The 56,984-nt window shown below is 70.2% G+C and carries 48 protein-coding genes, 1 tRNA gene and 4 pseudogenes (2 of these 53 running past the window's edge); 31 read left to right on the forward strand and 22 right to left on the reverse strand.

The annotated features are described in order from the left end of the window. Together ACFPA8_RS06120 and ACFPA8_RS06125 are read right to left on the reverse strand one after the other, a co-directional pair. Positions 1-302: the beginning of a TetR/AcrR family transcriptional regulator gene (locus ACFPA8_RS06120; RefSeq protein ID WP_386443442.1), read on the reverse strand. It extends 493 nt beyond the left edge of the window; the window shows 302 of its 795 coding nt (coding positions 1-302); its start codon is at positions 300-302; its stop codon lies off the left edge, out of view. A gap of 199 nt (positions 303-501) precedes the next feature. Next, entirely contained in the window at positions 502-1,455 is a 954-nt protein-coding gene (locus tag ACFPA8_RS06125) for an AurF N-oxygenase family protein (protein ID WP_386443445.1), read from the reverse strand. A gap of 207 nt (positions 1,456-1,662) precedes the next feature. Between ACFPA8_RS06125 and ACFPA8_RS06130 the strand changes: the two genes are divergently transcribed. The 4 genes from ACFPA8_RS06130 to ACFPA8_RS06145 all read left to right on the forward strand — a co-directional run bounded on the left by ACFPA8_RS06130 (position 1,663) and on the right by ACFPA8_RS06145 (position 6,255). Next, positions 1,663-2,781, forward strand: coding sequence for a ferritin-like domain-containing protein (locus tag ACFPA8_RS06130; protein ID WP_386443447.1), 1,119 nt, complete (start codon positions 1,663-1,665; stop codon positions 2,779-2,781). A gap of 294 nt (positions 2,782-3,075) precedes the next feature. Beyond that, positions 3,076-3,921, forward strand: a complete 846-nt coding sequence (locus ACFPA8_RS06135) for a SigB/SigF/SigG family RNA polymerase sigma factor (RefSeq protein WP_386443449.1) — start codon at positions 3,076-3,078, stop codon at positions 3,919-3,921. Between the two features lie 610 nt (positions 3,922-4,531). Next, positions 4,532-5,962 (forward strand): prolyl oligopeptidase family serine peptidase, encoded by a 1,431-nt coding sequence (locus ACFPA8_RS06140; protein ID WP_386443452.1) that lies wholly within the window; start codon positions 4,532-4,534, stop codon positions 5,960-5,962. Positions 5,963-6,081: 119 nt separating this feature from the next. Next, positions 6,082-6,255: a CsbD family protein gene (locus tag ACFPA8_RS06145; protein WP_386443454.1), complete on the forward strand. Its 174-nt coding sequence runs from the start codon at positions 6,082-6,084 to the stop codon at positions 6,253-6,255. A gap of 269 nt (positions 6,256-6,524) precedes the next feature. Here ACFPA8_RS06145 and ACFPA8_RS06150 read toward each other — a convergent pair whose 3' ends face one another. Then, on the reverse strand, positions 6,525-7,415 hold the full coding sequence (locus ACFPA8_RS06150) for an RNA polymerase sigma factor SigF (protein WP_386443457.1): 891 nt from the start codon (positions 7,413-7,415) through the stop codon (positions 6,525-6,527). Between the two features lie 334 nt (positions 7,416-7,749). Between ACFPA8_RS06150 and ACFPA8_RS06155 the strand changes: the two genes are divergently transcribed. From ACFPA8_RS06155 to ACFPA8_RS06165, 3 genes are all read left to right on the forward strand, one after another. Beyond that, on the forward strand, positions 7,750-8,181 hold the full coding sequence (locus tag ACFPA8_RS06155) for an ATP-binding protein (protein ID WP_386443459.1): 432 nt from the start codon (positions 7,750-7,752) through the stop codon (positions 8,179-8,181). A 37-nt stretch (positions 8,182-8,218) separates the two neighbouring features. After that, complete coding sequence (locus ACFPA8_RS06160; RefSeq protein ID WP_386443462.1) at positions 8,219-8,626, forward strand: STAS domain-containing protein; 408 nt, start codon at positions 8,219-8,221, stop codon at positions 8,624-8,626. A 547-nt stretch (positions 8,627-9,173) separates the two neighbouring features. Beyond that, positions 9,174-9,731 (forward strand): NlpC/P60 family protein, encoded by a 558-nt coding sequence (locus ACFPA8_RS06165; protein ID WP_386443464.1) that lies wholly within the window; start codon positions 9,174-9,176, stop codon positions 9,729-9,731. 278 nt (positions 9,732-10,009) lie between these two features. On the opposite strand, the gene ACFPA8_RS06170 is transcribed toward ACFPA8_RS06165, so the two are convergent. Continuing rightward, positions 10,010-10,867 carry an endonuclease I family protein gene (locus tag ACFPA8_RS06170; RefSeq protein ID WP_386443466.1) on the reverse strand — a complete coding sequence of 286 codons (858 nt, stop codon included), beginning with the start codon at positions 10,865-10,867 and terminating at the stop codon, positions 10,010-10,012. A 376-nt stretch (positions 10,868-11,243) separates the two neighbouring features. Between ACFPA8_RS06170 and ACFPA8_RS06175 the strand changes: the two genes are divergently transcribed. The 4 genes from ACFPA8_RS06175 to ACFPA8_RS06190 all read left to right on the forward strand — a co-directional run bounded on the left by ACFPA8_RS06175 (position 11,244) and on the right by ACFPA8_RS06190 (position 14,778). After that, positions 11,244-12,536 carry an MFS transporter gene (locus ACFPA8_RS06175; RefSeq protein WP_386444658.1) on the forward strand — a complete coding sequence of 431 codons (1,293 nt, stop codon included), beginning with the start codon at positions 11,244-11,246 and terminating at the stop codon, positions 12,534-12,536. Between the two features lie 267 nt (positions 12,537-12,803). After that, positions 12,804-13,226: an RlpA-like double-psi beta-barrel domain-containing protein gene (locus ACFPA8_RS06180; protein ID WP_189037406.1), complete on the forward strand. Its 423-nt coding sequence runs from the start codon at positions 12,804-12,806 to the stop codon at positions 13,224-13,226. A gap of 11 nt (positions 13,227-13,237) precedes the next feature. Continuing rightward, the gene (locus ACFPA8_RS06185) at positions 13,238-13,855 is read left to right on the forward strand and encodes a cell wall protein (RefSeq protein WP_386443469.1); all 618 of its coding nucleotides are present in this window, start codon (positions 13,238-13,240) and stop codon (positions 13,853-13,855) included. 20 nt (positions 13,856-13,875) lie between these two features. Further along, entirely contained in the window at positions 13,876-14,778 is a 903-nt protein-coding gene (locus ACFPA8_RS06190) for a MauE/DoxX family redox-associated membrane protein (protein ID WP_386443472.1), read from the forward strand. Positions 14,779-14,878: 100 nt separating this feature from the next. Here the strand turns inward: ACFPA8_RS06190 and ACFPA8_RS06195 are convergent, their stop codons facing one another. From ACFPA8_RS06195 to ACFPA8_RS06205, 3 genes are all read right to left on the reverse strand, one after another. Next, complete coding sequence (locus tag ACFPA8_RS06195) at positions 14,879-15,844, reverse strand: class I SAM-dependent methyltransferase (protein WP_386443475.1); 966 nt, start codon at positions 15,842-15,844, stop codon at positions 14,879-14,881. Between the two features lie 1,015 nt (positions 15,845-16,859). Continuing rightward, complete coding sequence (locus ACFPA8_RS06200) at positions 16,860-17,273, reverse strand: hypothetical protein (RefSeq protein ID WP_386444661.1); 414 nt, start codon at positions 17,271-17,273, stop codon at positions 16,860-16,862. 397 nt (positions 17,274-17,670) lie between these two features. After that, positions 17,671-17,874: a hypothetical protein gene (locus tag ACFPA8_RS06205; protein WP_386443478.1), complete on the reverse strand. Its 204-nt coding sequence runs from the start codon at positions 17,872-17,874 to the stop codon at positions 17,671-17,673. A 219-nt stretch (positions 17,875-18,093) separates the two neighbouring features. Between ACFPA8_RS06205 and ACFPA8_RS06210 the strand changes: the two genes are divergently transcribed. Then, positions 18,094-19,848, forward strand: a complete 1,755-nt coding sequence (locus ACFPA8_RS06210) for a LamG domain-containing protein (RefSeq protein WP_386443481.1) — start codon at positions 18,094-18,096, stop codon at positions 19,846-19,848. A gap of 185 nt (positions 19,849-20,033) precedes the next feature. Here ACFPA8_RS06210 and ACFPA8_RS06215 read toward each other — a convergent pair whose 3' ends face one another. Continuing rightward, positions 20,034-22,691, reverse strand: a complete 2,658-nt coding sequence (locus ACFPA8_RS06215; RefSeq protein WP_386443484.1) for a helix-turn-helix transcriptional regulator — start codon at positions 22,689-22,691, stop codon at positions 20,034-20,036. A 285-nt stretch (positions 22,692-22,976) separates the two neighbouring features. On the opposite strand from ACFPA8_RS06215, the gene ACFPA8_RS06220 reads away from it, so the two are divergent. Both ACFPA8_RS06220 and ACFPA8_RS06225 read left to right on the forward strand, forming a co-directional pair. After that, a complete protein-coding gene (locus ACFPA8_RS06220) occupies positions 22,977-23,594 on the forward strand; it encodes an AMIN-like domain-containing (lipo)protein (protein ID WP_386443487.1) in 618 nt (205 codons plus the stop codon). A gap of 250 nt (positions 23,595-23,844) precedes the next feature. After that, positions 23,845-24,609: a uracil-DNA glycosylase gene (locus tag ACFPA8_RS06225; protein WP_386443490.1), complete on the forward strand. Its 765-nt coding sequence runs from the start codon at positions 23,845-23,847 to the stop codon at positions 24,607-24,609. An 88-nt stretch (positions 24,610-24,697) separates the two neighbouring features. On the opposite strand, the gene ACFPA8_RS06230 is transcribed toward ACFPA8_RS06225, so the two are convergent. Continuing rightward, the gene (locus ACFPA8_RS06230) at positions 24,698-25,405 is read right to left on the reverse strand and encodes a type 1 glutamine amidotransferase domain-containing protein (RefSeq protein ID WP_386443492.1); all 708 of its coding nucleotides are present in this window, start codon (positions 25,403-25,405) and stop codon (positions 24,698-24,700) included. A gap of 137 nt (positions 25,406-25,542) precedes the next feature. Between ACFPA8_RS06230 and ACFPA8_RS06235 the strand changes: the two genes are divergently transcribed. Then, complete coding sequence (locus ACFPA8_RS06235) at positions 25,543-26,448, forward strand: LysR family transcriptional regulator (protein ID WP_386443495.1); 906 nt, start codon at positions 25,543-25,545, stop codon at positions 26,446-26,448. Between the two features lie 54 nt (positions 26,449-26,502). Here the strand turns inward: ACFPA8_RS06235 and ACFPA8_RS06240 are convergent, their stop codons facing one another. After that, on the reverse strand, positions 26,503-27,414 hold the full coding sequence (locus tag ACFPA8_RS06240) for a PE-PPE domain-containing protein (RefSeq protein ID WP_386443498.1): 912 nt from the start codon (positions 27,412-27,414) through the stop codon (positions 26,503-26,505). A gap of 537 nt (positions 27,415-27,951) precedes the next feature. On the opposite strand from ACFPA8_RS06240, the gene ACFPA8_RS06245 reads away from it, so the two are divergent. Further along, on the forward strand, positions 27,952-28,251 hold the full coding sequence (locus tag ACFPA8_RS06245; protein WP_386443500.1) for a hypothetical protein: 300 nt from the start codon (positions 27,952-27,954) through the stop codon (positions 28,249-28,251). A gap of 555 nt (positions 28,252-28,806) precedes the next feature. Here ACFPA8_RS06245 and ACFPA8_RS06250 read toward each other — a convergent pair. Further along, positions 28,807-29,271, reverse strand: coding sequence for a Crp/Fnr family transcriptional regulator (locus ACFPA8_RS06250; RefSeq protein WP_386443503.1), 465 nt, complete (start codon positions 29,269-29,271; stop codon positions 28,807-28,809). Positions 29,272-29,547: 276 nt separating this feature from the next. Beyond that, positions 29,548-30,159, reverse strand: a complete 612-nt coding sequence (locus ACFPA8_RS06255) for a hypothetical protein (protein WP_386443505.1) — start codon at positions 30,157-30,159, stop codon at positions 29,548-29,550. A gap of 308 nt (positions 30,160-30,467) precedes the next feature. Here ACFPA8_RS06255 and ACFPA8_RS06260 point away from each other — a divergent pair, with 308 nt between their 5' ends. Beyond that, the gene (locus tag ACFPA8_RS06260; protein WP_386443508.1) at positions 30,468-31,331 is read left to right on the forward strand and encodes a universal stress protein; all 864 of its coding nucleotides are present in this window, start codon (positions 30,468-30,470) and stop codon (positions 31,329-31,331) included. A gap of 215 nt (positions 31,332-31,546) precedes the next feature. On the opposite strand, the gene ACFPA8_RS06265 is transcribed toward ACFPA8_RS06260, so the two are convergent. Continuing rightward, positions 31,547-32,272, reverse strand: coding sequence for a response regulator (locus ACFPA8_RS06265; protein WP_386443511.1), 726 nt, complete (start codon positions 32,270-32,272; stop codon positions 31,547-31,549). 293 nt (positions 32,273-32,565) lie between these two features. On the opposite strand from ACFPA8_RS06265, the gene ACFPA8_RS06270 reads away from it, so the two are divergent. Beyond that, positions 32,566-33,039: a pyridoxamine 5'-phosphate oxidase family protein gene (locus ACFPA8_RS06270; protein WP_386443514.1), complete on the forward strand. Its 474-nt coding sequence runs from the start codon at positions 32,566-32,568 to the stop codon at positions 33,037-33,039. A gap of 181 nt (positions 33,040-33,220) precedes the next feature. Here the strand turns inward: ACFPA8_RS06270 and ACFPA8_RS06275 are convergent, their stop codons facing one another. After that, entirely contained in the window at positions 33,221-34,906 is a 1,686-nt protein-coding gene (locus tag ACFPA8_RS06275) for a sensor histidine kinase (protein ID WP_386444664.1), read from the reverse strand. A 449-nt stretch (positions 34,907-35,355) separates the two neighbouring features. Between ACFPA8_RS06275 and ACFPA8_RS06280 the strand changes: the two genes are divergently transcribed. The 4 genes from ACFPA8_RS06280 (at position 35,356) to ACFPA8_RS06295 (ending at position 37,416) form a co-directional block, all read left to right on the forward strand. Beyond that, entirely contained in the window at positions 35,356-36,129 is a 774-nt protein-coding gene (locus tag ACFPA8_RS06280) for a PspA/IM30 family protein (protein WP_386443517.1), read from the forward strand. Beyond that, positions 36,126-36,404: a PspA-associated protein PspAA gene (gene pspAA / locus ACFPA8_RS06285; protein WP_386443520.1), complete on the forward strand. Its 279-nt coding sequence runs from the start codon at positions 36,126-36,128 to the stop codon at positions 36,402-36,404. Before ACFPA8_RS06280 ends, pspAA begins: the two co-directional genes overlap by 4 nt. Positions 36,405-36,445: 41 nt before the next feature. Further along, a complete protein-coding gene (locus ACFPA8_RS06290) occupies positions 36,446-36,610 on the forward strand; it encodes a hypothetical protein (RefSeq protein ID WP_386443523.1) in 165 nt (54 codons plus the stop codon). Between the two features lie 65 nt (positions 36,611-36,675). Then, positions 36,676-37,416 carry a VOC family protein gene (locus tag ACFPA8_RS06295; protein ID WP_386443526.1) on the forward strand — a complete coding sequence of 247 codons (741 nt, stop codon included), beginning with the start codon at positions 36,676-36,678 and terminating at the stop codon, positions 37,414-37,416. A 434-nt stretch (positions 37,417-37,850) separates the two neighbouring features. Here the strand turns inward: ACFPA8_RS06295 and ACFPA8_RS06300 are convergent, their stop codons facing one another. After that, positions 37,851-38,192 carry a hypothetical protein gene (locus ACFPA8_RS06300; RefSeq protein ID WP_386443529.1) on the reverse strand — a complete coding sequence of 114 codons (342 nt, stop codon included), beginning with the start codon at positions 38,190-38,192 and terminating at the stop codon, positions 37,851-37,853. Between the two features lie 99 nt (positions 38,193-38,291). Beyond that, positions 38,292-38,507 (reverse strand): annotated as a pseudogene (locus ACFPA8_RS06305) (IS982 family transposase); the annotation flags it as partial. 313 nt (positions 38,508-38,820) lie between these two features. Here ACFPA8_RS06305 and ACFPA8_RS06310 point away from each other — a divergent pair. Beyond that, positions 38,821-39,586: pseudogene (locus ACFPA8_RS06310) on the forward strand (transposase). Positions 39,587-39,662: 76 nt separating this feature from the next. Here the strand turns inward: ACFPA8_RS06310 and ACFPA8_RS06315 are convergent. The 5 genes and pseudogenes from ACFPA8_RS06315 to ACFPA8_RS06335 all read right to left on the reverse strand — a co-directional run bounded on the left by ACFPA8_RS06315 (position 39,663) and on the right by ACFPA8_RS06335 (position 48,256). Beyond that, positions 39,663-40,553, reverse strand: coding sequence for a carbon-nitrogen hydrolase family protein (locus ACFPA8_RS06315; protein WP_386443532.1), 891 nt, complete (start codon positions 40,551-40,553; stop codon positions 39,663-39,665). 91 nt (positions 40,554-40,644) lie between these two features. Continuing rightward, positions 40,645-40,932: pseudogene (locus tag ACFPA8_RS06320) on the reverse strand (transposase); the annotation flags it as partial. Between the two features lie 162 nt (positions 40,933-41,094). After that, positions 41,095-42,705, reverse strand: coding sequence for an ABC transporter substrate-binding protein (locus tag ACFPA8_RS06325; protein WP_386443535.1), 1,611 nt, complete (start codon positions 42,703-42,705; stop codon positions 41,095-41,097). Between the two features lie 56 nt (positions 42,706-42,761). Continuing rightward, complete coding sequence (locus ACFPA8_RS06330; RefSeq protein ID WP_386443538.1) at positions 42,762-44,900, reverse strand: ATP-binding protein; 2,139 nt, start codon at positions 44,898-44,900, stop codon at positions 42,762-42,764. Positions 44,901-45,037: 137 nt separating this feature from the next. Continuing rightward, positions 45,038-48,256, reverse strand: a complete 3,219-nt coding sequence (locus tag ACFPA8_RS06335; RefSeq protein WP_386443541.1) for an NACHT domain-containing protein — start codon at positions 48,254-48,256, stop codon at positions 45,038-45,040. Positions 48,257-48,477: 221 nt separating this feature from the next. Between ACFPA8_RS06335 and ACFPA8_RS06340 the strand changes: the two genes are divergently transcribed. Further along, positions 48,478-49,035: a hypothetical protein gene (locus ACFPA8_RS06340; RefSeq protein WP_386443544.1), complete on the forward strand. Its 558-nt coding sequence runs from the start codon at positions 48,478-48,480 to the stop codon at positions 49,033-49,035. 200 nt (positions 49,036-49,235) lie between these two features. Further along, positions 49,236-49,435 (forward strand): annotated as a pseudogene (locus ACFPA8_RS06345) (tyrosine-type recombinase/integrase); the annotation flags it as partial. A 248-nt stretch (positions 49,436-49,683) separates the two neighbouring features. On the opposite strand, the gene ACFPA8_RS06350 reads toward ACFPA8_RS06345, so the two are convergent. Then, positions 49,684-49,755 (reverse strand) — tRNA-Arg (locus tag ACFPA8_RS06350). A gap of 195 nt (positions 49,756-49,950) precedes the next feature. Between ACFPA8_RS06350 and ACFPA8_RS06355 the strand changes: the two genes are divergently transcribed. The 6 genes from ACFPA8_RS06355 to thrB form a co-directional block, all read left to right on the forward strand. Then, positions 49,951-50,385 carry a response regulator gene (locus ACFPA8_RS06355; protein WP_386444667.1) on the forward strand — a complete coding sequence of 145 codons (435 nt, stop codon included), beginning with the start codon at positions 49,951-49,953 and terminating at the stop codon, positions 50,383-50,385. A gap of 245 nt (positions 50,386-50,630) precedes the next feature. Further along, positions 50,631-51,701 carry a DALR anticodon-binding domain-containing protein gene (locus ACFPA8_RS06360; protein ID WP_386443546.1) on the forward strand — a complete coding sequence of 357 codons (1,071 nt, stop codon included), beginning with the start codon at positions 50,631-50,633 and terminating at the stop codon, positions 51,699-51,701. A gap of 185 nt (positions 51,702-51,886) precedes the next feature. Continuing rightward, positions 51,887-53,278, forward strand: a complete 1,392-nt coding sequence (gene lysA / locus ACFPA8_RS06365) for a diaminopimelate decarboxylase (RefSeq protein ID WP_386443549.1) — start codon at positions 51,887-51,889, stop codon at positions 53,276-53,278. A 93-nt stretch (positions 53,279-53,371) separates the two neighbouring features. Beyond that, entirely contained in the window at positions 53,372-54,664 is a 1,293-nt protein-coding gene (locus tag ACFPA8_RS06370) for a homoserine dehydrogenase (RefSeq protein WP_386443552.1), read from the forward strand. A gap of 32 nt (positions 54,665-54,696) precedes the next feature. Beyond that, the gene (gene thrC, locus ACFPA8_RS06375; protein ID WP_386443554.1) at positions 54,697-55,851 is read left to right on the forward strand and encodes a threonine synthase; all 1,155 of its coding nucleotides are present in this window, start codon (positions 54,697-54,699) and stop codon (positions 55,849-55,851) included. A 364-nt stretch (positions 55,852-56,215) separates the two neighbouring features. After that, a protein-coding gene (gene thrB / locus ACFPA8_RS06380) for a homoserine kinase (RefSeq protein WP_386443557.1) crosses the window boundary here: on the forward strand, positions 56,216-56,984 show its 5' portion. 179 nt of this gene lie beyond the right edge of the window; only the first 769 of its 948 coding nucleotides appear in the window; the start codon lies at positions 56,216-56,218; its stop codon lies beyond the right edge, outside the window.

The following is a 56,984-nucleotide window of genomic DNA, read 5'->3' on the forward strand; positions in this document are numbered from 1 at the left end:
AGGTAGCGGTCCAGGGCGCGGGTGAGCCGGCTCGTGAGAGGTCCCGTCTGCTCCTCGGCGAAACACTGCTCCAGCTCGTCGGCGGCGCTGCGCAGAGCGGCCTCGTACAGCTGCTGCTTGCCGCCGGGGAAGTAGCGGTAGACCAGCGGCCGGGACACGCCCGCCTCGGCCGCGACGTCGTCGAGCGAGACGTCCTCGGGCGGGTTGTGCGCGAAGAGGCGGAGGGCCGTGGAGATCAGCTGCGAGCGCCGCTGGTCGACGGTGAGTCTGCGATACGCCGGGGCGGTGCCGCTGCTGCTCATCCCATGAGCGTAACCGTCCCGGTGCGGGCGGGATCCGGGCGGCCGGTGCCCCGGCCCCACGGGAGGACCGGGGCGGAGCTCCGGCGAGCTGCGCGGCCCGGACGTACTGATCAAGACCGCGGGTGTCGGCAACGCTCGTCGACGCTGGGGATGTGCGTGCCGGGCGTCGCGAGCAGGGCGGGATTCGTCAGAAAGGCACTCAGCGGGCGAGGAGTCCGGAGCTGACCCACAGCTTGCGTCCGACGCCGCGCATGACGCCTATCTCGTCGAGGAAGTCGGTGAGCCTGCGGGCGCCGGTCTGCATCACTTCCCTGCGGTGGCCGCTGGCCTTGACCTGGGCGACGGCTTCGCGCCTGTCCAGGCCGACGTTCGTGTAGACCTCGGGGTTGATGAAGGAGAGGGAGAAGACCCGGGCGGCCTCCCCGGAGCTGATGCGCGTCAGTTCGGCTTCCCAGCGCGGACAGCCGACCATCTGACGGCGCAGTTCCTCCCGCGCGTACCGGACGTGCCGGGCCTCCTCGACGACGTGGATGCGGGTGACGCCGCGGACGAGGGGCTGGATGCGCTCGTCGGGGAAGGTGAGCCGCTGCATCCAGTCGAGGATCTCCTCGCCGAGGAGGGTGGCGGTGAAGGAGCCGGGTGTGGTGGAGACCGTCTTCAGGAGCCGGGCGAGGTTGTGGTGCAGGCGGGAGACGCGGTAGGCGGGCGAGCCGCTCTTGCCGATCAGGCGGGCGAACATCTTGGAGTGCCGGCACTCGTCCTCGATCTCCGTGAGCGCGTACCGCACGTGGTTGCTGGTCGGCGACTTGTCGTAGATGTGGCGGACGAGCAGCTGAATGAGGATGATCTCGAACCAGATGCCGAGGGAGGCCAGCGAGGCGGCCTCGTGGCGGGAGAGGTCCAGGCGCTGCTCCTCGGACATCCGCTTCCACATGGGGGTCCCGTAGAGCGAGACGAGCTCCGGCGGCCAGAACCACTTGCCTTCTTCGAGGGGCGCGTCCCAGTCGAGCTCGGTGTCGGGGTCGAACGAGTGCTTCTTGGACGAGCTGAGCAGACGCTCCGCGACCTGCTCGCGGTCCCTGATCAGACCGAGGGCGTCCCGGAGCGCTTCCGGCGCGGGCTTGCCGGCGGCCGTCTCTGGAGTGATCGTCATGCTGGGGCACCTCTTCGTCGAGTTACCGAAGGTTACGTCAGCCGTTCTCTTATGAGACTGCCTGTCAGTAAGCCCGTCAATCCCCCGCGCTCACATTGCACCGTCTTTGTTGACCCGGCGGTAACCGGCGTGTGAGCCTGCGATTCACCGTCCCCGCCGGCCCAGGGGGCCCCGGGGGACCCCGCCGGTCCGCAGGAGGAGGCGTCCATGTCCACGCACGACCTCTACGTAGGCAGTCCAGGAGCCGAGGAATGGGAGGTTCCCGCCTCGGGATCGGCCAGATTCAGCTGGGACTACGACGACGGCCGCGACCGCCTCCTCGCCCTCTACCAGAAGGGCAAGGACAAGCAGTGGGACGGGCAGCTGCGCATCGACTGGGACCTGGAGGTCGACCCGAAGGACCCCCTCGGGACCCCGGACGAGGCCATCTCGCTCTACGGCACGTCCTACTGGGACAAGATGAGCGACGCCGAGCGCGCCGACCTGCGGCAGCACTACGCATCCTGGCAGTTCAGCCAGTTCCTCCACGGCGAGCAGGGCGCCATGGTCTGCGCGGCCAGGATCGTGGAGTCCGTGCCCGACCTGGACGCGAAGTTCTACTCCGCGACGCAGACCATGGACGAGGCCAGGCACGCGGAGATCTACGGGCGCTTCCTGCACGAGAAGATCGGGATGCTCTACCCGATCAACGACAACCTGCAGGCGCTGCTGGGCGACACCCTCCGGGACTCCCGCTGGGACATGCCCTACCTCGGCATGCAGGTCCTCATCGAAGGGCTGGCCCTCGCCGCCTTCGGCATGATCCGCGACACCACGAACAAGCCGCTCCCCAAGCAGATCCTCGCCTACGTCATGCAGGACGAGGCCCGGCACGTCGCCTTCGGGCGGATGGCGCTGCGCGACTACTACAAGCAGCTGACCGAGGCGGAGCTGCGGGAGCGCGAGGAGTTCGTCATCGAGGGCTGCTACCTGATGCGGGACCGGCTCAAGGGCGTCGAGGTGCTGGAGAACTTCGGCGTCCCGCGCGCCGAGGCCGAGACCTTCAGCGAGCAGTCGGACTTCCTCAAGCTCTTCAGGCAGCTGCTCTTCAGCCGCATCGTGCCCTGCGTGCGCGACATCGGACTGTGGGGCGAACGCCTGCAGCGGGCGTACGTGGACATGGGCGTCTTCGAGATGGGAAACCAGAACCTCGACCTGCTGATGGCACAGGACGAGGAGATCGCCGAGAAGCTCGACGCGGAGCGTTTCGCGGCGGAGGAGGCCGAGCGGACCGCCGAGGTCGATGAGGCGATTGCCCAGGGCAAGCGGGTGGAATCGGAGAGCTGACTCCGCCGCCTGCCGCCAACTCGGCCGCGAAGAAGGCTGCTTGCACGAACGGCCCCGGACGCCTCACGGCGTACCGGGGCCTACGTGTGGCACTTCGCTCCTCCTGGACGTAGTTTGAAGGGGATCGGGAGTAACAGACGATTTCATTACTCTTTAGGTGCTTTTGAGCACCATGTGCTTCGGCCAGTAGGCACAGCTGCGGGAGGGCGGTCGGCGCCGCCGCGCTTGATCGCTGTGTCCACTCCCGTGGTGATGCGCTACCCAAGATCACCGTGCACCGGGAGGCAGCAGGTCATGTCAGCCGTTCGTTTCCGTGCGAAGCACGCACGCCACCCGCATGACGATGCACCCGACACCGCGGCCCACTTCGAGCGCATCACGTCCCTGCCCGACGGGCCCGAGAAGGAGGAGCTGCGCCAGGAGGTGGTGCGCGCCTGGATGCCGATGGCCGACAGGCTCGCCCAGCGCTTCCGCAACCGCGGCGAGAATCTCGAGGACCTGCAGCAGGTCGCCGCGCTCGGACTGGTCAAGGCCGTGGCCCGGTACGACCCGGCGCGCGGCTGCGCCTTCGAGAGCTTCGCCGTGCCCACGATCGTGGGCGAGATCAAGCGGCACTTCCGCGACTACATGTGGGACCTGCACGTACCACGCCGGGTGCAGGAGCTGCGCAACCGGGTCCGGGCGAGCAGCCGCGAACTCGGCGTGACGCTCGACGACCGCTCGCCCACGGTCGCCCAGATCGCCGAGCACAGCGGACTGAGCCAGGAGGACGTCGTCATCGGCATGGAGGCGCTGGAGAGCTACAGCGCCCTCTCCCTGGACGCCGAACTGTCCAAGAACGAGGACGGCTACTCCCTCCTGGACACCCTCGGCGCCACCGAGCCGGGCTTCGACCGCGTCACCTACCGCGAAGCCGTCAAGCCGCAGTTGCGCAACCTTCCCGAGCGGGAGCGCTACATCCTGTATCTGCGCTTCTTCTGCGACATGACGCAGAGCAGCATCGCCGAGCAGCTGGGCATCTCCCAGATGCACGTCTCGCGCCTCATCAGCCGCACCTGCGAGCGGCTCCACCGCGAGGTGGAGGCCGAGGTGGCGCGTGCCCACGACTCCTCCGCCGAGCGGACCCCGATGACGGTCTAGCGCTGCGGCCGGGAAGGCTCGCGAGGCCCGGCACGGCACCAGGAGGCGCGAACGCCCTGCGGAGCCCGTGCGCCGGAAGCGGCGCGCGGGCTCCGCGGACTGCGCGCCGGGCTGCGCCGGAACCGTCGGCACGAGGACATGCCGGGGCGGCCGGCTCCGGGGGCGACCTGTGCGGTCGCCGGCGAGGGGCCGGTGCAGCCGTCCGCTCCGGCGTCCTCAGCCGCAGCGTGCCGCGGCACCCCTCGTGCCGCCGCACCCCTCGTGCCGCCGCACCCCTCGTGCCGCCGCACCCCTCGTGCCGCCGCACCACCGGCGTGGGGCTGTCTGCGCGGTGGGACCCGGCTGCGCGCTGCGCGGCGGGTACGCCCCGAGTCCGCCGGAGACCGGCCGGCCACGCGCTCCGCTGAACCCCTGAACCCGCCGCTGTCGCTCCGCGCGCCGCGGGCCATGTCGCACGGCACCATGGCGGGGCCGTCGAAGGTGTCGGATCACGACGTGGGGGGCGCGCACCGGCGCTCGTAGCCTGCCGTCACCCCGCGCGGCCCACCGCGCGGGGCAGTCGCGTCAGTCACCCTTCCCGCCCCTCGACCCCGCCTACGGAGGCTCCCGGATGACACGGGCCAACAGCACGGCACGACGCCCGTACCGCCTCGCCACGCTCGCCGCCCTCACCCTGGCGCTGCTCTCCCTCCCCGTTCCGGACGGCGCTGCCGCCCAGCAGCACGGGGACCGCGGCTGCGCTCGTACGGACGTCCCGCGCGTACCCGGCGCCGCACACCAACAAGCCGCGTGCCTGGAGGAGTTGACCACCGCCGGGACAGTGGCGACCGGTCACACCGACCCCGCCGACTGGGCCGGCCTCACCCCCGAGAAGCTGCCTACGCCGCGTGGTGTGCCGGGCCTCCAGATCGACGGCTACTTCCCCGACTCCTCCACCACCAACACCAATCACGGCTGGGGTCACGACGCCCAGTTCGTCCTCCGGCTGCCCGCGCGCTGGAACGGCGGCCTGGTGGTCACCGGTTCGCCCGGCAACCGCGAGCAGTACGCCAACGACCGGGCCATCGGTGACTGGGCCGTCGAGCGCGGCTACGCCTTCGCCGCGACCGACAAGGGCAACACCGGCGTGCACTTCCACCGGGACGGACGCCGGCCCGGGGACGCCGTCGCGGAGTGGAACCGGCGCGTGACCCAGCTGACGCGCGCAGCCCGCGCCACCGTCGCCCGGCACTACCGGCGTCCGCCTGCCCGCACGCTGGCCACGGGGATGTCCAACGGCGGCTATCTCGTGCGCTGGCAGCTGGAGAACCACCCAGAGCTCTACGACGGAGGCGTCGACTGGGAGGGGACGCTGTGGCGGGCCGACGGCAAGGGCCCGAACCTGCTCACCTTCCTGCCGCCCGCGCTGCGCCACTACCCCGCGTACGCACAGGGCGGGCCCGGCGCGGAGAAGGCCCGGCGCGAGATGCACGCGGCGGGGTTCCCGCGCGGCACCGAGTTCCTCTGGCCGTACTTCCACGAGAACTACTGGGACCTCACCCAGCGGATCTACCGCGAAGAGATCGACCCCGGCTTCGACGGCGGCACGGAGGCCGGCACACCCTTCTGCACTCCGGGCACGCCGGGCGGGCCGCCCTGCGACGCCGACTACGACTACGCGTCCCGCCCCGGCGACGTGCACGACGCAGCCGCGAAGGCCGGACTCACCGGCAGGATCGGCAAGCCCCTCATCACCCTGCACGGCACGCGCGACACCCTGCTGCCCATCAGCAAGGACTCCGACGTATACGCCCGCATGGTGCGCGAGGCGGGCCGGGAGAAGCTCTTCCGCTACTACCGCATCGAGGACGGCAACCACGTCGACTCGCTGGCCGACACCTTCCCCGACAAGCTCCGTCCCCTCACGCCGTGCCACCGCTCCGCGTTCACCGCACTCGAGGACTGGCTCGGCGACGGGCACCGGCCGCCGGCCGGCCGTACCGTGGCCAGGCCCCGACAGGCTTCACAGCACGAGCTCCTGACGGAGTGTCCGCTCCGGTGACGACGGCCGCGCGGGGGCGGTCGAAGGCTGTACGGGCCGGCTCGCGACGTTTTCCACCCGGGGCCCCGGGCACCCGGAGGCTGTGTCACCCGAGAACTTCTCGGAAGGAGGAGTCACCCGTGAGCACGGAGAAGAAGAACCAGGCCAAGGCCGACCGGATCAAGGGCAAGGTCAAGGAGACCGTCGGCCGCACGCTCGGTAACGAGAGGCTCGAGGCCGAAGGCCGCGCCGAGCAGTCGAGGGGCGACGCCCGGCAGGCGGCGGAGAAGGCGAAGGACGCCTTCCGGCACTGAGCTTCGGGCAGTCGGCCCGTGCACAGGTCCGAAGTGCCGGTTCTCGTCCTCCGGTCCGTGGCGACCGGACGACGGGAACCCCTCCGGACCCTTCGACGAACCGGAGCATCCGGGACCGACGCGCCGATGCCGCGCAGCACATGAAGGGGGCCCGTGACGGACTCGCCGTCACGGGCCCCCTTCATGTGCTGCGGTTCTCTGCGTCCCGGTTGCTCAGGCTGTACGTGTGACAACGGGCTCCCGTGGCGGGCGAGCAGCGCGGACGCCGCTCAGCTGCCTGCGAGCATGCCCTCGCGCAGTGCCGACAGGCTGCGGCTGAGCAGTCGCGAGACATGCATCTGGGAGAGGCCGAGATGCTCGCCGATCTGCGCCTGCGTCATCTCGTCGCCGAACCGCATCTCGAGGATCTTCCGGTCCCGGTCGGAGAGTTGGGCGAGCAGCGGCTTGAGCGCGTGGAAGTCCTCGACGAGGTCCATGGCACCGTCGCATTCGCCCAGGACGTCCGCCAGCGAGGCCTCGCCCTCCTCGTCGTTGACGGTGGCGTCGAGCGAGGAGGAGTTGTAGCCGTTGGCGGCCACCTGTCCCTCGACGACCTCTTCCTCGGTCACTCCGAGGTGTTCGGCGAGTTCACTCACGCGGGGGGACCGGCCGAGCCTGGAGGTGAGCTTGTCGTTGGCCCGCGCCAGGTCCATCCGCATCTCCTGCAGACGGCGCGGGACCCGCACGTCCCAAGTGGTGTCGCGGAAGAAACGCTTGATCTCACCGACGACGTAGGGAATGGCGAAGGTCGTGAACTCCACTTCCCGCGACAGGTCGAAACGGTCGATCGCCTTGATCAGGCCGATGGTGCCGACCTGCACGATGTCTTCCATGTCGTCGCCGCGCGAGCGGAAGCGGCGTGCGGAGTACCGGACAAGCGTGAGGTTGATCTCGATGAGGGTGTTCCGCACGTACTGGTACTCGTGCGTCCCCTCCTCCAGGACGGTGAGCCTGTCGAACAGGGTCTTCGAAAGCTGGCGCGCGTCCTCGGGTGCGAGGTTCTCCGGCGCGTCGATCGCAGGCAGCTGGTCCGATGCCTCCTCAACTGCCCGTCCGTCCGGGACGGTCGCCTCGGTTGTGGCATTCTCCGCTGTCGCTACGGTCGGCGTGGCGGAAGTCATCGCTGGGACCTGCCCTTCACCTCGTTGGAACAACCGGTCGGGCTGTCCGCGTACCCACCTTGCTGCTGAACAAGCGCACCAGTTCCTCCTGTTGTCCGTTTTGTTGCGCAATGCGAAATATTGCGCGAGCAGATGGGCGCGCGTTCGGCATGGGGCGACTGTGGCCGGGCAAGCGCATGGAGCGACGGTGATGAGAGGCGAGCTGAGGAGTACCGGACATGCTGAAGACGCACCCCGCAGCGCGACGCGCACTGTTCGCCGAGGGGCGGCGCGCGCGGAGCGGGCGACAGGTCGACGAGCCGGTCACCTGAACCGGGGAGTGGAGGTGACGCCTGTGTCTTCGGGGCGAATTGCCACGGCGACGGGCGACGGGGAGCGCGAAGTGCTTCTCCTGGATTCGAAGTGCAAGGACATCGGGGACGTGAGGAGGGCCGTCGAGGATCACCTGGTACGCACCTCGTCCTGGGTGGATCTTGCAGGGGTCCTCCTGGTCGTGTCCGAACTGGTGACCAACGCGCAGCGGCACGCCCGTGGGCGGTGGTCCCTGCGTGTCCAGGCGGAGCGGCACCGTGTGCGTGTGGACGTCACCGACAACGACCCCTCGCCGCCCCGCTGGCGTCCGGGACGGCTCGACGGCAGCGGCGGCTGGGGGCTGCGGATCGCCGAGCAGTGCGCCGACTCGCTCGAAGTGGTGGCCGCCTCGGGCGGGAAGACGATGCGCGCGCAGTGGCTGCATCCGGGACATGTGCCCGTGACCGCATCCTGACCTCCGGAAACCCCCGCGTATGACAATGTATGACGCTGTGACGACCGGTGACGATGCGGCCCGCGAGCCGGGCCCGAAGCAGCAGGAGAGCGGAGCGGACGGCGCTCCGTCCCCCGTGTTCCGGGAACGACGGGACGGTACGGAGGTCCTCACCCTCTCCGGGGACCTGGACCTCGACGTCGTCGACGAGATCACGCCGGTCCTCGATGCCGCGCTCGCGGCGCAGCCGGACAGTCTTGTCATCGACCTCTCCGGCGTGACCTTCGCCGACTCCTCGGCGCTGAACATGCTGCTGCGCACCCATGCGCGTACGTCGCTGCACCTGGGCGGGCCGCTGCATCCCGTCGTCAGGCGGCTTTTCGAGATCACCGGCATCGAGAGCGTGCTCAACCTGCACGACTCCCCGGCTGCGGCACTTCAAGCGGCGGCCCGTACCCAGCGGTGACGTGACGCCGGCCCGAATCCCCTGCTCTGCCCGGGAGTTGCCCGGGGCCGCCCCCGCGGTGGGGCAGCGCTGAGCGGTGGTGCTCGACGGGGAACTCGCACTCGCTCGATCTGAGTACATGTACTCATGCGGCCCCCTGGGGGCGGAGGGAAGTATGTGCGGCCAGGCATGACGCGTGCATGACCGTCGCGCGCTCATGACCCCCCACTGCCACCCCCCACACCCGACCCCCGAGTGAGGCCAGCACGTCACAGACCCCCGGACACGGAACCGGCCGTCGGTGTCCGACGACCGGGCCGATTCGGGGCCGCGCCGGACGGACGTACCGGCGTGCCCGAATTCCAGGTCCCGCGAACGGAATTGACGAGCACGGTTCCCAGGAATGTCTTGACGGCCGCGAGGAACTCCCCATAACGTTCCCGGCCGTCGGGAGAGAAGAAGCACGAATGCACCCCCGTTCCCGTACGGCGAATATGGCCGCTCAGCCCGTACGGAGCACCCGACCGCCCGCCCCCAGGGGAAACTCCGAGATTGCACGGGGAAAAACATGAAGCGAATTACGCGCACCGTTCTGCCGATAGTCGCGGGTGCCGCGGTACTCGCACCGTTCGCGCCTTCCGCCATCGCGGGGGACTCGACGGAGCAGCCGCAGGCGAAGAAGTCCGTCAGCAGTGACGCCGGCACCAAGGCCGCCATCAGCCGTGACACGGTCATCAAGCGCGCCAAGACGTGGCTGACGGCTGTCGACGGCCACCAGGTGCCCTACAGCCAGAGCAAGACCTTCGGCGGTTACCGCACCGACTGCTCCGGCTACGTGAGCATGGCGCTCAAGTACGGGAAGCCGGGCACGAACACCGTCGGCCTTGCCTCCTCGGACTTCACGACGAAGATCAAGACGTCGCAGCTGAAGAAGGGCGACCTCATCATCGACGCGAACGGCAGCAACACCACCCGTCACGTCGTGATCTTCGAGAAGTGGACCAGCTCCGCCAAGAAGTCCTACAGGGCCTACGAGCAGCGCGGCGGCCACGGCACGGACCACAGCACACGCAGCTACGGCCTCGGCAACGACGAGTACGACGCCTACCGGCCGAAGAAGTACTGAGCCCACCCCCTTGGCCGTACCGGCCGGGCTCAGTCGGGTCGGCGCGGGGCCGGCGCGCTGACCCACGGATGCCCTCGTCCCCAGTTCTCCGGGGACGAGGGCATTGTGCTGCGCACCCGCGCCACGGGTCATTTCCCCGACCGCGTGAAAGGGCGGCCCGGTCGTCCCGGATGTGAGTGGACGGCGGAATGCCCCCGCCCCGTCGATTCAGGGGCGAGGGCATTCCGGAATGTGCTCCCGGTGCTACCGGTGGAAGCGGAACAAATGTGTCCCGGCCTCTACTTGTAGATCTCGCCGACCCATTCCGGGTGGTCGATGAACGGGTTCCTGTTGTGCTGGACCTTGTCGAAGATGACCTGGTTGCGGTTCTTCTCGAACTCGCTCGGCGGGTCCGCCTCGTTCCACTTCTTGAGTACGGACAGCCGTCCGTGGAGGGGCTTGGAGCCGTTGTTGACGTCGTCGTTGGCTTCCAGGTCGGGGAACTCGTCCGCGCCCTCGTAGCGCACGTCCATGTAGAGGATCATGCGGGCGACGTCGCCCTTGACCTCGTCGCGCGGCTCGAAGGAGTCCTCGTCGGTGAAGTTGCCCGGCGCGCCCTCGACTTCTTCGCCGCCCTCGTCGAAGTCCTTGCTGCCGCGGGTGCTGTTGACCTTGACGTTCGTGGGACGCAGGTGGTGCACGTCGGTGCCCGGTCCGGTGGCGGTGCCGAAGTCGCCGTGCGACTTCGCCCAGGTGTGCTCGCGGTTCCACTGGTCCTCGCCGCCGCCGTTGTTGTCGGCGGGGGCGGAGGCGCCCGAGTAGAGAAGGATGACGTTGCCCGCGTTGTCCGGGTCCTTGTCGGTCTCCTTCAGCGCGTCCCAGACCTCGTCGTACGAGATGGCGGTCGCGCCGGTGCTGATGATCTTGTTCAGGGCCGTCTTGAGCTCTTCGCCGGTCTTGCCCTCGGCGTCCTTGTAGTACTCATCGTCGGCGGCCGCGCTGAAAGCGGACTGTGCGGCGGAGGAGCCGCCCGCGCGGGAGTCCGAGACTGTGGGGGAACCGGCCGTGGCAGGTATCTGCACGGCCACGGCTATCACTGCGGTGCCCGCGAGCGCGGTGAGCGTTCTGCGGCGGGCGACGGAGCGGGTGGAATCCACTTTTACGTCCTCTCCCCGAGGATGTGGCACCGCGCGCGCAAGTGTGGGGGTCGCAACGCGGCACCGGCCGAAGGGTGATCGGCCGCTGGGAAGCCTTCCACTGCGTCGAACACCAATGCGTGCCAGATGGGAAATTGTTACGTGTGGGTAATGTGAAGACGCCTGCGCGGTCACCCAGGGCGACTCCGGGCTCACCCGCTGAATTCCCGGGCGTGCAGGGCCTGTTGGCAGAATGGGCGGTCGGGGAGGCGTCCGTCCCGGCCGCCCGGGCGCCCCACGTCCGTGCCGGCCAGGGGATACTTGCCCGGCCCGAATCGATGTACGACGAACCGGAGTTGCCGTGCACGGCGCCGAACCCACCGAGCAGCGCGCGGCATTGGAGGAAGCCGGAGAGCCGGTGCGGGAGACCCCGCCCCGGACGGGAGTGCGCCGGCTCCTGATGGACACCCGTCCGCTGCGGCACCCCGCCTTCCGGCGCCTGTGGTCCTCGACCACGGTGACCGCTGTCGGGAGCCAGCTCACAGCCGTCGCCGTGCCCAAGCAGGTCTACGACGTCACCGGCTCCTCCGCATGGGTCGGATACGCAAGCCTCGCCGGCCTCGTACCGCTCGTACTCTTCGCACTGTGGGGCGGCGCGATCGCCGACAGCATGGACAAGCGCAGGCTGCTGCTGATCACCAATGCGGGCATCGCCGCGACGTCCCTGCTCTTCTGGGTCCAGGCCGCGGCGGGGGCGCAGTCCGTGCTCCTGCTGATGGTGCTGCTCGCGGCGCAGCAGGCGTTCTTCGGTATCAACTTCCCTACGCGCAGCGCCTCGGTCGCCCGGCTCGTCCCCTCGTCGGAGCTCCCCGCCGCCAACGCGCTCGTCTCGACCGTCTCCGCCACGGGCATGGTGCTCGGCCCGCTGCTGGCCGGTGCGCTCATCCCCCTGGCCGGGCTGCCGGAGCTGTACCTCGTCGACGCGCTCGCGCTCTGCGCCGCTCTCGTCGCCGTCTGGCGGCTGCCGGCGCTGCCGCCGTCGGACCCGTCCGGGCGGGGTGCCGGGGCGCCCCGGCGGGCGGGGCTGCGCGAAGTGGCCGCCGGCTTCCGCTACATCGCCGCACACCAGGTGCTGCTGCTGTCCTTCCTCGCCGACATCGTCGCCATGGTCCTCGGCATGCCGCGGGCGCTCTTCCCCCAACTCGCCGCCACCGCCTACGGGTCCTGGGGCGAGGGGTTCGCTCTCGGGCTGCTCTTCGCGGCGATCCCCCTCGGCGCCGTGGCGGGCGGACTGCTCTCGGGGACCTTCTCCCGTGTGCGCCGGCACGGGCTGATGGTCATCGGGGCGGTGATCGCCTGGGGCGCGGCCGTCGCGGGATCGGGGCTGAGCGGCAGCCTGTGGTGGGCGGTGGCCTTCCTCGCGCTGGGGGGTGTCGCCGACATGGTCTCGATGGTCTTCCGCGGGGCGATCCTGCAGTCGGTGGCCACGGACGCCATGAGAGGCCGGATGCAGGGAGTGTTCACGGTGGTCGTCGCGGGCGGACCGCGCGTCGCGGACCTCCTCCACGGCACCGCGGGCTCCGCGCTGGGTGCGCGTACGGCCGTCACCGGGGGCGGCGTGCTCGTCGTCGTCGCCATGCTCGCGCTGGCACTGACGATGCCGGCGCTGCGCCGGTACCGCGCAGCGTAGCGTCCGGTGGTCCGGGAGGGTCCGCGCCGAACCCGGCGCCGGGCGGTGCCAGGGCGGCGCGGCCGCTCCCTTCCGTCATTGGACCGACCACAGACGGTGAACGGACACTCTGGCCAACACGCGTAGACACGCGCATCATTGGACCGCTCCGCCAGTAAGGCCATCACCACCCGCCGCTCGGGCCCCACCCTCACGCACAGAAACAGGGGCTCACGTCGGCACATGTGCATGTCATGTCTTTGTCAAATTCACAGAGAGGACAGCACCATGGCTTGCGGATCGACCAGCCTCTGGGCCGGTGAGACGAGCTGGTTCTGCTGCGGCAACGCATGGGGACCCTGCACCGGCGCCGGAGGCGGCGCGTGCGGCAACTGCCAGTCCAGCGCCAACCACGGCGCCTGGCCCAACGCTTCACAGGCATGCTGGGACATCACCCGGCCCGACCTGTGCGGCGAGAACATCCCGAGACGCGGCTGCGGATCGGTGATGAACGTCAAGCACCAGTGCTCCGGCGCCACCGTCTGCATCACGATCACCGACTGCGGTCCCCGTACGAAGGAGTGGTGCGGCGAAGCCTCCTGCTGCAACGGCCAGTGCCGCACCAACCGCGTCCTCGACCTGACGCCCGCCGCCTACTCGGCGCTCGGCGACCTGAGCTCCGGCATGCTGCCGGTCTACATCTACGAGTGAGGGGAACCGGGATGACCGCACACCACGGAAACAGCGGTGGCATCGACCGTCGACGCCTCCTCGCCCGCGCAGCCCTCGGCGGCGCCACCATCGTCGGAGCCACCGCCCTCGGGGGCATCGACGCCGACGCCGCCTTCGCCGCGCAGCAGCCGTCGCTCGACCCGGCGATCAGCAAGTCCTCGTTCGTGGAGGGCAGGATCACCGCCATCAGCGGCAGCGTGCTGGAGGTCGCCGGATCGTACGGGGACCACTCCCGCGTCCGGATGACCAACGCGACCAGCGTGTGGAAGGTCCGCCCCACCACGGCCAAGGTGATCGAGGTCGGCGACGGACTCTACGCGCGCGGTGTGAAGATGCCGGACGGCACCATCGCCGCGGACGCGGTGTGGGTGAACATCGTCAACCTCCACACCACTATCCGCGGCATCGAGAAGCAGCGGCTGCATCTCGCGCACGGCAACCACGAGATCACCGGCAACGTCATCGCGGACACCAACGCGTCCTACGCGGGCCGCGCGCCCACCTCCGACCTCTCGCGGCTGCGCATCGGCCAGAGTGCTCAAGTCCTCGGCGCGTGGCGGCCGTCCGACGGCTCGGTGGACGTCGTACGGGTCTCGGTCGGGCACTGACAGGCGCAGGAGAGGAAGAGATGCTCTCGACGACATCGAGCCTCGCCCCTGTCGTTCTGGCCGTGCTCCTGGGCTGGACAGGCGCGTCGAAGCTCTTCGGTTCCCGCGCCGCACAGCAGGCGCCCAAGACCGCCCTCGCCCGCATGCTGAGCAGCAGCGAACGGGCCGTCCAGGTGCTACGGGCCACGGGTCTCGCCGAACTCGTGCTCGCAGCAGGGCTGTTGGCAGTGCCTCACAGTCCGCTGCCCGGAGTGGCGACCGCCCTGCTCGGTGCCGGCTTCGCCGGATACCTCGGCCGGGCACGGGTGATCGCGCCGGAGTCCTCCTGCGGCTGTACGGCGAACGACTCGGCACCGGTGACGTGGCGGGCCTTCGCACGCGCCGGTCTCGTGCTCGCGGGGGGAGTCGCGGCTGCCACGGCGTCCGCCGCCTGGTGGACGACCGTGGGGGACCGGCCCGCGGCTTCGGCGGCGGTACTGGCCGCCGGGGGCGCGGTCCTGACGGTGCTCTCCGTCGACCTCGACCGCTGGTGGCTGCTGCCGCTGCGCCGTACGCGGCTGCGGATCTTCGGGCATCCCCTGGCGGGCGCCGCCGGCGGGAAGCAGGTGCCGGTTGCCGCGACCGTGCAGCTGCTGGAGAACTCCCTTGCCTGGCAGGCCGCTTCGCCGGTGGTCCGGTCCGGGCTCCTCGACCACTGGGAGGAGGCGGGCTGGCGGTTCCTCCTCTACTCCGGCGTGTACGTCGAGGAGGGCGGCGGGGCCCGTCCGGTATCCGTCGTGTTCGCTCTGGACGCGACGGCGAGCCGTGACACAGCGGGGGCTCCCGCCGCCCGGGTGAGCGTCGTCGACGCGGACACGGGGGAGCCGGTGGGCGTGGACCTGGCGGCTGTGCGCCCGCGTACGGCGCTGCCCGTCGCCGGCTGACGGGCGCAGAGGGCCGGACATCCCTGAGGCCGGCCGGGGACGCGGAGGCGGTACCGAGAGGGATACCGCTTCCGCGCTTCCCGTCCGTCCGCCGGAGGAGTCAGCCCACCCGGTGCACGGGACGGCCGTCGCCCCAGCGTTCGATCGCCTTCTCGTCGGCGAAGGCGAGTGCGCGCATCATGTTGCCGCCGTCGCCGGCGTCGACCCCGCGCTTCAGCCGGCGGCTGTGCCTGGCGCTCAGCCTCGTCGTGCCCGCTTCTATCGTGTCGCCGTAGAACGGTTCGAAGGCCACACCCGCGAAACCGGCCTGCCGCAGCAGCAGGGGAAGGGTTTCGCGCGAGTAGAACATCAGGTGGTTCCGGGTGAAGCCGTTCCAGCGGGAACCGTATGCCTTCAGCAGCAGCGACTGCGCGTTCACGGTGAGGATCATCAGTACGCCGCCGGGGCCGAGCAGGTCACGGAACCCGCGGAAGTCCTCGACGGGACGGGGCAGATGGGCGAGCACCGACCACAGGGTGATCACGTCGAAGCCGCCTGCTGCGATCTCCGGTACGTCCTCGGGTGCGCCGAAGTGGGCGGCGGCCGACGTCAGACGCTCGTTGGCCTCCTTCACGGAGTCGGGGGAGAGGTCCACGCCGCACGCGTCGAAGCCGCGCTGCTCGGCCAGCTCCAGGAAGTACCCCGCACCGCAGCCGAAATCGAGGAGCCGGCGGCCGCCGCCCTCGGCGAAGACCGGGCTGAAGGCGTCCATGGCCTGCTGGTAGCGGCGCTGCCTGTTCGCGGCGTAGTTCCCGGTCAGGAAGGTGCTGTAGTTCTGGGAGTACAGATCTCCGAGCCGCTCGGGAAGGATGTTGGGATTGCGGTAGAGGAAGCCGCACGACGGGCAGCGCACCACGTGATAGGTCCACGCCGTCCTGCCGTTCTTCTTCGTCCTGGACGGCTCGTAGAGCGGCTGCTGGCGTGACTCCCCGCACATGTGGCAGGTGATGAACTCCTCGATCGCCCCGAGCTTGACGCGGGAGCGGTATTCATCGAGGGATATCACCGGTGAAGTGCGCAGCTTCAAGCGCCATTGCAGCTCCCTGGCAGCTCTCTCCCCCGGCCTGACATAGACGCGCTGCGCCCACGGCACGCTGTCGTATCGCGATCCGTAAACGGCACGGGCGACGGCCCGTTTTGCAGACACCATGAGGCACCTCTCGGGACGGCTTTCGGGCCACAGTGTCATCCGGAATGGCGCAAAACAATTGTGCTGCGGCCATCTTTTTGTCCGTGACCTCTGCCCCGGCTTTTGTGACTGCGAAAGGTGATCGGGTGCATACGCAGCGGACAGCTTTCGGTGCGGTATCGCCCGTTCCGTCCTGGCGGTTCGGGAGGGTCCGGCGATGTGGCGACGAGGGGAAGCCGCCGGGTCCGACGCTCGTCGAGTCGCCGCTGAGTCGACTCCTGGGAGTGTCCGGAGTGCGGTGCGGAAATCCCCGCGGATCACCTGCCGGTCAAATGGTCTCCCTGGCGTTCACGGCTGCACCGTTTTCGCCCAACAATGCTTGCCCTCTTCATCAGTTGGTCGAATGTGTGCAGCCATGGATTCCGCTCCGCCGGTCGTTTCCCGGGCCGTGCGGAAGGCAGTTCTGCTACGCAATGAATTCGGGCTGTCGCAGAGTGCGGCATCCCGCCCCGGCCGGTGACGTCGCCGGTCCGGCCGGTCTTGGACGTGGAGCGCGGCCGTCTCGCAGCGCGGACGCAGCCGGTGGCCCGGCCGTCGTCGGCGGTGGTTCCGGGGGCCGCAAGCGGGTGGATCAGGACCGGGCGCGGGGTGCACAGGCCGCCCCCTCGTGGCCGTACTGGTGGTGGCGGCAGGCATCGGCGTCACCGTCACGGCCGTTGTGGGAGCTGCGTCAGAGGCCGGCCCCGCCGCGCAGGCCGTACGCGCCGCGATGAGCCTCCTGCTGGGGCCGGGGGCCGGGGGCCGGCGACCGGGAGCGGGGACGCCGGGCAGGTCACTGCGCTCCAGCACCTGCCCTACCCGGTCGGCGCCCTACCCGGTCGGCGCCCTTCTCCGGAAGGGCTCCCGCGGGAGGTCAGAGCCGCCGTACGCGTGCGGAGATCCCGTGGCCGACAAGCAGGTAGATGGCGGCGGGCAGGCCGTAGTTGAGGAACACGCGCACACCTTCGCTGTCCATCGTGAAGATGTCCTGCGCCCACCAGGCCAGCCAGTCGGCCACGCCCTTCACGAACTCCACGAAGGGGTTCGCCTGGTTCGCCTCGAGCAGGTACAGCAGGATCCACAGGCCGAGGAAGACGGCGGCTATGTCCGCGATCGTGTGGATGATCAGGGCGGTCCTGGCCGAACCGCCTCCGTCACGCGGACGGCGCTCCCGGCGGGGCGGGGGCTCCGGCTGCCCGTACCCGGGGGGAGGCGGAGGACCCTGCGTGTACTCCGGGTGCGGAGGAGGTCCGCCCTGCGACCCGTAGGGGTACGGCTGCCCGGGCATGGGTTCGGGATGGCTCACGAGGTCCCAATCCGACGCACGTCGGCGTCTCGTCGATGGAGCAGAATGACCACAGCGAGCCACTCCGGAAATCATTCGGCGCGTACGGCTCGTTCCGGGGCCCGCATTCCCTCAGCGCCGTCGTGGGCCCGGTGCGTTACTCGCGGTCGCCGCGTGCGGGGGAACGCCCGTGCCCCCACGAGCAGCGTGACTGCGATGTCGCGCCCCCGCCGTCCGCCAGGTCGTACAGGCCCGGCTCGGCGAGCCGGCGCTCCAGCGGCTCCCCGGACTCCCGGGCTGCCGGCTCCCCGGACTTCCGGGCTACCGGACGGCCAGGGCAACAGCAGGAGAACGAGGTGCAGCCGCGACAAGCATGCCGTCCGCCGTCCGTCCTGTCGACCTACCCGGTCGCGGCCGGAGCACGCTCCGTCACGCGGTACAGCAGCCATACGAGGCCGCCGTCGAGGGTCTCGTCCGCCACGAGCGTCAGATCCACGGCCGGGCCGCCGCCCGGTCCGTGCCAGGGCCGGCCGCCGTCCGTACCCGCGAGGCAGGGGGTGCCCGGCAGCGCTCGCAGCTCGCACAATTCTCCGGAAACGCCCACGTCACCATCCGGGCCGTAGTACTAGGTACCTATTGCCTATGGCGTTTTCGGTCACCATCCGGTGAGCTGGAGGGTGACCACAACCGACTGTCCGTGGACGGTCCCGGTGCCGAGCGGGCCCGTGAGGCATCCGTGTCGTCAGAGACGCCGTCGACTGCGTAGGGATTGAACGAACGGATGGATTGCGCGCGACTGTCAGATGCCGAGCTGCTCCCACTCGTGCGAGAAGGGGGAGAGTCCTCTCTGCCTGCCCTCGGCGAACTGGAACTGCGGCATTTCCCGGCCGTGAGGGCCTTCGCCTCGGTATGCGCCATCAGTTCCCTCGCCGCGGACGAACTCGCCGTCCAGGCCTGGCGCCGGGCGCTTCGGCTGCAGGACGGCAGCGCCACGGGCGCCGTACGTCCGTACGCACTCTCAGAGGTGCTGCGCACAGCCGCGGACTGGGCCGGTACGGATGAACGCAGCGCGCTCGACGCGGACTTGGCCGAGTGGATCGAGTCCCAGCCCGTGGTGATCTCCGAGGACTCCGTGGGGCCCGGTCTTCCTCCTCCCACTCTTCCGGCGCGTGCCTTCGCCGACCTCTCCGACAAGAGCCAGACGGTGCTGTGGCACCGCGCCGTGGAGCATGACGACGACGAGCGGATAGAGAACCTGCTCGGCCCCGGTGTGGAAGGGGTCTCGTTCCTGGACAGGCGTGCGCGCAGGGAGCTTTACACCTCCTACGTCCAGATCCTCCACGACGGCGCTGTCGACGAATGCCGCAGGTTCCACCGCATGGTGCTGGCCTACGCCGACCAGAAGAGCATCGACATCGCAGCGGACCTCGTTCCGCATCTGGAAGTCTGCGCCTACTGCTCCCGCGCGGTCGCCGACCTGGGCCGGATGCACTCCGACTGCGGGACGTTCCTGGCCCAGGCGATTCTGCCGTGGGGCGGCTCGGAGTACGCCAGCTCCAGCCTCCCCGTGATGGTCACCGGCAGCGAACTCGTCCCGCACGCGGCGCCGGTGGGCTCCGGCAGGTTCCGCCGGGCCTTCGGGGGCGGGGGCTCCGGCGCGGAGAGGGGCAGGAACCGGCGCATCAACCGGGTGCTGCAGAGCGCGGCCCTCGTCGCCCTCTGCTCCTTCGTCGTCGCCCTCGCGTACTCGGGCGCTCTCCGGCCGGGAGATCCGCAGAGCAGTGAGCCGGTCACTCCCCCCGGGAAGTCCTCCCAGTCGCCGAAACCGCCTCGCCCCGCTCCGTCGACGGCCACCGCCACGGCCACGTCGACCGTCACGGCCACGAAGACCACTCCCTCCAAGCCGGGGGAGCCGAGCGGGACCGGACGCCCGTCCCGGCCCCCGGTCCGCGGGGCGGCCCTCGAATGGCTCTTCGACGGAGTCGACGGCGGCATCACGAAGGACACTTCGGGCAACGGGCTGAACGGGACCCTCGTCGGGAGTCCGCTCCCGCGCTTCCTGAACGCGGGAGCCATCGACTTCGACGGGCAGCAGTCGGTCGCCGCGGAAGGCCCCGTCGTCGACACGGAGGAGAGCTTCTCCGTCTCGGCGGATGTGAAGCTCGGGGACACCGGGGAGTTCCAGACCGTCGCCAGCCAGGACGCCGGCGAGATCAGCGGGTTCCAGCTCCAGTACGACGGGGACGAGGACCGCTGGGAGATGCGCATCCCCGAAGAGGACTCGGACGACACGGACTTCGTCGAAGCGGTCGGGGACCGGGGTCCCGCGACAGGAGTGTCGACGCATGTGACGGGCGTCTACGACGACTCCGAAAGCGAGGTACGCCTCTACGTCGACGGCCGGCTCGAAGACACCGACGAACTGGACGGCGACTTCTCGGCGGACGGTGACTTCGTCGTCGGACGGAGCCTGGAGGGCGACGAGTTCATCCGCGGATTCGACGGCTCGATCGACGATGTGAGGGCCTTCCGCAAGGCGCTCTCGCCGAGAGAAGTGCGGGCGCTCGCCCGCAGCTGAACCGGACCCTTCGGAGCCGGCGGGCCGGACGAGCGGGGTGCAGGGCTCGACGTCCGTGCTGCGTCCGCGAGTTCGCAGCGACGTGTCGTGGGGGCGGCGCGGCTGCCTGGTCCGGCGCCGAGGTCCGCGCCGAGGTCCGCGGACCGGCGGCCCGGTCGGCCGACCGGCAGGGCGGACCGTCCGGTTCAGGCGAAGTCCTCCCGCAGGTACTCCGATCTGAGCGCGCGTCTGCTGCTGACGCCCAGCTTCCGGTAGATGTTCTGGAGATGGTTGTCGACCGTACGCTTGGAGATCGTGACCGCCTCGGCCACCTCGGCGTTGGTGAGCCCCGCGCACACGAGACGCGCGATCTCCGCCTCCCGCGTGGTGAGATGCTTCGCGACCCCCAGTGCCGACAGCCCCGGCGTACTCGCCCCTTCACACTGCCGCTGAAGCGAGAGCGCGAGGTTCTCGGCGGCGGTCGCCGCACGCTGCTCCCCGTCGCGGCCGAACTGCAGGCAGGCCGACGCGGCGGCCTCGGCGGCCGGGAGCGAGGCCCCCGTACCGGCCAGCACGTGTGCACTGTCCAGGAGTTGCCGCGCGTCGCCGGCGGCGAGGGCGGACACGTACGAGGCACGGGCCGCGACCAGAGCACCGTCCATGGACCGGCGGATCTCCAGCAGCCGCGTCGCCGCCCCGGCGGCGTCGCCCAGCCGAGCGATGTCCGTGAGCAGCCGCGACTCGCTCGCCAGGTGGCCTGCCGCCCGAGCACTCCCGACAGCGTTCCACAGGACGTTCCGGCTCTCCTGGACGTTGCCCCGGGCAGCCGACAACCACGCCCGCCCCAGGGGCAGTTCGGCGCGGAAGGCTCCCCAGCCCGGCAGTCCCTCACACTCGCTGAGCGCCTTCGCCGCGGCAGGTACGTCCTGCATCAGGGCCGCGGCCTCCGCCTTGCGGGCCAAGGCCATGTGCAGGGTGCCGACCAGCGAGTTGCGTGCCGCCACGGAGACGGCCTGGGACGCCCAGCGCCGCGCTTCGGCGGGCCGGCCGCGCAGCAGCGAACACCGCGCCAGCGCGGCGGCGATCCACGCCTGCGCGCCTGCGGCGTCGTCGGCCAGCGCCTCTTGCCAGCCCTTCTCCCCGGTGCTGTACGCCTCGTCGAGACGGCCTTCCTCCTCCAGGGCGAACATCACCGTGCTGAGGTACTGCACCGGGTGAGGTATCCCCAACGAGTCCTCCAGGCCGAGGCGTTCGGCGTACGCCTCCCGCGCGAGCCCGAGTCCGTGCCTGGCACTGCCCGTCGCCACCATCGCTGCGGCCCTGGGACCCTTCCCGAACAGGCCGGCCATGCAGTTGCCGTCGAGAGGCACGCCACGGAGCGCCTCCAGGGCCTCCTCGGGCCTCCCGAAGGCCATGAAGACAGCGCCGCGTACGGCCGTCAGCACGTCTCTGTACGCGGGTTCGGTGATCCCGTCCATGGCGTCCGCGCTGACCTTCAGCGCCTTCTCACCGTCGATGAAGCCCCAGGCCAGCAGCCTGGCCTTGCCCAGCGCCACGAGGAGGCGGTCCAGTTCACCCTCCGCTCTCGGGGCGGCCTCCTCGAAGACCTCCCAGGCGCTGTCCAGATCGCCGAGTTCGTACAGCGACTCGGCCAGCAGCAGCCGGGGGAGCGTCTCCTCGCTGTCACGGCAGGCGGCCTTCGAAAGCTCGCACACCTGGCGGAAGTTCTGGGTTCTGCGGGCGAGTGTCGCTGCTCGCAGCAGCGTGTCCGGGTCGGCCGATCCGGTGGCGGCGAGCTGCCACGAGGCGATCCTGATCTTGTCCGTCAGTCTCCTGGCGCCGCGTGAACGCACAAGCTCCACCTCCTCGTTGAGGATGCGGCGACGGGCCGAGGACGATATGAGCGACCGGAGCACCTTCTCGTGCGCCGGATGATTCAGGGACACCGACTCGCGACGGCCGTCCCGCGTCGTCGTGACGAGTTCCAGCTCCTCCAGCTCGTCCATCGCACTGTCGGGCAGGCCCGCCGCCTCCACGGGCTGGCAGAGTGCGATCCGGTCGAGTGTCCTGCGGGTCTCCGGGGCGACGTGTGCGAGACGTCTCTGCAGAAGCTCTGCGAGCAGCGGTGTGGAGGGCACCTCCGCGACCAGCGTCCACGACTCCCCGTCGTGCACGAGGCCGCCGCTCTCCAGCGAGCACTGCACGAACTCCCGCAGGCAGCGCGGATTCCCCCCGCTCGTCCTGTGCATGAGGGTCGCCGTGCGCGGCTCCACCGGCCCGCCGAGTGCCTGGCGCATCACCTCGCCCACCTGCCGTTCGTCGAGCGGGGCCAGGTCCACGCGGTGGGCCGCTCCCGTCGCCTGGAGCGAGTACGCGACGGGCTTCAGCGCCCGCAGCGAGGTGACGGTGCCGACGAGGAACAGCACGCCGGCTTCGAGGAGTTGGCCGATGAGGGAGGCGGATGCCTCGTCCAGGCCGTCCAGATCGTCCACCACCAGGACGAAACGCCTGCCGGCCGCACCGGCCGGGCATTCCTCGGCCAGAGCCTCGCGTGTCCTCCTGAACAGGGCGACGGGGTCGTCGACATGGGAGCCCTGCGGGAGCAGATGCGCCAGCGAGGCCAGGGGGAACGGGTTCTCGGAGACCGCGACCGCCTTGCCGGTGGCATGACCGCGCCCCTCCGCCCTCTCCCGGCATACATGGGCGAGCCGGGACTTTCCGGCCCCCTGCGGGCCGTGGACGACGAACGCCTGACACCGCTCTCCGGCGAGCGCATCGTCGAACTGGGCGACCGCCGGCTCCCGTCCGGCGAACGGCCATGGGGTCGGACCACCCACTCCGTCCCCCTCCCGTGAGTCGGGCACCGGGTTCCGTGTACCCCTCACGAGCAGAGTACGGCCGATGCCGTACCGAAGTGTCTGTCCGCTGCAGAGTTGTCCGATCATGCGCGGACTTCGCGACGCGGCTCGCGCACCGGCGGCCCGCCACCGCCGGCACGTCCGGGCTGCGGCCGGGAACTCTCGCCGCACCGGTGGGACTTCGGGCAGCTCTTTCGAGGGAATCCCGGAAAAGAGCGCAATCAGTGCAACTTTGCCCTGTTACCACGTGTCTGGAGCTTTGTAAGAGGAATGCACCACAAGGGGGCCTTCATGCGTGACATCAGGCTGCTTGCCATCGCCGTCCTCGTCAGCGCCGGGCTTCTGACCACCGCGTCGGTGGGCACCGCGGCCGCGAGCGGCACCGAAGGCTCCAAGGGGGTCACCGAGGCGACTGCGAGCGCTGCCGCAGCCGCCTGCAGCGTCACCTGGGGGAGCCTTCCCAAGACCGGCGACGGGACGGGCAACCGTCCGCTGACGAACGTCCGTACGGGGCGGCACGACTGCTACGACAGGATGGTCCTCGACATCCGGAGCGGCAGTCCCGCCGGCACCCCCGCCTACGACGTCCGCTACGTGGAGAAGTTCTACCAGGACGGTTCGGGGAACCTCATCGAGATCGGCGGAGGGGCGATCCTCCAGATCGTCGCGTCCGCACCGAGTTACGACCCGGACACCCATCAGCCGACCTACGGCGGGAAAGGCGGCAAGCCCCTGCCGGGCGTGAACCTCGCGGGCTACAAGACGTTCCGCGACGCCCGCTTCGGCGCCAGCTACGAGGGAACGACCCAGCTCGGCCTGGGAGTACGGGCCCGGCTGCCGTTCCGCGTCCACCCGCTGGGCGACCGTCTGGTCGTCGACGTCGCCCACTCCTGGGCGGCGGCTCGCTGACCCGGGCGGTCCGGCACGCGAGTGAGGCAGGCCGGAAGGCACACAGGGGCGGTCCCGGCGTACGGGGCCGCCCCTCGCGCATCCCGTCCCTCGCGCATCCCGGGCTCGACCCGGCCGGGACGGGAGAGGACGGGGGAGGACGGGGTTGCCGCACGGCCGCACCGGTCACGTATTCCGGGTAGGAATATGCGCGTACGTGACCGGTGCGGCCACAGCTGAGCGCGCCCCGAGCAGTCCCGAGGAGTACGAGGTGTCACTGCCCCCGCCCGACGACCCCCGTTTCCCCGCAGCGACCGCTCCGCGCCTGTGCACCGCTGCCGCACTGGAGGAGGCGGTGACCACCTGCCGGGCCTGCCCGAGACTCGTGGCCTGGCGGGAGGAAGCGGCGCGGACGAAGCGCAGAGCGTTCCAGGACTGGGACTACTGGGCCAGGCCGGTCCCGGGTTTCGGTCCGCCCGACGCGGCACTCGCCGTCGTCGGGCTGGCACCGGCCGCACACGGCGGCAACCGCACAGGACGGGTCTTCACCGGCGACCCGTCGGGCGACGTCTTCTTCGCCGCGCTGTACGACATCGGGCTGGCCTCCCGGCGCACCGCCACCCACCGCGGAGACGGCATGGAGCTGTACGGCGTGCGCATCACCATGCCCGTGCACTGCGCACCCCCCGCCAACAAGCCCACCACCGCCGAGCGCGACACGTGCCGGCCCTGGCTCGCCCGCGAACTGGACCTGCTGCGTCCGACCCTGCGCACCGTCCTGGTGCTGGGCGGCTTCGCCTGGCAGGCGCTGCTGCCCGTACTCGAAGACGCGGGATGGCTTCTCCCGCGCCCCCGCCCCGCGTTCCGGCACGGCGGTGAGGTGCTGCTCGCCGACGAGCGGGGCCGGGGGGAGCTGCGTCTGGTCGGCGGCTACCACCCCAGCCAGCGCAACATGTTCACGGGGACGCTGACACCGGAGATGCTCCGGGACGTCCTGCGAGGCGCAGCCCGGACCGCCGGTCTGCCGCAGCGCTGACGTCGGCCTGCCGCAAGCGCCGACCACCGGCAGCGGTTCTGTGCGCTGCCGGATGCGGGCCGCCGCCTGTGCTCAGCGCCGCCTGTGCTCAGCGCCGTCCGTCCAGCGCCGACAGCACACTGCGGGCGGTGTCCCTGCTCGACTGCGGGTTCTGCCCGGTGACCAGGTTCCCGTCCACGACGACCTTGCTCGCCCAGGCCGGTCCCGTCGTGACGATGCCGCCCCGATCCCGCAGCCGGGATTCGACCGAGTACGGATTGGCGTCGCCCAGGCCGCCCTGCTGCTCCTCCTCGTCGCTGAACGAGGTGAGGGCGCGCCCGGCGAAGGTGAAGGAGCCGTCGGCCCTGGTGGCGCTCAGCAGAGCCGCCGGGCCGTGGCACAGCGCTGCCACGGTCAGGCCCCGCCGGTCCGCCTCGTCCAGCAGCCGGCCCAGGCCGGGGTCGGAGGCCAGATCGGCCATGGGCGCGTGCCCGCCGGGGATGTACAGGGCGTCGTAGCCGTCGAGAGTGACGGCCGCGAGGTCCAGCGGCGATGCGAGCTCCGCTTCGATGGAGTCGAGGTAGGCGCCGAACTCCTTCGCGTCGCCCTCGGCGACACCGCCGCGCTCGTCGAGGCTCAGGGGGTCGACGGTGGGGCGCACCCCGCCCGGGGTGGCGATGCGCACCCGGTGCCCGGCTTCGGTCAGGACCTTGTGGGAGACGGCCACCTCCTCGGCCCAGTAACCGGTGGGATGGCTCGTTCCGTCGGCCAGCCGCAATGCGTCTGCGCCGGACACGATCATCAGGATCTCCGCCATGGACTGCTCCACTCTTCCGGGCCGGTGCGGTACCGCGCCGATGCCATCGGCCGACCGCAGGTACGACGCCAGCTTCCATCGCAAGAAGCCGGATGGCATCCTCCAGCCCATAAGCATTCTTATGGACGGAGGTCGGAGTGCCCGGCCTTGATCTGCTGTCGACGTTCCTGGAGATCTTCCGCCGCGGTTCGCTCTCCGCCGCCGCAGAGCACCTCGGCCTCAGCCAGCCCGCCGTCAGCGGTCAACTGGCCCGGCTTGAGCAGGAGTTCGGCGAGCAGCTGTTCATACGCTCCCGGGCGGGCTGCACCCCCACGCCGCGCGCCGTCGACCTGGTGGCCCGCGTCGGACCCCACGTGGACGGGCTGCGCCAGGCGCTCCACGCCGAGAGCGAGGACGCCGCGTACCGGGGCACCGTCCACATCGCAGGCGCGGGCGAGCTGATGACCGCCCGCGTACTGCCCTCCCTGGCGCCCCTGACCGCCCACGGGCTCCGGCTGCGGGTGACGCTCGGCCTCGCCGAGGACCTGCTGTCCGCCCTGGTGGCCGAGCAGCTGGATCTCGTCGTCTCGTCGGTGCGTCCCGCCCGCAGAGGCCTCGCCGCCACACCCCTCGTGGACGAGGAGTTCGTCCTCGTCGGGGCGCCGATGCTGGCCCGCGGCATCGACAGCGCGCAGCTGGCCGCCGACCCCGTCGAGGCCCTGGCACACCTCCCGCTGATCGCCTACGCGGACGAGCTGCCGATCGTCCGCCGCTACTGGCGCAGCGAGTTCGGGCGCCGCCCGCCGAACACCACCGCGGTCATCGTGCCCGACCTGCGGGCCGTGCTCGCCCTCGTCGTCGCGGGGTCCGGTGTGAGCGTGCTGCCCCGCTTCCTCGCCGATCCGGCCCTGGCCGCCGGCTCCGTCGAGATGCTGCACCACCCCGCCGCCGCGCCCCTGAACACGCTCTACCTCGCCACCAGGGCAGGTGCTCTCGCGCAGCCCCCGCTCGCCCTCGTCCACGAGCATCTGCGGTCACGTGCGGGCACGTGGGGCGCGCTGTAGCCCGCACGCCGGGCCGCAGTGGGGCTGCGGCCCGGCGCTGAGGGAGCTGCCGCGCTACTTCTCCGGAACGGAGAGCCAGGGGAACTCGTCGAGCCGGTCGCGCGCATCGGCCGGGAGGTGCTTGAGGACGGCCTCCCGGAAGGTGGTGACCATGCGCTGCGCCTCGGGCGTGTCGCCGTTGTACTGCTCGTACGGCGTCTTCGCCGGGACGGGGAGCGGCGGGCCGTGCGGGATGCGCGGCGGCTGGTCGTGGACCGTGTCGCCGTTGCCCCGGTGGGCCATGGGGTTGATGTCGTAGGCGTGGTCGCCCATGAAGTAGCCGGCCACGCCGTTGGCGAAGCCGAGCAGGTTGGTGACCGGGTTCTCCGAGTAGCAGATCCCGTCGTTCTTGTTGCAGATCTCGTGGACAGCGATGTCACCGAAGCCGCGCGGGCCCTTCATGGTGATGCCTGGGATGATGGTCGGCAGATTGGTCTCGATGCCTCCCGGACCGCCCTTCACGCCGGGACGCCGCGGGTCGCCGTAGAGCACACCGTCGATCTGCTGGTGCGGAATGGTCTGCTCCTGTGACAGCTTGTTGAGCTCGTCACCGGCGACTATCGCTCCCTGGGAGTACCCGGAGATGGTGATGTGGGAGTCGGGGCACTGCCCGTGGTAGTCGCGAACTGCCTTGTCCAGCTTGGCGATTCCCTCTGCCACCGAGTCGTCCATGGAGATGGTGTCGCCCGGGAACGGAGCGATCTGTGCCGAGTAGGACACCTTCTGGAAGTCCACTCCGGCCGGCAGCTGCCCGTTGCTCTTGTCGTAGGCCGTGGCGTTGCCGTCACCGTGGCCGCCGACCTCGAAGACCCGGGTCTGGGCGCAGTCCGCCGCCCCCTCCGCGCCGACGGCGGTCGTCACCCCCGCCACGGTCAGGGCCAGCGCCGACGTGGTCGCCAGCGCGGCCCACACTGTTCTTCTTCGCATATCTCCTTCTTCACGTCGATCAATAATCTGCTTGCCGAGGCGGCGACAAGACTCCGCAGCCCCAATTCGCGCGGCGAGCGTACCAGCGGTAAACGGCCTGAAGCGGCGAGAGTTCAGAGAAAAATAAAAGCACCGATGCTGAAAAATCCAGAGCACCGGTTCGACCTTTGAAGTGCACAGTCATTGCAGCTCAGGGACGTGTTCCCGGCGGTTACACCAGCAATTCTCAAGTTAGTTTCATGATGAAAGTTCAAGCAGGGGAGCAGAGTTCTCGCGGGTGCTGTGAAACGGCGCGAATGATCGGTTGCGCCGACCTGGGAAAATGGGTCGCTCCGGCCCTTGTGCGGTGTTTTCCGGGCAGGCGGGGCCCAATGAGCAGAAACGCGGAGGGCGCGGCCGGTCCTCAGCAGGGGCCCGGGGTGGCGGGCGTGCCCAGAGCCGGCCGGCCGGTCCCGTGCGCTCGCGTCGGCACGCTTCGTCGATCTTGCCGGGGTTCCGCTCGGCAGATCGAGGCGTACGAGTCGTACGCTCGGAGATATGGCTGATGCGAAAGAGCCCGAAGCCGACGCCCTGTACGTGGACGCGCACCAGGGTGTGGTGGAAGCGCGTCGGCACGTGCGCGACGCGGCAGCCGGAACGGACAGCGTCCAGCTCGAGAACGCTCTCGATGAGCTGGAGGCCGCGCTCGCCCACCAGGAGGCCGCCCGCGCCCGCCCCGGCGAGGACGACTGGCTCCTCACCGCCCTGGGAGCGGCGAACGCGATCGACCCGGAATTCCACGGCGACGCAGCGACCCGGCCCGGCGAGGACAGCGCCGAGCCGGAGCCTCCCGGCTGAGGCGGCCGGCCGGATACGCCGAGGCGGACGTCGGGCCGGAATGTCCCGACGGTCGGACCGCGGCCCTTCCGCGGGGTACGCGAGGGAGGCGTGACCAGCTCACCGGGCGTACGGCCGGTGAGCTTCTCGTGGCGCTCCGCAGACGAAGAACTCCCGCACCCCGGCTCGTCACGCGCGAGCAGCCCGGGGCGACGGCGAAGAGCCGGACCCAGTGACTGGGTCCGGCTCTCTCGTGCGCGGTGTCCTGGCAGCTCGGTAGCGCGATCACGCCGGGTGCTGCGACGTACTCCCGGCAGGGCTCGAACCCGCGCGCACGGCTCGGGAGGCCGTACGCGGCCCAGCGGGCGTACCCGGACCGGAACCCTGCGTGACGGGCCGCTTGTGCGGATCAGGATGACTCCGCAAAGCCCCCCGGCCGGAGCGCTCACGCGGTCCCTCGGGCCCCCCGGCCATTGCGGTCATTCCGGCCGTCAGCCGTGGCCGTCAGCCACCGATGCCCTTCACTTGTGGCCGAACCCGACCGCGTGGTTCGCAGGGTGCGGGGTCACGTGCGTCTCACAGCCGGGGTCCGCTGCCTTGCGGCCCGTAGAGGTCCAGGAGCCGCGTACGGGCAGCGTGCAGGCGTCGCGCGATGATCTCTGCGACGCATCGGGTGAGTGCCTGCCCGAAGACCGGCTCCTCCTCGCACAGTTGCCGCACGGCGTCCCCGTCGAATTCCAGCGCCCTCACGGGTGAGAGCGCGGTGGCGCCCAACTGCCAGGTGTGGGGCGGGAACAGCCACGACCAGCCGAGCAGGTCGTTGGGGCCGAGAGTCGCCACCTGGGCGGCGCGGCGTCCGGGAACATGCAGGTCGAGGGTGACCGAGCCGGTCCGGACGATCCAGAAGCGGTCGCTCCGGCGGCCCTCCTCGCAGATGCGCGCTCCTCTGGGGAAGTGCGCCTCGTGCGACAACTGCATCATCCGGTCACGTCCCGCGGGGGGCAGGGCGGTGATCAGCCGGGGGCTTGCTGCTGTCGTCATGATTTCTCTCCTTCCGTCGGCCGGCCCCTCACCGCAGCGCCGGGCTGCTTCACGCGTTCGGGGCGGCCGGTCGGGTTGCTGCGTACCTCGGCCACGCCGTCCATGCGCCGGCGCGGCTGTTCAACGGGGGACGAGGTGGCTGGGCGATCGCGCCGCTCAACGACACGCATACGCGGGGCACTTGGGCGGCGCGGCCGGCTGCCGCTGCGGACCGGCGCGAATTACGGCCCGGGCCGGGACATCGGAGTGTCCCGGCCCGGGGCAGAGGCCCGTCCTTCACAGGAGCCAGCGGTTGCGGGTGACGAACGGCAGCCGCTCCCACGTCCCGCCCAGTCCCCAGGCGCGGCCGGCGGAGGCGACCGCGAGGGCGATCAGGACCACGGCGTAGACGAGGTGGTAGTCCAGGACCGGGTTGGTCGACATGCTGGGCGAGCCGTCCGACAGGTGCTGCGCGGGCGGCCATTCGGCCGCCCACATCAGCGCCATCATCACGGTCCCGGCCGCTGCCGTGAGTCGCAGTGCGACGCCGGCCACGAGGGCGGTGCCGATGCCGAGGAGGCCGAGCATGAACAGCCAGTCGGCCCAGCCGGCTCCGGCCCACGAGTGGAAGGTGGACTCGAACGGTCCGGTGGCGACGCCGGACAGGAAGCCCTTGGTCGGCGAACCGCCGTCGATCCAGCCCTTGCCGGCGGGAGTGGCGTACCCCCAGCCGAGGAGCTTGTCGAAGAACGCCCAGAGGAACACGCCGCCGACGACCAGCCGCACCACCGCGAAGGTCTTCCCGACGGTTGTGGAGGCGGCTGACTCCGCGGTGCCCGAAGTGCTGCGGGCCTGATGCTTGCGCCACGGACGGGAGATCCGCGAACGGGTTGCCTGGTGAACGGCCATGACGGTTCCCTTCGAAGGGGCGGGATCGAATTGCGGCCCTGCGGTGTGCAGTTCGATGTTCCGCGGTCCGCGACGGCGGCGCCGGTGGCATGAGGCCCTCGCCGGGTGGGCCGAACGTCCCGCGTTCGCGGGCCCGTTGGACCTGCTGCCGGCCGGCGTGTTCCAGTCCCGTCGGCGAAAGGCCGAACGGCGCCCGGCGCGGGGCCGAACGGCCCTCTCCCTCACGGTGTTCCCGGCCGGATGCTGAGGTCACGAAGGAACACCGGGGTGTGCCGGGCACACCGTCAAGAGTCGGGAAGGGCGTCGTTATGGATCGCGCGATCGTTGTCGGGGTGGACGGCTCCGAGGAGAGCATGGCCGCAGCCGGATGGGCCGCGGAGGAAGCGGTGCGTCGCGAACTGCCACTGCATCTCGTGAATGCCTGGTACTGGCAGCCCGTCGATGTGCCCATCGTCCAGCCCCCTGACGTGCAGGAGCAGGCGGGCAAGGACCTGCTGTACCTCGCCGAGAAGGACCTCAACGAGCGTTACCCGGCGCTGCGGTCGTCGGTCGAGCCGGTACGGGAGACCGCGGCCGTGGCGTTGCTGAAGGCCGCCGACCGGGCCGAGATGCTCGTCGTGGGGTCCCGTGGACACAGCGCCCTCGCCGGCTACCTGATCGGCTCGTGCGGGCAGCGTGTGATCGCCAACTCCACACGGCCCGTGGTCGCCGTCCGGGCTCGCGCGGACGAGCCGGCACGCCAGGAAGTCGTCGTGGGCCAGCAGGGCGGCGTGGACGACAGCCGCGAGGTGCTGCAGTTCGCCTTCGAGACCGCGGCCGCACGGGGAGCAGCGGTGCGCGCCGTACGCGTGTGGAGCACGCCGCCGGTCTTCGTCTACAGCGCGGGCTCCATGTGGCTCGCCGAGCAGGCAGGCGGACTGGAACGGCACGAGAAGGCGGCACTGGAGGAGGCACTGGCGCCGATGCGGGAGCGCTTCCCGGAGGTGCCGGTCATCGTGCAGGTCGAGATGGGCAGTCCTGGACAGGTGCTCCTCGAGGCCGCCGAGGGTGGGCAGATGCTGGTGGTCGGCCGCCGCACACGCCGTGCTCCGATCGGGACCCGCATCGGGTCCGTCGCCCATGCCTGCCTCCACCACGCGCACTGTCCCGTGGCTGTCGTCCCGCACAGCTGACGCCGGCCGAGGCCGCGTACAGGGTCGACGGAGGCCGCATACAGGAGAGCCGGGCCGACTGCCCGGCTCTCCCGCGTGCTTCGTCCACGTCCCGCGGGGAGCGCCCCGCAGTGCCCCACCTCGACTGTGAGTCACCTGACCGGTCCCGCCCAGCCGTGCGCGCGGCCGGCGACTCTCAGTCGACGCTCACCGAGCTCGGTGGCTCTCAGCGACTCTCAGCGACCGGGCCTTCTCCCGGGATCGGAGGACCCGTACCCCCTGTGCTGCTGCTGCGCGGTGAGCGTCCGGGTGGCGATCACGGCGGCCTGCACGCGGCGCTCCACCCCGAGCTTGGCCAGCAGCCGCGAGATGTTGTTCTTCACCGTCTTCTCGGCCAGATAGAGCCGCTTGCCGATCTCACGATTGGTCAGCCCCTCACCCACCAGGGCCAGGATCTCCTGCTCGCGTTCCGTCAGGGCGGGCAGCGTGTCCTCCGGCTCTTCGGAGCCGGCGCGGAGCCGCGCCATCAGGCGTGTGGTGGCGCCCGGGTCGAGCATCGACTGCCCCGACGCCACGGTGCGTACGGCGGAGACGAGGTCGGTACCCGTTATCTGCTTGAGGACGTAGCCCGACGCGCCGGCCATGATGGCGTCGAGCAGGGCCTCTTCGTCGTCGAAGGAGGTCAGCATCAGGCAGGCGAGCTCCGGCATGCGGGAGCGCAGCTCCCGGCACACCTGCACGCCGTCCCCGTCCGGCAGCCGTACGTCGAGTACGGCAACTTGCGGGCGCAGGGCCGGAATGCGGACGAGCGCCTGCTCGGCTGTCGCTGCCTCGCCGACGATCGTCAGATCGGGCTCGGCGTCCAGCAGGTCGTGCACTCCTCGGCGGACCACTTCGTGGTCGTCGAGCAGGAAGACACTGACAGGGGCTCTCGTGTCTCTGCCATCGTCGCTGTCCGTCATCTGAATCCCGTGCCTTCCGGAGTGCGTCCCGCTGCGCCAACACCATGCATCGTCCTCGAACCCGGGGCCCGAACGCCAGATCGGACCGGGTTTCCGCCACCACCCACCTCACCGGTGGCGGCGCGGACGGCGATCCGGCCGAGGGACGGAACCGAGACCTGCGCCGGAGGCTCTCCGGCGAACAGGTGCCCGGAGCAGGGCCGTTCGGCCCTGGCGTCCGAGCGGCGTGGAACGCGACGCTGGTTTCCGTGGCCGGACGGGGTGTCCGGCCGGCAGGGGCGAGAGTGGGGACGATGAGCGAGAGTGTCTCGTGGACGCCGGACAGCCCCGGGGAGCCGGGAGCGCCGCGGCACATGAAACCGCTGGACCGCGGGGAAGCGTTGCGGTTGCTGACCTCCGTCGCCCTGGGACGTCTCTTCTTCACCCAGCGGGCCCTGCCGGCGGTGCGCCCTGTCAACCATGTCCTGGACGGCGAGGACATCATCGTCCGGCTGAGCGACGCGGCCGCGCTGGCGGCCGTGGCGACGCCGGTCGACGGCGCGGGTGCCGTCGTGGCCTTCGAGGCCGATGTCATCGACCCCGAACGGCACCTGGGCTGGAGCGTCGTCGTCACCGGCTACGCCCGTCGTGTCGACGACACGGCAGAGCTGGAACGCTACGAAGGCGTTCTGCGGCACTGGGCACCTCGGGCCGTCACAGGCACACTGCGGATCCGGCCGGAACTGGTCACAGGATTCGAGTTCATCGACGCACCGGCCGACCAGTGACCGTCGCGGAAGCCGAGCGCGGCGCGACGTACTGAAAGGCACGACGTACCCGAGAGGCGCGACGTACCCCAGAGGCGCGACGTACCCGGAAGGACGGCCCTCGCGCCCCGGAACGTCACCATCTGTGCGCTGGCCCGGATACAGCGCCCTCGGCCCACCCCACCCCGTCCCGGGACCGGTTCTAGCCGTCGCCGCCGGGGCGCAGGGGAGCGCGCCACTCCAGGCGGCTGCCGTCGTCGACGGCCGTGTCGATCGCGAATGTTCCTCCCACGCTGCGGGCCCTGTCCGCGAGGTTCTTCAGCCCGCTGCGCCGCCCGTCGGCGGGGATGCCCCGGCCGTTGTCCGTGACGGTGAGGACGACTTCTTCCCCGGTGGCCTGGAGGACGACCTCCACGCTGGTGGCATGGGCGTGCCGAGCCGCGTTGCTGAGCATCTCGCCCAGCGCCGCCAGGACGTGGTCGGCCACCGCCGGGGGTACGTCCGTGTCCAGGAGGCCCTCCATGCTCAGGCGCGGTGGATATCCCAGCGCCGGGGTGGCCTCTCCCACCGCGCGGGCGGCACGTGCCCGCAGGCTGGGACCCGTACCCTCCTCCTGGATCCGCAGCCCGAAGATGGTGCTTCGAATGATCTTGATGGTTTCGTCCAGGTCGTCGACCGCGCGTGAGACCCGCTCCGCGGCACCGGCGTGTTCCACCAGCGGCGCGGCGCTCTGCAAGGTCAGACCGGTGGCGAACAGCCGCTGAATGGCGAGATCGTGCAGATCGCGGGCGATGCGGTCGCGGTCCTCCAGCAGCGTCAACTGCTCGGCGTCGCTGCGGCGTTCCGCGAGTTCGTGTGCGAGGGCCGCCTGCCCCGCGAAGGCGAGGAGCAGGTCGATCTCACCGTCGGTGAAGACCGGTTCCCCCGGTGCCCGCGCCAGCAGCAGCACACCCAGGCTCCGCTCGGCGCCGCCCAGGGGGACTGCGACTGCCGGCCCCAGGGCGCAGTAGTCACGGGGCCCCGAGCCGTAGCGGGAGTCGCCCTCCAGACGGGCCGACCTGGCAGGTGTACTGGACCGGTGGGCGGCACCGGCGAGAGTGCCCTCGACCGGTACGACCAGGCCCCCGCGATTCGACTCCTCAGAACCCAGGGCGAGTTCGACGACCAGGTCGTCCGTGCCGGGTACGGGGACGGACACATCCGCGAGGGCGGCCCCGGTGATCTGCTGTGCTCGCCGGGCGATCAGCTCCAGAACTTCCAGCCGCGGACTGCCGGAGAACAGACTGTTGGTGATCTCCGCGTTGGCCTGCAGCCAACGCCGATGGCGCTGGACTCCTTCGTACAGCCGGGCGTTGTCGATCGCTACGCCCGCCGCCACCGAAAGCGTGGATATGACGCTCTCGTCCTCGGCGTCGAAGTTCTGCCCGCCTTGCTTGTCGGTCAGGTAGAGATTCCCGAACACCTCTTCCCGCGCCCGGACGGGCACGCCGAGGAAGGTACGCATCGGCGGATGGTGGGCCGGGAAGCCGTACGAGGCCGGGTGCTCGCCCAGGTCGGCCAGACGCAGCGGCTCGGGATTGCGGATCAGTTCGCCGAGCAGGCCGTGCCCCGCGGGCAGCGGCCCGATCTTCTTGATCTGTTCCTCGGCGAGCCCGACGGTCAGGAACTGCGACAGGGTCCGCCCGTCCGGACCGATCACCCCGAGAGCCGCGTACTGCGCGTCGACGAGCAGGGCGGCTGCCTCGACGATCCTCCGCAGCACCTGGGCGAGATCGAGCTCCCGGCCTACGGAGACGACGGCTTCCAGCAAGCTGTGAACGCGGTCCCGGGTGCCACGGACGGCGTCGATGCGTGTCTGCAGTTCCTCCAGCAGCTCGTCGAGGCGCATGTTCGGTATCTGTGGGAACGATTCCTGCACGCTTACCGGTTCTCCCTCCCAGCAACCCCCCGCCCACGGGAAGGTTATCTCTTGCGCAGTCGGGCGGACCTGGCCCGACGACGTATCCGGGGCAGCCGTGAGCTTCCGTCCGGCAGTCGGTACTCCGCCGTGACGGACACCGGCAGCGAACGTGAAGGCGAGCGGCCTCCGCACGGGAATGCGCAGAGCGGTCACGCATCGGTGGCCCCGGGGCCGCGACGCCCGGCCGGCGGGTGCGGCCCCGAGCTGTGATGTCCCGTCCTCCGCCCATCGAGCGGGTCGGAACGCATCAGCACCGGATCCCGGCTGAGGTTGCGGCCCGGGCCGCGGCGCCGGAGCCTGGGAGTGTCCGTCGATTCGGCACGATTCGGCACGAATGGCCTGGCTGATTCCTCACCCGGCGAGAGGAGGCGGGCCGCATGAGCAGCATCGCTCGCCGTATGGCCGCTCTGTTCCGTATCAAGGCGAACAAGGCCCTGGACGAGGCGGAGGACCCGCGCGAGGTACTGGACTACTCCTATACACAGCAGCAGGAAATGCTCCAGAAGGTACGGCGCGGCGTGGCCGATGTGGCCACCAGCCGCAAGCGCGTCGACTTGCAGATCAGCCGGCTGCGGCAGTCCGGCGGCAAGCTGGAAGGACAGGCCGAGCAGGCGCTCGCCGCGGGGCGCGAGGACCTCGCCCGCGAAGCCCTGAACCGGCGCACGGCCGTGGCTTCGCAGATCACCGACCTGCAGTCCCAGCAGGCGTCGCTCCAGGAACAGGAGGAGAAACTCACTTTCGCCTCGCAGAACCTGGAGGCGAAGGTGGACGCGTTCCGCACCCGCAAGGAGACGATCAAGGCCACCTACACCGCGGCAGAGGCCCAGACCCGTATCACCGAGGCCGTCACCGGCATCGGTGAGGAGATGGGCGATGTGGGTCTGGCCACGCAGCGTGCCCAGGACAGGACCGAGCAGCTGCAGGCCCGCGCCGGTGCGCTGGACGAACTGCTCGCCTCAGGGGCGCTGGAGGACGCCACCTTGCCGGCCGGACGTGACGACATCCAGGCGGAGCTCGAATCAGTCACCACCGGCCAGGACGTGGAGAGCGAACTGGCCCGGATGAAGGCCCGACTGCCGGCTTCACCGGCTCACCCGGCCGTGGAGCGCGGGACCGGGCAACCACCGCCGGACCAGGAGGCGACATCGTGATCATGCGGATTCTCGGCGAGGGGCAGTACGAGATCACCGAAGAACACCTCGGCCGGCTCAACGAGTTGGACTCCGCCCTGCAGTCGGCCGCCGACGCAGGCGACGAGGCGGCGTTCACCACCGCCCTGTCCGCCCTCCTCGACTCCGTCCGCGGTCTCGGCACGTCGCTGCCGGAGGAGACGATCACGCCGTCCGATCTGGTGCTGCCCGATGCGGACACCAGCCTGCGGCAGGTACGGGATCTGCTCTCCGACGAGGGCCTGATCCCAGGGTGACGGTGACGCGCCCGGTGGCGGCGAGGCACGCTCCACGTCCCGTGGGCGGAGCGAGCCGCGTACGGGGCGAAGGCGGCGACGTGGTCGCGGACGGCAACGGTTCGCCGGCAGCCGGCGGGTTCGGCGGCGGTGATATCGGTATGCGTGCAGCGGCCGTGGTCGTCGTAGCAGGTACGGGCGTCGTAGCAGGTACGGGCGACGTCTGAGAGCAGGCGCCGGCGCAGCGCACGGCGCAGGTGGCCACGATCCGGGAGTGCATAGGATCGCCGGCATGGCACTGCGACCAGTTCAGGTGAACATCAAGGCCCTCGATGCTTCCGCGGTCGGCCGGTTCTGGGCGGAGGCGCTCGGCTGGAGTGCTTACAGCCCGGGTGTGACCACCTACGTCGGACCGGTCGGCGGGCTGGTCTGGCCGGACCCGGTCGCCGTCGGCATCGACGTCGTTCCCGTCCCGGAACCCGGGACATCCACGAAGAACCGTGTGCACCTCGATCTCGCCACCAACTCCGCGGACCATCAGGCGGAGTTGGCCGCGCGCCTCCAGGATCTCGGTGCGACGCCCGTCGACGTGGGCCAGGGCACAGTGCCGTGGACAGTCCTCGCCGACCCCGAGGGCAACGTGTTCTGCGTGCTGGAGCCTCGGGAGACCTACCGGGACACCGGGCCGATCGCCGCGGTGGTGGTCGACTGCGCGGATCCGCGGGCCATGGCCCGGTTCTGGGGCGAGGCGACGGACTGGACCCAGCACGAAGTGACGGACGACCACGCGGTGTTGCGCTCCGCCGAGGGTGTCGGCCCGTATCTCGAGTTCCTCCGCACGCCCGGCGTGAAGACAGCGCCGGACCGCGTCCATCTCGACCTGCTGCCGTACCCCGGTGACGACAAGGCAGCGGAGGTGGCCCGGCTGCGGGCCCTCGGTGCCACCGACCTCGACCTCGGCCAGGGCGACGTCCCGTGGACGTGCCTGGCCGACCCTGAGGGCCACGATTTCTGCGTCCTCGCCCCGTCCTGACACGGGGCCCTGACGACACGCTTCGGGCCCCGAGAGCCCGCGTGCCGGGGGCGGGACCTCATCCATCAGGTCGGTCACTGGCACCCGGGACCTCGATGGCGGGGCCTGCCCTTCGCAGCTTCCGAACTCATCGTGTGCTGGGACGTCCAGCCGCCTGTTGCCCCTTGATGTCGAGGGCCGTCGTCACAAGCTGCTGCCTGCGGGGCTGGCCCCGGCTGGCTGTCCGGCCGGGGCCTGGCGCCTCACCGAGCTTTTTCTGGTGCTCCAACTTATGCCGGTCGGCGCAGCGGTCGCTGTTGGCCGGGGCGCGGGCCGACCAACTCGCCCGCCAAGCCCCGGGTTTTCCTGCCGACCCCTGTCCGTTCAGGCACCTGAGCGCATGACGGAATCGCTCGCTGCGTCCCGTCGGCGGACAGTTGGCCGGGAGCGGGCCCTCAGCTGAAGGCGTCCTGGCGGATCCAGCCTTCGCCGTCAGCGGCACAGCCGCACTCTACGGGGACGAACGACACACCGCTCTCGGGGTCGAGCACGGCGACCGGGCCCTCGCAGGGGAAGGAGATCAGATCGCCGGCCCTCTTCTCCTTGCGCACCACGGAGTTGGTGTCAGGGTTCTCGCGGACGACGGCGTCCTCCTCGAGAGTTTCGTAAATGGGACAATACTCTGCACTAGCAACAGAGTTGGGGGCGGCAGCTGCGACCCCCGACGTACCAACGACGCTGCCAAACAAGCAGAGGTAAGCAGTGGTGACAGTGAACAAGATCTTCCTCGGTGACACCTGATTGCTCCCTTCAAGTAGCCGAGTGCTGACAGTGGGTGACTGTACCTTGCTCGCGCGATCCTCTGGACGCTCAACTTCCCGCTAGTTCCGATGTGTTCAGTGATCGAATGCGGTCAGCGACCGTAGGGCGGGTGCGCCGGTCTTGTGGTTGTGCCAGATGGCCGAGGTCATCGCGAGAATGCGCTGGGCGACGCGGACTGCGACGCCTTCGAAGGTCCGCCCGCCGTGTTGTTCCAGATCGAGTTGCCGCTTGAGGGTGTCGTTGACCGCCCCGATCAGCTGCTGCCGTACCGACTTCAACTGCAACTCGCCCTGTGCGGCGCTTCTACGGTCCGGTGATCAGGGCGTCCAAGTTCTCGTTCGTCACACAACGATCTTGGACGCCCTCTCTGCGCCCCCGAACGCACCGCCAGCATGCGGAACTACTCGTCTAGCGGCTGTTGCCCGGCGTCATCGCGCGGCGGACGCTCTCGTGGAGCAGGGTCCGGCGCTGCTCGTGCACTTCGGGCGGTCGCGGGCGGCAGCCGTCTGGGCCGAGGCCGTGAGCGCCGAGAACATTTCTGTGACCGCTGTCGACCCTAAGGCTTGTCCCGTAAGTGATCTTGCTGTGCGATGATCTTGGGCTGTGGCTGGTGTGATCACGGCATCGGAGCCGTCTTGGATAGCCCCGTTCACCGGGCTGAGCCCGCGCTGTTTGACAAGCTCGTGCGCCAACTACGCAAAGCGGGTGCTTATCCGGCCCGGCGAGGCCGCCCCTGGCGTCTGCCGCTGGAGGGGCGGGTGCTGCTGGTGGCGGCCTACTGGCGTACCAACCTGACGCTGCGGCAGATTGCTCCGCTCTTCGGAGTGTCGAAGTCTGCAGCAGACCGGATCGTCGACCACCTCGGCCCTAAGGTCGCGCTGGAACCCAGGCGGCGGTTCCGCAAGGACACCGTGCTCATCGTGGACGGCACCCTGGTTCCCACCCGCGACCACGAGGTCGCCGAGCAGTCGAAGAACTAGCGCTACTCGGCCAACCACCAGGTCGTCATCGACGTCGACACCCGCCTGGTCGTGGTCGTCGGCCGGCCCCTGCTCGACCGCAACGACTGCAAAGCATGGGAACTGTCCGGGGCAAGGCAAGCCGTCGGCCGCACCACTGTGATCGCTGACGGCGGCTACCAGGGCACCGGCCTTCTCATCCCGCACCGCCGGCAGCCCGGACAAGACCAACTGCCTGCCTGGAAAGAGGAGTCCAACGCCTCCCACCGGCAAGTAAGGGCCCGAGTAGAGCACGTCTTCGCTCGCATGAAGAACTGGAAGATCCTTCGCGACTGCCGCCTAAAGGCGACGGCGTACGTCATGCGATGCACGGCATCGCCCGCCTCCACAACCTCGCACTCGCCGAATAGAAGCGCATAGCCCACGGCCACAACCAGGCCCGCACCGACACCGAGATCATTTACGGGACAAGCCTTACTGATCGTTTCAGAATGCTGTGTGGGTCTCGCTACGGAGATCGCCCACTGGTATCCGGCCCTTGTAGAGCCCGGACCGGGCCTGGCGGCGCCACGGGCGGGCGTACCGCAGGGCTTCGTGGATGTCCGACTCCTGCGAGTCCAGGTCGATGTCCGCGACCGCCAAGGCGGGGCCGTCGTCGGCGGCGCGCGCCAACCACCGTCCGCCCGGAGCCACGATCCCGGCCGGAGCCGTCGCACTGAACTGCGCCGGAACGCAGTAGCCCACCCAGTAGTTGTAGAGCGTCCCGTACGACTGGGCCAGGTGCGCCATCGAGGCGTCGTCGGCCATCACGGACAGCAGCATGCAGTCCACGTCCAGGCGCTCGTACTCGGCGAACAGCTCCGGGAACCTGGCCTCGATGCACAGCGCGAAGCCGAACCGCAGGCCGTCCACTTCAATGATCAGCGGATCGCGGCCGGGGGAATACAGGAGGGACAGCTCGGTGTGAGACAGGAACCTCTTGTCGTACCGGGCGACCAGGCGCCCTCGGTCCGAAACGACGTACAGGCTGTTGTGCGGCCGGTTTGGCTCGGTGAGCGGATGGACCGACCCGAACACCGTCCACAGGCCGAGCTCGCCGGCGCATCCGGAGATCGCTTCCGCCTCCTCGCGCAGCACCTCCCAGGCGGCGCGGCTCCAGTCCGCCGGCACATGGTGGCCGCCCGACCCGGCGGTCATCACGTGTTTGCCCGGGTAGGTGAGCGCCCCCTCGGTGAACTGCACGAGCCGCGCACCAACTCTGGCAGCCTCGCCCATCAGGGCCCGCATCTCCCGACCGGCCCGTCGCAGTGACTCCCGGTCGGTGGGGTCCTGCGGCACCGTGCTCTGCGCAACCGCGATCCTCAACGCCCTCGCCACATCGGGGACGCTACGGCAGGCTCGCAGTACGGCCAGACTCGGAGACCGGCTTTGACCGGATCAGGCCGCTCGGCTGTCCGGCATCACATGCCGTTCGGACCCGCCGGAGGCAGATGACGCTGCATGCGAGTTCGAGCAGTCCCTGATGGAGGTCAGCGCGTCGCTCGTAGCGGGTGCGGAGCCGCTTGAACTGATGCAGCCAGGCAAAGGTGCGCTCGACAACCCAGCGCACCCTGCCCAGGCCGGAGCCGTGGGCGACGCCGCGGCGGGCGATCAGCGGCTTGATGCCGCGCTTCCGTAGCAGGCGCCGGTACTTGTCGAAGTCGTATCCCCGGTCGGCGTACAGGCGGCGGGGTCTGGATGCCAGCGAGGGCCGCCCGGTCCGGGGCGCGCAGTCGCCCCGGGTAGCGGTGGCGCCGTTCGGGAGCGGGCGAGCCCGCGAAGATCCAAACGCGCACCCCGGAAGCGGCCAGGGCGGACAGGGCGCGAGACGGCGCCTGTCCGTCCCGGTCTTCAGGCTCCGGCCTTCAAAACCCGGCACTCAGTCACTGGGACAGTCTTCTTTGATCTTGTCCTGGTATGTGCGGTAGAGCGGGCCGTCGCTTCTTTTGGGCTTCACCTGCTTATGCGCGTCGAGTTCGAGTACCGGGACCGGTTTGCAGACCGACCACTGCTTCCTGTCAGAGCGACCGAGCCCGTAAGTTCCGCCGGCTCCCTCGAGACAGTCCTCGTACGCGCACCTGTCCGCGTTGTAGGCGGAGTTCCGGAGATTGTTGTAGACCTCGTGAAAGCGCAGCGTCTTCTTGGAGTGCTTGAGATTCTCGTTGTAGCTGTCCTCGACCGCATCGGCGAGTGCCCGCAGACCGTCGTGTGACATGGCGGCGTAACCGTCGTCAAGGGGCTTCGTGCCCAGTCCGTAGGATTTCTTCCACTTCCCTGACTCGCCCTGGAACTCAGCCTCGAACTCGTCCCTGAAGTTGTCCACTCCGTCCGGGATTCCGCGTTCACGGTTCCACCAGCCCGTATCCACAGACGAGGCGTCGACGAGCGTGATATTGGCCTTATCCATATCGTCGAGATTGTCCGGGCTGGTGAGGGAAGGGTCGAATCCGGTGCCGACCTTCAGGATGCGCCTGGGCTTCTTCTCGCACCGCCCCTCCTCGATCTCACTGATCAACCTGGGCAGGTCCTGGTCGCGGCCCGCAAAGAAGATCGTGTCGATTTTTCCGCCACAGATATCTTCCGTTGCGTCGTCGAAATCACGCGGCTGACCCTTGCTGCGGGAGGTGATGCCGGAGTACTCGACCGAAGTACCGCGCACGCCCCAGTCCTTGTCGAACTCTTCCTCCATTTCATCCTTCAGATCCTGCGCGTAGGCGTCCTCCTCCCTGTCGTAGACGAGGATTCCTCGCTCGTCCTTCGACGCGTCGCTGCCCTGCGGGTGCAGGTCGAGGTACTTCCTCAGGGCGTGGACGAACTCCTCGTTGCTCGGCGAAGTCTTGAAGAGATGGTCCCTGCCGTCGACTTCGGCTGTCATATCGGTCGAGGAGACAAGCGGGCCGAAGGTCGGGATTCCGCGAGCGCTCAGGTCCTTCACGGCCTCCTGCGTCGTGCGGGTGCTGCTGGGTACGCCCGTGACGCCGACCACCGGGGCCTTGTCGTCGGTCATGGCCTCGATCTGGTCGTGTACGGGTGGCCACTTGTCGAGGTTCTTGCCGACCGGAGCCGGGAGGACCTGCAACCACAGCCTCCGCTGCTGCTTGTTGAACCTCTTCTGCTCGACCAACGTGCCCGCCAGCGCGTGGCGGATCATCTCCTTGGTCAGGGTGCTCGTGTTGTCCGCGGACCTACGGTCCGCATAGGTGAAGGGCATCGTCAGCGCAACCCGCACATGCAAGCGCGTCTTTGCGCCGCTGTGGTTCTCCTTCTCGATCGCCTCCACCAGCTTCTGAACCCCGGCGTCCGCCACAGGAAACGCCTTGTCCGTCACGCCCACGCACTCGCCGCCGACCTCCTCCAGGTCGTCGCCGCACGGACCGGGCCAGAGGAAGTTGACCAGCCAGGCCCCGAGTCCGACCACCGCCGCCGCCGCGACGACCGCGGCGGCGCGCTGTAAGGGGCCCCACTCCTTGGGATGTACTCGCAGCTTCATGTTCCTCACAATCAAAGGCTGTCCGTACGGGCCCTGAACTGCCCGTCCGTGTCTGCCTATTCGGAGTTTTCGCCGGGCACGGTGAACGGGCGCTTCCGCTCCGCGTCGGAGGGCCAGCCGCGCGCCACGTGCCGCAGTTCGGTACGCCATGTCTGGTGCAGCCGGGAGAGGCAGCCGAACTCCTCGCGCAGAACCGCGCACAGATCGGGGTCCGGCTCGGTGTGCGGCTCCGACAGGCACCACACCGCGTGCAGCAGCCTGTTGATGGACCACTCCGCCTCGTCGTTCAGGCCGGGGTCCTTCCCTGCCGAGTCGTCCTCGCCCAGGGCGATCCGCCGCAGTGAGTCGGCAGCGCCTCCGTACGGCGGCACGGGTGCCGTCCCAAGGTGGGCGAGCAGCTTCAGCCACTCTCGCGCGTCGCCGGGGTTCCACGAGGCGAACAGGTCCCTCAGAACACCGATGGCCTTGTCCACGTCCCCGGCCGCCATCGAGTGCCAGTGCGCGCGTCCGCGGTTGAACTTCCCGCCCTCGTCGCCGGAACGAACGTGGTGGTCGCAGAGGAAGTCGTGCACGTCCCCCCAGAGGGCCCCGCCCTCCTTGTGCATCGTGCGCCGTGCCTCGGCCGTCAGCAGTCTCTGGAGCATCGGGTGGGCGACCAGCGGACCGTCAGGCGTGGTGTAGCGCTGCCATCGGTGCGCCTCCAGATAGTCCTCCGCGGCACTGACGGGAGACTGCTCCGGGCCCTGCATCCCCAGATGTCCGGCGAGCGCCTCGGCCGCCGTGCGGTCGCGTGCAAGGCAGAGCTGTACGAGACGTTGACGTTGACGCTGCTGCGGCAGGAGCTGTTCCAGGATCACGGAGGTGACGGGCCGTCCGTCGCCGTCCGTCAGTTCCAGCAGGGAGTCCGGCGTGACCTTCTCATTCCGCCGCGCGGCGGCCAGCACCGCGTCGCACATGATCGTGCTCGCCGCGGGATGGCCGTCCGTCAGGGCGTAGACAGCGGACGCGAGATAGGGGTGGAGCGTCGCGTCCGCGCGGTCGAGCAGGGAGAGGATCTCGTCGCGGTTGAGCGGTGTGAGCGGCACGACGAGCATCCCCGCGGACGGAGAGCGGCCCCGCTGTGGCGGCTCGGGCTTCTTCAACGCGTCCGCAAGCAGGGGCAGTTCGCACCGCATCGCGTCGGGTGCCTCCTCCGGCGTCCCGCCGAGGTGCGTAGCGGCGAGGACGAGGCGGTCCTCGTGCGGTTGCTCGCCCCTCGCCCGCTGCTCCAGCAGCAGATCGACGAAGCGCCGGCCGGCACGGTGGTGGGCGTCGTCGAGCAGGATCAGCGGCCAGCGTTCGCGGTTGGCGCGCTGCAGCGGTCCGTACGCCGCGGCGATGTCATGGAGCAGCGCGGCCACGAGGGTGCGTTCACTGGCCCTCCCCGGGTCGCCGCCCTGGTGCAGGCGCAGTCCGAGGCGCACCAGCGGAGACGGGCCTTCCCCGTCCCCCGTGGCCGCCTCACCGTACTGTTCCGCGTACCAGGCCTGCGCGGGCCCGATCGGACACATCTGCGCGAACCTGTCGACGAGGTCCCGGGTCAACTGCTCGAAAGCCGCGCCCCGTTCGCCTGGCTCATCGCCCCTCCCCGCGGCCCTCCCCGCGGGATCGACATGCTCGGCCCAGGTACGGCGGAGCCGTTTGACGTCCTGGCCGCCGAGGCCGCACGCGGTCAGCATCCTGGCGATGCGCAGACATGTCTCGTCGCGTTCGTCGGCGTCGCCGGGCTGCCAGCCGGAGACGGCGATCAGCCCCGGCAGCAGCGTACGGAAGGGATGCCGCGTGCCGGAGCGCCGCAGCGGATACCGCGTAGGGAGGCCGGGAGCGAGCCCGCAGACCAGCTCCTGGAGGAGCTCGACGAATGTCGCGGCCGTACGCGGCTCCTCGTCCTGCTGCGGCACGGCGGGCCGCTGGTCAGGCTGGACGGCGCGTACGTACGCGAACGGCAGCCGGCCGGAGTATCCGGAGGCCAGAGCCTCCAGCACGGCGCTGCGTCCCATGCCGTGCTGCCCGGCGACCAGCACGACCGGGGGGCTCGCGCGGGGCTCCCAGCGGACCCGGGCCCGTTCGCCGTAGGCCAGGCCGGTCAACTGAGGCATCAGCGATCGCAACAGAGGATCACGCCCGTACAGCCGCTGCGCTCTCTCCCCCGCCATGCACACTCCCCCGATGCGTCATTCGCTCGAGCCCGCGCATCGAATCACCAACTACGCCTGAAGCAAACGAACCTACATGTGCGTCACCAACCGTGGCCAGCGTGTGACATCACCGAAGCCGTCGCGGCGCGGAACGGTCACAAATGCGGGTAAACATCGAGCTCGATCGTCTCCGGGCGCGGATTCGTGCCATGGACCGTTCCCGGATATTCGAGCCGTATGTGGCGCAGTTCCTGCAGTCCCGCGAGTTGTGAGAGGTCGATCTCGGCCGCCTGGGAGACATACAGCTCCCTCAGCCCCGGCAGCCGCCTGGCGATCATGTCCAGGTCCAGCCGTGACCGTGCCCTGGCACGCACCTCCAGCCGCGTCACCTGCGGAATCTCCACGCGGGGAGCGGCGAACAGCAGCATGCTGAGCTGGGCCGGGGAGAGCGACAGGGTACGCAGGCGCGGCAGACCGGCCAGCAGGGCGCCCCACTCGTCCGGTACGAGACGCCCGCTCGCCTCCCGCAGGCGCAACTCCTCCAGGGCGCCGAACGCCGCGATGCCCTCCAGCTCCGTCGCCGCCGGAGGAAGCGACAGCACACGGAGCCGTCCCGTGCACGGCAGGTCGGTCAGCCCCCGCCACGGCACGTCTGACCCCAGGTGCAGCTCGTCCAGCTCGCCGCACTCCTCGAGTTCGCTCATCGGCTCGAATCCCGGAAGGTTCCGCAGCGTCAGCCGCTTCAGACCCGTGAGCCGCGCGAGCGGCGCGGGGTCCCGCAGGTTGCGGCAGCCCTCCAGGACCAGGGTCTCCAGGGACCCGAACTCCTCCAGTACACCGAGGTCGCCGAGTTGGAGCGTGCCGCGCAGCCGCAGCTCGCGCAGGTTCCCCGGGTCGAGTGCCGCGAGGATGTCCTCCAGCGCGAAGTCCCCGTGGCAGCCCACCCGTTCACAGCCGGGCATGCCCCGCAGCGCCGCCAGTTCGCCGGACGACCGCGCGGTCACCAGTCCGCCGGGTGTCGACGCCAGGAGCGGACGGATGATCTCCGTCGCGTATGTCTCGGTATCGAACCGGTCCCAGTGGCCCAGCAGTTGCGCCCGTACGGAGGGCCGGCCGGTGTCCAGGAACTCCTGGAGCCTGGAGATGGCGGCGTCACCCCCGATCTGGCAGATCGCATGCACGGTCGCCAGTTCCTCGTCGCCCGACAGCTCGGCCGCTCCCGGCAGCAGATTGAGCACCAGCGGTCCGGTACGCGCCAGACCTCGCGCCTGCCGCAGACTCCTGGGCGGCACCATGCGGCTGGCCTGGTCCCGTACCGTCTGGACCACCTCCGGGTCCAGTCTGGTGGCCACTTCCAGCGAGGCGAGGGCGAGCAGCCGCAGCCGGTCCTGTACGGCGGGTTCCTGCGCCTGATCGGCGCGGTCGGTCAGGCCGGTGAGGATGTCGGCGCGCTGCATGTGGTCGCCCTGCGCGACCGCCATCTGCACGACGTCCTCCCACTCGTCCAGGTGCGCGTTGTTGACCAGCATGCCCATGTCGCGTTCTTCGAGCAGGGCCTTGGCTCCGAGGAAGTCCTGAAAGGTGCGGTGGATGAAGGCGACCGCACCGTCCGTGGGTTCGCGCAGCAGACCGGAGCGCTCCAGCAGGAACTGCAGCGCCTCGTCGGCGGTGCCCAGGCGCTTCAGCCGCGGCACGGACAGCTGAAGGCGGCGTACGATCTCGGCCGCGTCGTCCCGGTCGAGTTGCATGCGCTCGTTACGGATCAGCCAGTGCGCCAGCGCCTTGAGCGGTTCGGTGGCCGCTTCCCGGTTGAGCAGTGTGTAGACCTTGCGCTCCGGGTCGCGCCGCCGCAGCAGCATGTCGAGTGCCGCCTCGTACAGGGTGATCCGGTCGTGGGGCAGCACGCCGCGGCGCTCCCGGTTCAGCGCGCAGATCAGCCCGCACATCAGCGGGTTGGTGGCGAGCCTGCTCAACTCGGGGGTGACCCGCAGCACTTCGGCCAGGTCCCTGCCGGACTCCGGGTCGGCACCCGCCGCGACGTGCCAGCGCTCGACGAACCGCTTCGTGTCCGAGGGCCGCATGGCGTTGAGCGTGTACTCGCGGAACGACTCCCCCGAGAGCCAGCCGCGTTCCAGGGCGGCGGGACGCGTGGTGACCAGCCACAGATTGCCGGGGTAGGCGTCCATCAGGCCGCGCAGCCACTCCCGTACACCGTCGCGCTGGTCCTTCGGGATCTCGTCCACGCCGTCGACGAGCATCAGAGCGCGTCCGCTCTTCATGACGCGCTGGGCCCAGCCCTCCGGGGCGTCCATCACACCGCCGGCCCACCCGAGGAAGCCGTTGGGCGAAGGCAGTCGGGCGTCCCTGCCCGTGAGCGTGCGCAGCGGCAGCACGAAGGGGACGCGGCCGAGTAGCTGCGGTGCGAGGTCGCGCCCGGCTTCCCCTTTCTGCCGTGCGGTGATGTACGCGAGCCACTGCACGAGGGTCGTCTTGCCGGTGCCGGCGACACCTCGCAGCAGCAGCCGCTCGTGGTCGGCGAACGCGCCCTCCAGTGGCTGGCCGCCCTCGGTGTCCGGACCGTCGCCGTCGGAGTCGTCTCCCGGGTCGCCGTTGTCCTCCGGCTCGGCACCGCTGCGCAGGGGGACGGCGTCGAGCGTGAGATAGGCGCTCTCCAGCGGCCAGTTGGAGTCGTCGGGATCGTTGAGGTCGACTCCGTGGATGACCAGCCGGTTCTGTCTGCGGGCGACGAACGCCGCGTAGTCCGCCTCGAACTCCGCGTCGCCCTCGGCCTCTTCGCGCGAGAGGCGGCCGAGCTGCTCCAGCACGCGCTCGACCTTCCGGTGGATCTCGCGTTGCTCCTGGCGCACTTCGATGTCCGTACGGGCGCCGAATCCGGGTCGTTCGCTGAAGAAGCGCAAGATGTGCACGCACGCCGTCACCAGCAGCCGGTCGTGGAAGCGCCCGGCGTCCTCGCCCAGCAGCCGCCGCGTCTGGGCGCCCGCTGCCTGCGCGAGCTTCTCCGCCAGCGCCTCCGGACCCAGCGCCACCGCCTGCACGTCGTCCATTTCCAGGTCGCCGAGCGCATGCAGCGTACGGGTCAGGGCCTGCCCGACGGCGTCGCGCTGCTCGGGAACCACGGGCGGATCGTGCGGACCCGCGGCCCGTACGGCGCGGCGCACCAACTCCCGTGCGAGCTTGTGCAGATCGTCCTCGGTGAGCGTGCGGTGTTCCCGTGCGAAGGACAGCAGCCGGCGCACGCGGATCGCGGGCTCGTTGTACTCGGCGGCCGGTAGGCGGGAAGCGGGCAGCAGCAGCCGCGTCAGCAGAGGTGCGACCGTCTTCGCGGCGATCTGCAGCCCCGCCGTGCCTTCCATGACTTTCGTCCCCCTGCCGCGGATCTCTGCCCGGGCCGGTCTGTCGACGGCCGCTCCGACCCGGCCCGTACCGGTAAAGCCTATCCGCCGGAACGCAACTCTTTCGCGTGAAGTGCGGTCATACGGACAGCCGACTGGGGTCATGCAGCGGCCTGTTGCGCGGACGCCGGCGGCTTCGGCGCCGGTTGACCTTCAGGAGCGGTCGGGCGGACGCTGCACATGTGAACGGCAGACGCGATACGACGGTCCGCGGGCGACTGCCGCGGGTGTGGGGCGCACGGGAGGACGAGGTCCGCAGGGCCTATCCGTGCGACGGGCTGATCCACGGGCCCCGCGAGGAGTGGTTCCGCGCGGTCACCGTCGCCGCGGACCGCGCCACCGTCTTTCGCTGGCTGTGCCAGCTCAAAATCGCCCCGTACAGCTACGACTTGCTGGACAATCGCGGACGCCGGAGCCCCCGCAGGCTCACCCCTGGCGTGGAGCATCTGGAGACAGGCCAGCGGGTCATGCGGATCTTCCGGCTGGCCGGCTTCTCGACTGACCGGCATCTGACCCTGGCCCTGGACTCCGCCCAAGGCAGGCGCATGTTCGGGGACTTCGCCGTCACCTACGCGGTGACCGAGGAGGGGCCCGGGAGTACCAGGCTGGTCGCGAAGCTCGTGGTGGGCGGCGCGGAAGGGATGCTGGGGCGGCTGCGCCGTCCGCTGCTGGCGTGGGGCGACCTCGCCATGATGCGCCGCCAACTGCTCACCCTGCGGAAGGCGGCGGAGCGTTGGTGAGGATCGGGCGCGGGCCGGATGAGTCTGGCCGTGGCGGTGCCGGCCCTGACCAAAGCGGCTCGGGGTCGCCCGGAACCGGCGGTGGTTCGCCGAGCGCTGCGTTCCTACGTCTTGCCGACCCCACGCCGTGAGCGGGAGCGGCGGGAAGATGTCGCGACGGCCCTGCGCTGGTTGGAGCGGGCCTCGCTACCGGCGGCGGAGCGGCGCTGGCCGCAAAGCCGTACGACCTGCGGCACGCCTGCGTCTCTCAGTGGCTCAACTCCGGTGTCCCTGCTCCGGAGGTCGCTCGACGAGCCGCCACTCGGTGGAGGTGCTGCTCAAGATCTACGCCAAGTGCATCGACGGTCAGGAAGCGGAGATGAACGAGCGGATCATGAAGGGCCTGGAGGAGACGGAGTAGCCCGGCCATGCTGACAGAACGACCAGAGCCCCGGAGAGATCCGGGGCTTTCGGCGTGCTCTCAAGCCACTACGTCGAAGCCGCGTGAAACCGGCCCTGACCTGGGCCGAAGCCATCCAAGATCATGACGCTATTACAACATGATCACTGTCATGAGGCTGCTTCGAGCCGCGTTCGGCTGCACACGCAACAACGCCCCGCACTCAGCATCATGGCTGGTGGCGGGGCGTTTGGGTACTTGATGAGAAGTACCCCCGGCAGGATTCGAACCTGCGCACACGGCTCCGGAGGCCGTTGCTCTATCCCCTGAGCTACGGGGGCTCGTCGGCGCTTGTCGGCGGCGACAGGAAGAACAGTACCAGCTCGGTGGTGGTGCACCGGAACCGGGTTTCAGGGCCTGACGCCCGTGTGGGGACGGGTGTGGATGTTGTGACGGTGCGCCGCCCGCAGGGGTGGAAAAGGGCAAAACCCGGACGACGGGGGAGGGGTGTGCCTAGGCTTTGTGGCGTGCCAGGTATGTCCGGCCGGGTTCTTGTCGTGGACGACGACAAGGTTGTCCGGCAGCTGATCAAGGTCAATCTCGAGCTGGAAGGCTTCGAGGTCGTGACCGCCGCCGACGGTGTCGAGTGCCTGGACGTCGTGCACGGTGTCCGTCCCGATCTCGTCACGCTCGACGTGATGATGCCCCGCCTCGACGGTCTGCGCACAGCAGCCCGCCTCCGCTCCGATCCCCGTACGCGCCACATCCCCGTGGCGATCGTGAGCGGACGCTCTCATCTCGGCGACGACGAAGGGCGGGAGCCACCGGTCGACGCACTGCTGGCGAAGCCCTTCGAGCCGTCCGAACTGGTCCGTATGGTACGGCAGTTGACCGGTGCGACCGGTGCGACCGGCGGGAGCGAGACCAAGGAGGAGGGGGAGGAGTCGGCCGTGGGGCAGGCGCGCCCCTGACGCGTTCCCCCCTGACGCGTTCCCCCCTGACGCACGCCTCCGTGCCCCGGCCGGTCCCCGACGCCTCGGGGTGCCGGATCGGCAGTCTCGTGGCGGAACGGCTGCCCGTCGGCGCCCACCGTCACCAGCGGTTACGCTCCGACGCCGCCCTCAGTGGCCGCCCCCGGGGGGTCTCCGCCACGCCTCCGCACGTCTCGGGCAAACCGGTTCGCGCACACCCACCCCCTCTCCCATACGCTTGCTCCGTGACACCCGCCCAGCTCTCCCGCACTGTCCTGCACACAGTGCGCTGCGCCGCCCAGAGAGGTGAGCTCCTGCTCCCGACGCGGGACGGCCTCGAACTGCCGGAGCGGGTGGTGGTCGAGGCGCCGCCGAAGCGTGGCGAGGGGGATTACTCGGTCAGCGTCGCCTTCCGGTTGGCGAAGGCGTCCGGGGTGGCGCCGTACGAGGTGGCGCAGGTCCTCCGGGCGAGGCTCGCGGAGCAGGACGGCGTGCGGAGCGTGGAGGTCACGGGCGGCGGCTTTCTCAACATCACGTTGGAGGACCGGGCCAGGGCGGCGCTCGTCGAAGAGCTGACGCGGGCCGCGCGTGCCCACACCGGCGTCGGCGCCGACGCTCCCGTCCGTACCGTCCCGGCCCGCACTGCCACCGCTGCCACCGCTACCGCCACCGCTGCCACCGCTACCGCCATCGCCGCCACCGCCGAAGGGGCCGCGCCCAGCGACGATCCCGCCCCCGACGATCCCGCCACCGACATCGCCCGGTGGAGCGCCGTCACCGGCGACGCCCCGGCCGCGCTCGCCGTGCGGACATCCCGCTCCAGCCCGCTCTTCCACGTCCAGTACGCACACGCCCGCACCCGCGCCCTCTCACGCAACGCCCGTGACCTGGGCTTCTGCGGCGACCCGTACGCGTGCACCGGCAAGCACAGCCCCAGCCCCGGCGTCGCACCCAGCGACAGCGACAGCAGCGACAGCGACGGCAACAGCAGCGACAGTGACAGGGTGCGGAACTGCGACAGCAGCGACGGACGCCCGCGCTCCCCGTACGGAAGTCCCAGCGCACGCGCCCTGCTCGCGCTCCTCGCCGACCACCGGCGCATCAGTGAGCAGTCCGACCCGGCACGGCAGGCCCGTCATCTCGTGGCCGTGGGCGATGCCTTCTTCGAGTTCCACGACCGATGTCCGCCCCTGCCCCGCGGTGACGAGAAACCCGGGGCCGCCCACCGTGCCCGGATGGCCCTCGTCGAAGCCACCGGGGCGGTGCTGGCAGGCGGCCTGTCCCAGCTCGGCGTCACCGCGCCCGCCCGCCTCTGAGTCTCCGCGTGAGACCTCACGGCGGGCCCCGACCGAGAGATCCCGAGTCCCCCGCGGCCGAGAGCTCCCTCGCACCCCGCGAGCGCCCGGCCTCCGGGACGTCCCAGACTTCGCAAAGGACGCACGACCGACATGAACCCGCACTCCCACCTCCCCCTCCTGCACAGTGAGAGCGAGGCCCCCGCATGAGCCGCTCCGCCCACCCCGCGGGCCCGCGGTACGCCGATGTGCTCCCCGAGGGGCACTACACGGCACCGCCCGCCGACCTCAACGCACTCGACCCCAAGGTCTGGCCCCTCACGACGGCCCGTTCCGGGGCCGGCTCCGTCAGCATCGGCGGTCTCGGCCTCGCCGAGCTGGCCGAAGAGTTCGGTACGGCGCTCTTCGTGCTCGACGAGGACGACTTCCGCACCCGCTGCCGCGCCTGGCGTGACGCCTTCGGCCCGGACGCCGACGTCTTCTACGCGGGCAAGGCGTTCCTCTCCCGCGCGGTCGTGCGCTGGCTGACCGAGGAGGGGCTCAACCTCGACGTCTGCTCCGGCGGTGAACTGTCGATCGCTCTCGCCGGCGGCATGCCGCCCGAGCGGATCGCACTGCACGGCAACAACAAGTCGTCCGCCGAGCTCCGCCAGGCGATCGAGGCAGGCGTGGGGCGTATCGTCCTGGACTCCTTCCAGGAGATCGTCCGCGTCGCCCACATCGCCGACACGCTGGGCAGGCGCCAGCCGGTCCAGATCCGGGTCACCGTCGGCGTCGAGGCGCACACCCACGAGTTCATCGCGACCGCGCACGAGGACCAGAAGTTCGGACTCGCGCTCGCCGGGGGGCAGGCGGCCGAGGCGGTGCGCCGCGTGCTGAAGCTGGACAGCCTGGAACTGGTCGGCATCCACTCGCACATCGGCTCGCAGATCTTCGACACCTCGGGCTTCGAGGTGGCCGCACACCGCGTCGTCGGCCTGCTCGCGGACATCCGTGACGAGCACGGCCTGGAACTGCCGGAGATCGACCTCGGCGGCGGCCTCGGCATCGCCTACACACCCGAGGACGACCCCAGCGAACCGCACACAATCGCCAAGTCGCTCCGCGAGATCGTCAGCCGCGAGTGCCGGGGAGCGGAACTCGCCGTGCCCCGGCTGTCCGTCGAGCCGGGCCGCGCCATCGTCGGGCCTTCGGCGTGCACGGTCTACGAGGTGGGGACGGTCAAGGAGCTGCCCGGCCTGCGTACGTACGTCAGCGTGGACGGAGGCATGTCGGACAACGTCCGCACCGCGCTCTACGACGCCGAGTACAGCGTCTCGCTGGTCTCCCGGGCGTCGGACGCCGAGCCGATGCTCTCGCGCGTCGTGGGCAAGCACTGCGAGAGCGGGGACATCGTCGTGCGGGACGCCTTCCTGCCCGCGGACGTCGCGCCGGGGGACCTCCTCGCCGTTCCCGCGACGGGCGCCTACTGCCGTTCGATGGCGAACAACTACAACCACGCGCTGCGGCCGCCCGTCGTCGCGGTACGCGACGGCGCGGCCCGAGTGATCATCCGCAGGGAGACGGAAGAAGATCTCTTGCGACTCGATGTCGGTTAGCGAGATATACGTCCCACATGTTGGAACGGGCGTCGATTCTCCCGATCCTTACGTGAGACTGACAGCACAGGAAATGACGAGAGGCGAGGTCGGATGATGCGTACGCGTCCGCTGAAGGTGGCGCTGCTGGGCTGTGGAGTGGTCGGCTCAGAGGTGGCACGCATCATGACGACGCACGCCGAGGACCTCGCAGCCCGCATAGGCGCCCCCGTCGAACTGGCGGGGGTGGCCGTGCGCCGCCCCGACCGTGTGCGCGAGGGCATCGACCCCGCCCTGGTCACCACGGACGCGGCCGCTCTCGCCAGGCGTGCGGACATCGACGTCGTCGTCGAGGTCATCGGCGGCATCGAACCCGCCCGCGCGCTGATCACCTCCGCCTTCGAGAACGGCGCCAGCGTGGTGACGGCCAACAAGGCGCTCCTCGCCGAGGACGGCCCCACGCTCCACGAGGCTGCGGAGAAACACGGCGCCGACCTGTACTACGAAGCGGCCGTCGCGGCCGCGATCCCGCTGGTCAGGCCGCTGCGCGAGTCCCTGGCCGGTGACAAGGTCAACCGCGTCCTCGGCATCGTCAACGGCACCACGAACTTCATCCTCGACCGGATGGACTCCAGCGGGACCGGGTACGGCGAGGCGCTCGACGAGGCCACCGCCCTCGGCTACGCGGAGGCCGACCCGACCGCCGACGTCGAGGGGTTCGACGCCGCCGCCAAGGCCGCGATCCTCGCCGGTATCGCCTTCCACACGCGCGTACGCCTCGACGACGTGCACCGCGAGGGCCTGACCGAGGTCACCGCCTCCGACATCGCCTCCGCGAAGCGCATGGGCTGCACGGTCAAGCTGCTGGCCATCTGCGAGCGCGCCGCCGACGGCCGCTCCGTCACGGCGCGCGTGCATCCCGCGATGATTCCGCTCAGTCATCCGCTGTCCAACGTCCGCGAGGCGTACAACGCGGTCTTCGTCGAGTCGGACGCCGCCGGCCAGCTGATGTTCTACGGACCCGGGGCGGGCGGCGCGCCCACGGCCTCCGCCGTGCTGGGCGACCTGGTGGCCGCCTGCCGCAACAAGCTCAGCGGCGGCCGGGGGCCCGGTGAGTCGTCGTACACGCAGCTGCCGGTCTCCCCCATGGGCGAGGTCGTCACGCGGTACCACATCAGCCTCGACGTGGCGGACAAACCCGGCGTCCTCGCCCAGGTGGCCACCGTCTTCGCGGAGCACGGGGTCTCCATCGACACCGTCCGGCAGCAGGGCAAGGACGGCGACGCGTGGCTCGTCGTCGTCACCCACCGCGCGGCGGACGCCGCGCTCAGCGCGACCGTCGAAGCACTGCGCAAACTGGACACGGTGCGCGGCGTCGCCAGCATCATGCGGGTCGAGGGCGAATAGGGCAGCAGGGGAGTCGAAGGACAGTGACCACCATGGAAAGCGCAGCATCCGCATCCGGAGCATCCGCAGCGTCAGCGGCTTCAGCGGCATCCGAACCGTCCGCCCGGGGAGCTTCCGGGCCCGCCACCGTCACCCGGCAGTGGCGAGGAGTCATCGAGGAGTACCGCGAGCGGCTCTCCCTACGCCCCGGCACGACCCCCGTGAGCCTCCGCGAGGGGGGCACTCCGCTCGTACCGGCGCAGCTGCTCTCCGAACTCACCGGCTGCGACGTCCATCTCAAGGTCGAGGGCGCGAACCCCACCGGTTCCTTCAAGGACCGCGGCATGACGATGGCCATCACGCAGGCCAAGGAGGAGGGCGCTCAGGCCGTCATCTGCGCGTCCACCGGCAACACTTCGGCGTCGGCGGCGGCCTATGCCGTACGGGCGGGCATGGTCTGTGCGGTCCTCGTCCCCCAGGGCAAGATCGCGCTCGGCAAGATGGGCCAGGCTCTGGTGCACGGCGCCAAGATCCTCCAGGTGGAGGGCAATTTCGACGACTGTCTCACCCTCGCTCGCGGCCTTTCCGACAAGTACCCGGTGGCGCTGGTGAATTCGGTCAACCCGCACCGCATCGAAGGCCAGAAGACCGCTTCCTTCGAGGTCGTCGACATGCTCGGGGACGCGCCCGACGTCCATGTCCTGCCGGTCGGCAACGCGGGCAACATCACCGCGTACTGGCGGGGTTACCGCGAATACGCGGCGGACGGCCCGGCGACCCGCACGCCCCGCATGTGGGGATTCCAGGCGTCCGGTGCGGCGCCCATCGTGCGCGGCGAGGCGGTGAAGGACCCCAGCACCATCGCCACCGCCATCAGGATCGGCAATCCCGCTTCGTGGGAGTTCGCCGAGCGGGCACGGGACGAGTCGGGCGGCTTGATCGACGCGGTGACGGACCGTCAAATCCTGCGCGCCTACAAGCTGTTGGCGCAGCGGGAGGGCGTCTTCGTGGAACCCGCCTCGGCGGCGTCCGTGGCCGGGCTGCTGCAGGCGGCCGAGCAGGGGCAGCTGGAGCCGGGGCAGCGGGTGGTGTGCACCGTGACCGGCAACGGCCTCAAGGACCCGGACTGGGCGGTGGCGGGCGCTCCGCAGCCGGTGATCGTGCCGATCGACGCGGACGCGGCAGCCGAACGGCTGGGTCTCGCCTGAGGTGTCCGCCGGCCCGGATCGGGGCAGTCACCTGGTGACTGCTTCCGTCCGGGCGGGACGCCGCCGGTGCGGGAGCGGGCCTGCCCCCTGCCGGCAGGGGGCGGCGGCGAGGGAGCGCGGAGCCGTATACGACACGCATCGTGCGCCTCCCGTGCGCCCTGTGTCGTCGGTGAACCTTCCTTCGATAAGCTTGAACCTGTCTCGAACAACCCCGAACCCCCCGCACCTACTTCGGTCCCCCGTGTCCGCCGGGGGTCACGTCCGGCCCGTAAGGTCCGGAACACACTGGGTCATCGACCGGTCCGGCGTCACGCCGCGGTCCTACGGGAAATCGTCTCGACCAACCAAGGAGAGTCATCGGGAGATGGCCGGCCCCGCGTTCCGCGCCGCAGCTGTCCGTGTGCGCGTTCCCGCCACAAGCGCCAACCTCGGCCCCGGCTACGACACCCTGGGCCTTGCGCTGGGGCTCTACGACGACGTCGTGGTACGGGTCGCCGATGCCGGGCTGCACATCGACATCGCCGGTGAGGGCGCCGAGACACTCCCCCGCGACGAGGACCACCTGCTCGTACGGTCGCTGCGCACAGCCTTCGACCTGCTCGGCGGGCAGCCGCGAGGTCTGGAGGTCGTGTGCGCGAACCGCATCCCGCACGGACGCGGCCTCGGCTCGTCCTCCGCCGCGATCTGCGCCGGCATCATGGCCGCCCGCGCGGTCACCACGGGCGGGGAGGCCCGGCTGGACGACGCCGCGATGCTGGAGCTGGCCACCGAGATCGAAGGCCATCCGGACAACGTCGCCGCCTGTCTGCTCGGCGGCTTCACCCTCGCGTGGATGGACGCCGGTGCGGCACGTGCCATCAGGATGGAGCCGGCGGCGTCCGTCGTACCGGTGGTCTTCGTGCCGGCCAGACCACTGCTGACGGAGACGGCCCGCGGACTGTTGCCCCGTCATGTGCCGCATGTGGACGCGGCGTTCAACGCGGGACGGGCCGCGCTGCTCGTCGAGGCGCTGACCAGGCGCCCCGATCTGCTGCTGCCCGCGACGGAGGACCGCCTGCACCAGGAGTACCGGGCTCCGGCGATGCAGGAGAGCGTGGAACTGCTGAACCGATTGCGGGCCGATGACGTCCCAG

The sequence above is a fragment of the Streptomyces ovatisporus genome, from assembly GCF_042653885.1.
In the GTDB taxonomy this organism is placed as follows: Bacteria; Actinomycetota; Actinomycetes; order Streptomycetales; family Streptomycetaceae; genus Streptomyces; species Streptomyces ovatisporus.

Coding starts and splice junctions, on each gene's coding strand:
- ACFPA8_RS06125 (WP_386443445.1), bottom strand. CDS start 1,455: ATGACGATCACTCCAGAGACGGCCGCCGGCAAGCCCGCGCCGGAAGCG.
- ACFPA8_RS06130 (WP_386443447.1), top strand. CDS start 1,663: ATGTCCACGCACGACCTCTACGTAGGCAGTCCAGGAGCCGAGGAATGG.
- ACFPA8_RS06135 (WP_386443449.1), top strand. CDS start 3,076: ATGTCAGCCGTTCGTTTCCGTGCGAAGCACGCACGCCACCCGCATGAC.
- ACFPA8_RS06140 (WP_386443452.1), top strand. CDS start 4,532: ATGACACGGGCCAACAGCACGGCACGACGCCCGTACCGCCTCGCCACG.
- ACFPA8_RS06150 (WP_386443457.1), bottom strand. CDS start 7,415: ATGACTTCCGCCACGCCGACCGTAGCGACAGCGGAGAATGCCACAACC.
- ACFPA8_RS06165 (WP_386443464.1), top strand. CDS start 9,174: ATGAAGCGAATTACGCGCACCGTTCTGCCGATAGTCGCGGGTGCCGCG.
- ACFPA8_RS06180 (WP_189037406.1), top strand. CDS start 12,804: ATGGCTTGCGGATCGACCAGCCTCTGGGCCGGTGAGACGAGCTGGTTC.
- ACFPA8_RS06185 (WP_386443469.1), top strand. CDS start 13,238: ATGACCGCACACCACGGAAACAGCGGTGGCATCGACCGTCGACGCCTC.
- ACFPA8_RS06190 (WP_386443472.1), top strand. CDS start 13,876: ATGCTCTCGACGACATCGAGCCTCGCCCCTGTCGTTCTGGCCGTGCTC.
- ACFPA8_RS06200 (WP_386444661.1), bottom strand. CDS start 17,273: ATGCCCGGGCAGCCGTACCCCTACGGGTCGCAGGGCGGACCTCCTCCG.
- ACFPA8_RS06220 (WP_386443487.1), top strand. CDS start 22,977: ATGCGTGACATCAGGCTGCTTGCCATCGCCGTCCTCGTCAGCGCCGGG.
- ACFPA8_RS06230 (WP_386443492.1), bottom strand. CDS start 25,405: ATGGCGGAGATCCTGATGATCGTGTCCGGCGCAGACGCATTGCGGCTG.
- ACFPA8_RS06240 (WP_386443498.1), bottom strand. CDS start 27,414: ATGCGAAGAAGAACAGTGTGGGCCGCGCTGGCGACCACGTCGGCGCTG.
- ACFPA8_RS06245 (WP_386443500.1), top strand. CDS start 27,952: ATGGCTGATGCGAAAGAGCCCGAAGCCGACGCCCTGTACGTGGACGCG.
- ACFPA8_RS06250 (WP_386443503.1), bottom strand. CDS start 29,271: ATGACGACAGCAGCAAGCCCCCGGCTGATCACCGCCCTGCCCCCCGCG.
- ACFPA8_RS06255 (WP_386443505.1), bottom strand. CDS start 30,159: ATGGCCGTTCACCAGGCAACCCGTTCGCGGATCTCCCGTCCGTGGCGC.
- ACFPA8_RS06260 (WP_386443508.1), top strand. CDS start 30,468: ATGGATCGCGCGATCGTTGTCGGGGTGGACGGCTCCGAGGAGAGCATG.
- ACFPA8_RS06265 (WP_386443511.1), bottom strand. CDS start 32,272: ATGACGGACAGCGACGATGGCAGAGACACGAGAGCCCCTGTCAGTGTC.
- ACFPA8_RS06270 (WP_386443514.1), top strand. CDS start 32,566: ATGAGCGAGAGTGTCTCGTGGACGCCGGACAGCCCCGGGGAGCCGGGA.
- ACFPA8_RS06275 (WP_386444664.1), bottom strand. CDS start 34,906: ATGCGCCTCGACGAGCTGCTGGAGGAACTGCAGACACGCATCGACGCC.
- ACFPA8_RS06280 (WP_386443517.1), top strand. CDS start 35,356: ATGAGCAGCATCGCTCGCCGTATGGCCGCTCTGTTCCGTATCAAGGCG.
- ACFPA8_RS06295 (WP_386443526.1), top strand. CDS start 36,676: ATGGCACTGCGACCAGTTCAGGTGAACATCAAGGCCCTCGATGCTTCC.
- ACFPA8_RS06325 (WP_386443535.1), bottom strand. CDS start 42,705: ATGAAGCTGCGAGTACATCCCAAGGAGTGGGGCCCCTTACAGCGCGCC.
- ACFPA8_RS06330 (WP_386443538.1), bottom strand. CDS start 44,900: ATGGCGGGGGAGAGAGCGCAGCGGCTGTACGGGCGTGATCCTCTGTTG.
- ACFPA8_RS06335 (WP_386443541.1), bottom strand. CDS start 48,256: ATGGAAGGCACGGCGGGGCTGCAGATCGCCGCGAAGACGGTCGCACCT.
- ACFPA8_RS06355 (WP_386444667.1), top strand. CDS start 49,951: ATGTCCGGCCGGGTTCTTGTCGTGGACGACGACAAGGTTGTCCGGCAG.
- lysA (WP_386443549.1), top strand. CDS start 51,887: ATGAGCCGCTCCGCCCACCCCGCGGGCCCGCGGTACGCCGATGTGCTC.
- ACFPA8_RS06370 (WP_386443552.1), top strand. CDS start 53,372: ATGATGCGTACGCGTCCGCTGAAGGTGGCGCTGCTGGGCTGTGGAGTG.
- thrC (WP_386443554.1), top strand. CDS start 54,697: ATGGAAAGCGCAGCATCCGCATCCGGAGCATCCGCAGCGTCAGCGGCT.